This window comes from Flavobacterium sp. UBA4197, from assembly GCF_002379575.1.
GTDB lineage: Bacteria > Bacteroidota > Bacteroidia > Flavobacteriales > Flavobacteriaceae > Flavobacterium > Flavobacterium inviolabile.
This window is the reverse complement of record NZ_DFUB01000004.1, coordinates 57,672-112,581: the sequence shown is the minus strand read 5'-3', so window position 1 is coordinate 112,581 and position 54,910 is coordinate 57,672. Positions and strand designations below refer to the sequence as shown.

56 protein-coding genes (1 of these 56 running past the window's edge) are annotated in these 54,910 nt (G+C 36.7%); 16 read left to right on the top strand and 40 right to left on the bottom strand.

Features of this window, described 5'->3' with window-relative positions:
- Nucleotides 1-613: 613 nt before the first annotated feature.
- From atpG to B3394_RS01565, 14 genes are all read right to left on the bottom strand, one after another.
- Entirely contained in the window at nt 614-1,471 is an 858-nt protein-coding gene (gene atpG, locus B3394_RS01630; RefSeq protein ID WP_177730823.1) for an ATP synthase F1 subunit gamma, read from the bottom strand.
- A gap of 76 nt (nt 1,472-1,547) precedes the next feature.
- Nucleotides 1,548-3,122, bottom strand: a complete 1,575-nt coding sequence (atpA, locus tag B3394_RS01625) for a F0F1 ATP synthase subunit alpha (RefSeq protein WP_177730825.1) — start codon at nt 3,120-3,122, stop codon at nt 1,548-1,550.
- Nucleotides 3,123-3,161: 39 nt separating this feature from the next.
- Entirely contained in the window at nt 3,162-3,689 is a 528-nt protein-coding gene (atpH, locus tag B3394_RS01620; RefSeq protein WP_177730827.1) for an ATP synthase F1 subunit delta, read from the bottom strand.
- Nucleotides 3,690-3,695: 6 nt separating this feature from the next.
- Nucleotides 3,696-4,196, bottom strand: coding sequence for a F0F1 ATP synthase subunit B (locus B3394_RS01615; RefSeq protein ID WP_177730828.1), 501 nt, complete (start codon nt 4,194-4,196; stop codon nt 3,696-3,698).
- A 93-nt stretch (nt 4,197-4,289) separates the two neighbouring features.
- On the bottom strand, nt 4,290-4,484 hold the full coding sequence (atpE, locus tag B3394_RS01610; RefSeq protein ID WP_136404294.1) for an ATP synthase F0 subunit C: 195 nt from the start codon (nt 4,482-4,484) through the stop codon (nt 4,290-4,292).
- A 31-nt stretch (nt 4,485-4,515) separates the two neighbouring features.
- The gene (gene atpB / locus B3394_RS01605) at nt 4,516-5,706 is read right to left on the bottom strand and encodes a F0F1 ATP synthase subunit A (RefSeq protein WP_177730830.1); all 1,191 of its coding nucleotides are present in this window, start codon (nt 5,704-5,706) and stop codon (nt 4,516-4,518) included.
- Between the two features lie 121 nt (nt 5,707-5,827).
- Nucleotides 5,828-6,223: a hypothetical protein gene (locus B3394_RS01600; RefSeq protein WP_286912243.1), complete on the bottom strand. Its 396-nt coding sequence runs from the start codon at nt 6,221-6,223 to the stop codon at nt 5,828-5,830.
- 10 nt (nt 6,224-6,233) lie between these two features.
- Complete coding sequence (locus B3394_RS01595; protein ID WP_273246543.1) at nt 6,234-6,455, bottom strand: AtpZ/AtpI family protein; 222 nt, start codon at nt 6,453-6,455, stop codon at nt 6,234-6,236.
- Nucleotides 6,424-6,828 carry a bactofilin family protein gene (locus tag B3394_RS01590; protein ID WP_177730836.1) on the bottom strand — a complete coding sequence of 135 codons (405 nt, stop codon included), beginning with the start codon at nt 6,826-6,828 and terminating at the stop codon, nt 6,424-6,426. The genes B3394_RS01595 and B3394_RS01590 overlap by 32 nt, the downstream gene beginning before the upstream one ends.
- An 86-nt stretch (nt 6,829-6,914) precedes the next feature.
- Nucleotides 6,915-9,575, bottom strand: coding sequence for a tetratricopeptide repeat protein (locus B3394_RS01585; RefSeq protein ID WP_286912242.1), 2,661 nt, complete (start codon nt 9,573-9,575; stop codon nt 6,915-6,917).
- Nucleotides 9,576-9,725: 150 nt separating this feature from the next.
- Nucleotides 9,726-10,421 (bottom strand): ABC transporter ATP-binding protein, encoded by a 696-nt coding sequence (locus tag B3394_RS01580; protein WP_177730840.1) that lies wholly within the window; start codon nt 10,419-10,421, stop codon nt 9,726-9,728.
- A gap of 26 nt (nt 10,422-10,447) precedes the next feature.
- A complete protein-coding gene (locus B3394_RS01575) occupies nt 10,448-11,917 on the bottom strand; it encodes a DUF5687 family protein (RefSeq protein ID WP_273246545.1) in 1,470 nt (489 codons plus the stop codon).
- Between the two features lie 56 nt (nt 11,918-11,973).
- Nucleotides 11,974-12,699, bottom strand: a complete 726-nt coding sequence (locus B3394_RS01570; protein ID WP_286912240.1) for a hypothetical protein — start codon at nt 12,697-12,699, stop codon at nt 11,974-11,976.
- Between the two features lie 16 nt (nt 12,700-12,715).
- The gene (locus B3394_RS01565; RefSeq protein WP_286912236.1) at nt 12,716-13,051 is read right to left on the bottom strand and encodes a PadR family transcriptional regulator; all 336 of its coding nucleotides are present in this window, start codon (nt 13,049-13,051) and stop codon (nt 12,716-12,718) included.
- Between the two features lie 130 nt (nt 13,052-13,181).
- Between B3394_RS01565 and B3394_RS01560 the strand changes: the two genes are divergently transcribed.
- Nucleotides 13,182-14,234, top strand: a complete 1,053-nt coding sequence (locus B3394_RS01560; protein ID WP_177730848.1) for a ferredoxin--NADP reductase — start codon at nt 13,182-13,184, stop codon at nt 14,232-14,234.
- A gap of 55 nt (nt 14,235-14,289) precedes the next feature.
- On the opposite strand, the gene B3394_RS01555 is transcribed toward B3394_RS01560, so the two are convergent.
- Both B3394_RS01555 and B3394_RS01550 read right to left on the bottom strand, forming a co-directional pair.
- Complete coding sequence (locus B3394_RS01555; RefSeq protein WP_286912235.1) at nt 14,290-15,324, bottom strand: glycosyltransferase family 9 protein; 1,035 nt, start codon at nt 15,322-15,324, stop codon at nt 14,290-14,292.
- Nucleotides 15,325-15,335: 11 nt separating this feature from the next.
- Nucleotides 15,336-15,941: a DUF4254 domain-containing protein gene (locus tag B3394_RS01550; protein WP_273246550.1), complete on the bottom strand. Its 606-nt coding sequence runs from the start codon at nt 15,939-15,941 to the stop codon at nt 15,336-15,338.
- Between the two features lie 66 nt (nt 15,942-16,007).
- On the opposite strand from B3394_RS01550, the gene upp reads away from it, so the two are divergent.
- Nucleotides 16,008-16,661 (top strand): uracil phosphoribosyltransferase, encoded by a 654-nt coding sequence (gene upp / locus B3394_RS01545; RefSeq protein ID WP_177730854.1) that lies wholly within the window; start codon nt 16,008-16,010, stop codon nt 16,659-16,661.
- Here upp and B3394_RS01540 read toward each other — a convergent pair.
- Nucleotides 16,656-17,588 (bottom strand): DUF6427 family protein, encoded by a 933-nt coding sequence (locus B3394_RS01540; RefSeq protein WP_177730856.1) that lies wholly within the window; start codon nt 17,586-17,588, stop codon nt 16,656-16,658. The two genes, upp and B3394_RS01540, sit on opposite strands and share 6 nt — an antisense overlap.
- Nucleotides 17,589-17,636: 48 nt before the next feature.
- Between B3394_RS01540 and B3394_RS01535 the strand changes: the two genes are divergently transcribed.
- Nucleotides 17,637-17,867 (top strand): DUF6341 family protein, encoded by a 231-nt coding sequence (locus B3394_RS01535; RefSeq protein ID WP_177730858.1) that lies wholly within the window; start codon nt 17,637-17,639, stop codon nt 17,865-17,867.
- 1 nt (nt 17,868) lies between these two features.
- Here the strand turns inward: B3394_RS01535 and purD are convergent, their stop codons facing one another.
- Nucleotides 17,869-19,140, bottom strand: a complete 1,272-nt coding sequence (purD, locus tag B3394_RS01530; protein ID WP_286912227.1) for a phosphoribosylamine--glycine ligase — start codon at nt 19,138-19,140, stop codon at nt 17,869-17,871.
- A 133-nt stretch (nt 19,141-19,273) separates the two neighbouring features.
- Here purD and B3394_RS01525 point away from each other — a divergent pair, with 133 nt between their 5' ends.
- Entirely contained in the window at nt 19,274-20,584 is a 1,311-nt protein-coding gene (locus B3394_RS01525) for a phenylacetate--CoA ligase family protein (RefSeq protein ID WP_177730862.1), read from the top strand.
- On the opposite strand, the gene B3394_RS01520 is transcribed toward B3394_RS01525, so the two are convergent.
- From B3394_RS01520 to B3394_RS01510, 3 genes are read right to left on the bottom strand one after another with little or no spacing between them, the layout of a single operon-like run.
- Nucleotides 20,576-21,346 carry a glycosyltransferase family 2 protein gene (locus B3394_RS01520; RefSeq protein WP_177730864.1) on the bottom strand — a complete coding sequence of 257 codons (771 nt, stop codon included), beginning with the start codon at nt 21,344-21,346 and terminating at the stop codon, nt 20,576-20,578. The genes B3394_RS01525 and B3394_RS01520 overlap by 9 nt on opposite strands.
- Nucleotides 21,346-22,692 carry an exopolysaccharide biosynthesis polyprenyl glycosylphosphotransferase gene (locus B3394_RS01515; protein ID WP_286912222.1) on the bottom strand — a complete coding sequence of 449 codons (1,347 nt, stop codon included), beginning with the start codon at nt 22,690-22,692 and terminating at the stop codon, nt 21,346-21,348. The genes B3394_RS01520 and B3394_RS01515 overlap by 1 nt, the downstream gene beginning before the upstream one ends.
- A complete protein-coding gene (locus B3394_RS01510; protein ID WP_177730868.1) occupies nt 22,692-23,675 on the bottom strand; it encodes a UDP-glucuronic acid decarboxylase family protein in 984 nt (327 codons plus the stop codon). Before B3394_RS01510 ends, B3394_RS01515 begins: the two co-directional genes overlap by 1 nt.
- A gap of 433 nt (nt 23,676-24,108) precedes the next feature.
- On the opposite strand from B3394_RS01510, the gene B3394_RS01505 reads away from it, so the two are divergent.
- Nucleotides 24,109-25,338, top strand: coding sequence for a WcaI family glycosyltransferase (locus B3394_RS01505; protein WP_273246555.1), 1,230 nt, complete (start codon nt 24,109-24,111; stop codon nt 25,336-25,338).
- A 2-nt stretch (nt 25,339-25,340) separates the two neighbouring features.
- Nucleotides 25,341-26,354 carry an NAD-dependent epimerase/dehydratase family protein gene (locus B3394_RS01500; RefSeq protein ID WP_273246556.1) on the top strand — a complete coding sequence of 338 codons (1,014 nt, stop codon included), beginning with the start codon at nt 25,341-25,343 and terminating at the stop codon, nt 26,352-26,354.
- A gap of 58 nt (nt 26,355-26,412) precedes the next feature.
- On the opposite strand, the gene B3394_RS01495 is transcribed toward B3394_RS01500, so the two are convergent.
- The 5 genes from B3394_RS01495 to B3394_RS01475 form a co-directional block, all read right to left on the bottom strand.
- Nucleotides 26,413-26,949, bottom strand: a complete 537-nt coding sequence (locus tag B3394_RS01495; RefSeq protein WP_286912212.1) for a WcaF family extracellular polysaccharide biosynthesis acetyltransferase — start codon at nt 26,947-26,949, stop codon at nt 26,413-26,415.
- On the bottom strand, nt 26,937-28,022 hold the full coding sequence (locus tag B3394_RS01490; protein WP_286912210.1) for a glycosyltransferase family 4 protein: 1,086 nt from the start codon (nt 28,020-28,022) through the stop codon (nt 26,937-26,939). Before B3394_RS01490 ends, B3394_RS01495 begins: the two co-directional genes overlap by 13 nt.
- On the bottom strand, nt 28,019-28,756 hold the full coding sequence (locus tag B3394_RS01485) for an O-antigen ligase family protein (RefSeq protein ID WP_286912247.1): 738 nt from the start codon (nt 28,754-28,756) through the stop codon (nt 28,019-28,021). The genes B3394_RS01490 and B3394_RS01485 overlap by 4 nt, the downstream gene beginning before the upstream one ends.
- Nucleotides 28,757-29,208: 452 nt before the next feature.
- Nucleotides 29,209-30,306, bottom strand: coding sequence for a hypothetical protein (locus tag B3394_RS01480; protein ID WP_286912206.1), 1,098 nt, complete (start codon nt 30,304-30,306; stop codon nt 29,209-29,211).
- A gap of 225 nt (nt 30,307-30,531) precedes the next feature.
- Nucleotides 30,532-30,939 carry a hypothetical protein gene (locus B3394_RS01475; RefSeq protein ID WP_273246561.1) on the bottom strand — a complete coding sequence of 136 codons (408 nt, stop codon included), beginning with the start codon at nt 30,937-30,939 and terminating at the stop codon, nt 30,532-30,534.
- 145 nt (nt 30,940-31,084) lie between these two features.
- Between B3394_RS01475 and B3394_RS01470 the strand changes: the two genes are divergently transcribed.
- Nucleotides 31,085-31,795 (top strand): class I SAM-dependent methyltransferase, encoded by a 711-nt coding sequence (locus B3394_RS01470; RefSeq protein ID WP_273246562.1) that lies wholly within the window; start codon nt 31,085-31,087, stop codon nt 31,793-31,795.
- On the opposite strand, the gene B3394_RS01465 is transcribed toward B3394_RS01470, so the two are convergent.
- The 10 genes from B3394_RS01465 to B3394_RS01420 form a co-directional block, all read right to left on the bottom strand.
- Nucleotides 31,778-33,052 (bottom strand): oligosaccharide flippase family protein, encoded by a 1,275-nt coding sequence (locus B3394_RS01465; RefSeq protein ID WP_286912205.1) that lies wholly within the window; start codon nt 33,050-33,052, stop codon nt 31,778-31,780. The genes B3394_RS01470 and B3394_RS01465 overlap by 18 nt on opposite strands.
- Nucleotides 33,042-33,884, bottom strand: a complete 843-nt coding sequence (rfbD, locus tag B3394_RS01460; protein ID WP_286912202.1) for a dTDP-4-dehydrorhamnose reductase — start codon at nt 33,882-33,884, stop codon at nt 33,042-33,044. Before rfbD ends, B3394_RS01465 begins: the two co-directional genes overlap by 11 nt.
- A complete protein-coding gene (gene rfbC, locus B3394_RS01455) occupies nt 33,878-34,429 on the bottom strand; it encodes a dTDP-4-dehydrorhamnose 3,5-epimerase (RefSeq protein WP_286912198.1) in 552 nt (183 codons plus the stop codon). Before rfbC ends, rfbD begins: the two co-directional genes overlap by 7 nt.
- Nucleotides 34,430-34,434: 5 nt before the next feature.
- The gene (rfbA, locus tag B3394_RS01450) at nt 34,435-35,295 is read right to left on the bottom strand and encodes a glucose-1-phosphate thymidylyltransferase RfbA (RefSeq protein ID WP_273246566.1); all 861 of its coding nucleotides are present in this window, start codon (nt 35,293-35,295) and stop codon (nt 34,435-34,437) included.
- Nucleotides 35,296-35,328: 33 nt separating this feature from the next.
- On the bottom strand, nt 35,329-36,345 hold the full coding sequence (gene rfbB, locus B3394_RS01445) for a dTDP-glucose 4,6-dehydratase (RefSeq protein ID WP_286912197.1): 1,017 nt from the start codon (nt 36,343-36,345) through the stop codon (nt 35,329-35,331).
- 3 nt (nt 36,346-36,348) lie between these two features.
- The gene (locus tag B3394_RS01440; protein ID WP_273246568.1) at nt 36,349-37,332 is read right to left on the bottom strand and encodes a hypothetical protein; all 984 of its coding nucleotides are present in this window, start codon (nt 37,330-37,332) and stop codon (nt 36,349-36,351) included.
- 8 nt (nt 37,333-37,340) lie between these two features.
- Complete coding sequence (locus B3394_RS01435) at nt 37,341-39,029, bottom strand: DUF6909 family protein (protein WP_177730902.1); 1,689 nt, start codon at nt 39,027-39,029, stop codon at nt 37,341-37,343.
- Between the two features lie 135 nt (nt 39,030-39,164).
- Nucleotides 39,165-40,652 carry a GH3 auxin-responsive promoter family protein gene (locus B3394_RS01430; RefSeq protein ID WP_286912196.1) on the bottom strand — a complete coding sequence of 496 codons (1,488 nt, stop codon included), beginning with the start codon at nt 40,650-40,652 and terminating at the stop codon, nt 39,165-39,167.
- A gap of 6 nt (nt 40,653-40,658) precedes the next feature.
- Nucleotides 40,659-41,015 (bottom strand): SdpI family protein, encoded by a 357-nt coding sequence (locus B3394_RS01425; RefSeq protein WP_177730906.1) that lies wholly within the window; start codon nt 41,013-41,015, stop codon nt 40,659-40,661.
- 6 nt (nt 41,016-41,021) lie between these two features.
- A complete protein-coding gene (locus tag B3394_RS01420) occupies nt 41,022-41,888 on the bottom strand; it encodes a murein hydrolase activator EnvC family protein (protein WP_177730908.1) in 867 nt (288 codons plus the stop codon).
- 211 nt (nt 41,889-42,099) lie between these two features.
- Here B3394_RS01420 and tatA point away from each other — a divergent pair, with 211 nt between their 5' ends.
- Nucleotides 42,100-42,276, top strand: coding sequence for a twin-arginine translocase TatA/TatE family subunit (gene tatA / locus B3394_RS01415; RefSeq protein WP_177730910.1), 177 nt, complete (start codon nt 42,100-42,102; stop codon nt 42,274-42,276).
- Nucleotides 42,277-42,406: 130 nt separating this feature from the next.
- On the opposite strand, the gene B3394_RS01410 is transcribed toward tatA, so the two are convergent.
- Nucleotides 42,407-44,533 carry a Tex family protein gene (locus B3394_RS01410; RefSeq protein WP_273246571.1) on the bottom strand — a complete coding sequence of 709 codons (2,127 nt, stop codon included), beginning with the start codon at nt 44,531-44,533 and terminating at the stop codon, nt 42,407-42,409.
- Nucleotides 44,534-44,633: 100 nt separating this feature from the next.
- Here B3394_RS01410 and B3394_RS01405 point away from each other — a divergent pair, with 100 nt between their 5' ends.
- The 4 genes from B3394_RS01405 to B3394_RS01390 all read left to right on the top strand — a co-directional run bounded on the left by B3394_RS01405 (nt 44,634) and on the right by B3394_RS01390 (nt 47,884).
- Nucleotides 44,634-44,927: a DUF1294 domain-containing protein gene (locus B3394_RS01405; protein ID WP_177730914.1), complete on the top strand. Its 294-nt coding sequence runs from the start codon at nt 44,634-44,636 to the stop codon at nt 44,925-44,927.
- Between the two features lie 115 nt (nt 44,928-45,042).
- Entirely contained in the window at nt 45,043-46,185 is a 1,143-nt protein-coding gene (locus B3394_RS01400; protein ID WP_286912192.1) for a glycosyltransferase family 87 protein, read from the top strand.
- A complete protein-coding gene (locus B3394_RS01395) occupies nt 46,173-47,108 on the top strand; it encodes a glycosyltransferase family 2 protein (RefSeq protein ID WP_286912189.1) in 936 nt (311 codons plus the stop codon). Before B3394_RS01400 ends, B3394_RS01395 begins: the two co-directional genes overlap by 13 nt.
- Nucleotides 47,105-47,884, top strand: a complete 780-nt coding sequence (locus tag B3394_RS01390) for a polysaccharide deacetylase family protein (protein WP_286912183.1) — start codon at nt 47,105-47,107, stop codon at nt 47,882-47,884. Before B3394_RS01395 ends, B3394_RS01390 begins: the two co-directional genes overlap by 4 nt.
- A gap of 48 nt (nt 47,885-47,932) precedes the next feature.
- Here B3394_RS01390 and rpiB read toward each other — a convergent pair whose 3' ends face one another.
- Entirely contained in the window at nt 47,933-48,367 is a 435-nt protein-coding gene (gene rpiB / locus B3394_RS01385) for a ribose 5-phosphate isomerase B (protein WP_273246576.1), read from the bottom strand.
- Between the two features lie 48 nt (nt 48,368-48,415).
- Nucleotides 48,416-48,655 (bottom strand): DUF2007 domain-containing protein, encoded by a 240-nt coding sequence (locus B3394_RS01380; protein ID WP_177730922.1) that lies wholly within the window; start codon nt 48,653-48,655, stop codon nt 48,416-48,418.
- A 111-nt stretch (nt 48,656-48,766) separates the two neighbouring features.
- On the opposite strand from B3394_RS01380, the gene rnr reads away from it, so the two are divergent.
- Nucleotides 48,767-50,944: a ribonuclease R gene (gene rnr / locus B3394_RS01375; RefSeq protein ID WP_177730924.1), complete on the top strand. Its 2,178-nt coding sequence runs from the start codon at nt 48,767-48,769 to the stop codon at nt 50,942-50,944.
- 22 nt (nt 50,945-50,966) lie between these two features.
- On the top strand, nt 50,967-51,656 hold the full coding sequence (locus B3394_RS01370; RefSeq protein WP_273246578.1) for a head GIN domain-containing protein: 690 nt from the start codon (nt 50,967-50,969) through the stop codon (nt 51,654-51,656).
- Nucleotides 51,657-51,672: 16 nt separating this feature from the next.
- Here B3394_RS01370 and B3394_RS01365 read toward each other — a convergent pair whose 3' ends face one another.
- Entirely contained in the window at nt 51,673-53,418 is a 1,746-nt protein-coding gene (locus B3394_RS01365) for a transcriptional regulator (RefSeq protein ID WP_286912180.1), read from the bottom strand.
- Nucleotides 53,419-53,599: 181 nt separating this feature from the next.
- On the opposite strand from B3394_RS01365, the gene B3394_RS01360 reads away from it, so the two are divergent.
- Nucleotides 53,600-54,424 (top strand): T9SS type A sorting domain-containing protein, encoded by an 825-nt coding sequence (locus B3394_RS01360; RefSeq protein WP_177730928.1) that lies wholly within the window; start codon nt 53,600-53,602, stop codon nt 54,422-54,424.
- A 175-nt stretch (nt 54,425-54,599) separates the two neighbouring features.
- Nucleotides 54,600-54,910: the 5' end (the start) of a LysE family translocator gene (locus B3394_RS01355; protein ID WP_177730930.1), read on the top strand. 376 nt of this gene lie beyond the right edge of the window; only the first 311 of its 687 coding nucleotides appear in the window; its start codon is at nt 54,600-54,602; the stop codon falls past the right edge of the window.

The window sequence follows — 54,910 nt, the reverse complement described above, 5'->3', positions numbered from 1 at the left end:
CAAATTATTTTTAGGGGATTTTCTCATTTTTGCTCTCAAATACTGATTTTACTGGCTCTTCCAACTATTTCCTATTTATAAAGCGCAAAATTATTCCTGAAAAATATTGTCTTTTTTTACCAGAACCGATACCTGATCGCTATTTCGCTGCTAAAATCCGGTCTTCAATCTTTTCAAATAAGCTGTTTTTTTAAATACCAGGTTCCATTAAATATCAAAAAACTGCTTCGCTGATTTTCTTCTCCTATATATATAAGGAATAATTGGCCTGTTTCCTTTATAAAAAATATCCAAAAAATGCAATCGTTAGTTCCTTTCCCAATTTATCCGGCAAATTTCCAATCCGGAGTGAGCTAAATTCAATAGCATTTTTTGTTACCATTATAATATGGCAGGTTATTATTGCCATAAATCTGTAAAATTCCTTTTCTTGAAGTTTTTAAATGATTTTTTTTCTGCTCCTTTTTATACACAATACAAAAGGGGGCGGCACGCTTCCTTTCCCGGAATTTTATAAAAACAAAAAAGCGACAAGATTACTCTTGTCGCTTTTTTGAATTTTATTGCTGTTTAATAACCGATAAACAATTATTAAATACTTTTAAAAGTTTACTTAGCTTTTTAAAGCTTCAGCACCACCAACGATTTCAAGGATCTCGTTTGTAATGGCAGCCTGACGTGCTTTGTTATAAGTAAGTTTCAACTGGTTTCTTAATTCGGTAGCATTATCCGTTGCTTTATGCATTGCTGTCATACGAGCACCATGTTCTGCCGCGAATGAATCTCTGATCGCTTTGTATAATTGTGTTTTTAACGACTTTGGAATTAAAGTCAACACAATTTCTTCTTTAGAAGGTTCAAAGATATAATCTGATGTTGCCACCTGAGTTCCTTCGATTGAAGCTAACGGTAAAAATTGTTCGGTCATCACGATTTGCGTAGCAGCATTTTTAAACTGGTTGTATACCAATTCAATTTTGTCATACTCACCGGCAACGAATTTTTCCATTAATGTTTCTGCAATAGCAGCAACTCCTTCAAATGCCAGGTTATCATAGATAGCACTTTGGTTGTCGATAACATTATTGGTTTTTCTAAGTACGTCATTTCCTTTTTTACCAACAGTAATCACATCAATCTGTTTTCCTGCATAGGCTTCCGTAAGTGTTCTAACCTGCTTAAGAACGTTCGCATTGAAAGCTCCACAAAGTCCTCTGTTCGAAGTAATTGCAACAATCAATACTTTATTTACATCACGTTGATCCGCAAATTTTCCAGCAGCATCTCCTTCTAGTGACGCACTTAAATTTTGTATTAGCTCTGTTAATTTTTCGGCATAAGGGCGCATTGCTGTAATTGCATCTTGTGCTTTTTTCAGCTTAGCTGCAGACACCATTTTCATCGCAGATGTAATTTGCATCGTTGATGAAACAGAAGTAATCCTATTACGTATTTCCTTTAAATTTGCCATTTGTCGATTTGAAAATGAAATAATCTGAAAAATTTGAAGATGTCAGCCATCTTCAAATTTTCAAACTATCAAATTATTAATATTTTGCAGAAACTTCTTTAGCTACTTTTTCTAAAACGTCTGTAATTTCATCTGTGAATTTACCCGCTTTTAAAGCATCAAGAGTATCTTTATGTTTCGCTTTTAAGAATTCTAAATAATCTTTTTCAAATTCTTTTACTTTATTAACAGGAACGTTTCTTAATAAGTTTTTCGTTCCGGCATAGATAATTGCAACCTGATCTTCTACAGTATACGGATCGTTTACTGCTTGTTTCAAGATTTCAACGTTACGTCTACCTTTTTCAATTACGTTTAAAGTAACCGCATCCAAATCAGATCCGAATTTCGCGAAAGCTTCTAATTCACGGAATTGTGCCTGGTCTAATTTTAATGTACCCGATACTTTTTTCATTGATTTGATCTGAGCGTTACCTCCAACACGTGATACAGAGATACCAACGTTAATCGCCGGACGTACACCAGAGTTGAATAAATCAGACTCCAGGAAGATCTGACCATCTGTAATCGAAATTACGTTTGTAGGGATATACGCAGAAACGTCACCCGCTTGTGTTTCGATAATTGGTAAAGCTGTTAATGAACCACCACCTTTAACGATTGGACGTAAAGATTCCGGTAAGTCATTCATGTTTTTAGCGATGCTATCATCAGCAATAACTTTTGCAGCACGCTCTAATAATCTTGAGTGAAGGTAGAAAACGTCTCCAGGATACGCCTCACGTCCTGGTGGACGACGTAATAATAAAGACACCTCACGGTAAGCCACCGCTTGTTTAGATAAATCATCATAAACAATTAAAGCCGGACGACCTGTATCACGGAAGTACTCCCCTACTGCTGCACCTGCGAAAGGAGCATAAACCTGCATTGGAGCAGGATCGGAAGCATTAGCAGCAACAATAACCGTATAAGCCATTGCTCCTTTTTCTTCTAATGTTTTAGCGATTCCGGCAACTGTAGAAGCTTTTTGTCCTACTGCAACATATATACAGAATACAGGTTTACCTGCATCGTAAAATTCTTTTTGGTTTAAGATTGTATCGATACAAACTGTTGTTTTACCAGTTTGACGGTCACCGATTACAAGCTCACGTTGTCCACGTCCAACAGGGATCATGGCATCTACCGATTTAATACCTGTTTGTAACGGTTCTGTTACCGGTTGACGGAAGATAACTCCAGGAGCTTTTCTTTCTAATGGCATTTCGTAAAGATCTCCACCGATAGGTCCTTTTCCATCGATAGGGAAACCTAGCGTGTTAACCACACGTCCTACCATTTCTTCACCAACTTTCAATGAAGCGATACGTTGTGTTCTCTTAACTGTTGACCCTTCTCTGATTCCAGTAGACGGACCTAATAATACCACACCTACATTATCTTCTTCAAGGTTTAATACAATTGCCTCTAACCCGTTTTCAAATTGCACTAACTCACCGTATTGTGCGTTAGATAAACCATAAACACGAGCGATACCGTCACCCACTTGAAGAACTGTTCCCACTTCTTCCAAAGTAGCTCCTGATTCAAAACCAGATAATTGTTTCTTTAATATTGCTGAAATTTCAGCAGGCTTAATTTCTGCCATCTTGATTTATAATTTAAACACCTTTCAGTGTGGTAAATATTAATTACTTAATTCTCTTTTTAATTCGCGCAATCTTGTTGCTATGGAAGCATTGTATTGCTTATCTCCTATTCTTAAAACAAATCCTCCGATAATTTCCGGGTCTACAATGTTTTCAATTGTAACGGATTTGTTTGAAAATTCTTTGATCTTCGCTAAAACTTTAGCTTCTAATTCCGGGGTGATAGGAAAAGCTGTTGTAACTTTTACTTTTTCAATTCCGTTCATTTCGTCAAACAAAGCGTTGTATTGCGTTGCAATTTCTGCAAGAATTTCAAATCTTTTGTTTTCTAAAAGCAATTGGAATAACCCTTTCGTTTCTGACTGAACAGAAGCAAATATTTCAGATAGTGCTGCATTTTTTACATCACCCTTTACAACCGGGTTCCCTAAAAAATCTTCCAGCTCCTTACTTTCATTTACAGCAGTAATGATGGTTTTCATATCCTCATTTACTGTTGCGGCATGACCGTTTGCATTAGCAATATCTAAAATTGCTTTTGCATATCTAATCGCAGCTCTTGCCATAAACGATTAATTTAATTTTACGTCATCTAACATTTTCTCAACCAATTTGGTTTGAGTATCCTTGTTAGCTAGTTCTTCTTTTAATAATTTCTCAGCAATTTCCAATGAAAGTGTAGACACATGGTTTTTCAATTCAACCATCGCTGCATTTTTCTCACTGTTGATTGTCGCTTTTGCCTGCTCAATCATTTTATCACCTTGAACCTGAGCTTCTGCTTTCGCATCAGCAATCATTTTTTCTTTAATTTCACGAGCTTCTTTAATCATTGTATCTCTTTCTGCTCTTGCTTCTGCTAATAATTTTTCGTTATCAGCTTTAAGGTTTTGCATTTCTTTCTTCGCATTTTCAGCTGAAGCGATTGCATTTTTAATACCTTCCTCACGAGCCGTGATAGAATCCATAATTGGCTTCCAGGCAAATTTAACTAAAAGCAGGATTAACACTAATAAGATAAGTGCTTGCCAAAAGAATAAACCGAATGAAAAATCGTTAATTAATTTCTCCATTATAATGAATATATTATGATTTAATTTTTTTCTTACTAATAAAACAACACCTGCAACCAACCGTTACAGGTATTGTTAAACTTTTTTCCTTTATTATTTTCCTAAGATTAAAGCAGCGAATGCTAAACCTTCTAATAAAGCAGCGATAATAATCATCGCTGTTTGAATTTTTCCAGCAGCTTCTGGCTGACGAGCAATAGCGTCCATAGCAGATCCACCGATTTTACCTAAACCTAAACCTGCTCCGATTACTACTAAACCAGCTCCGATTAAATTAAGACTTCCCATAAGTATATATTAAAAAAATTAAACTTCTAAATTAAATAATTACATTTTCTTCTTCGTGTCCATGATCATCATGGTGATGATCCTGAACCGCCATACCGATAAACAATGATGATAACATTGTAAAGATAAATGCTTGTAAGAATGCTACTAAAATTTCAATAACCGAAATAAATAGTGTCAAACCTAAAGAGATTGGCATATCGGCATAGATATTCTTTCCTACGAAGATCATAGCAATCAAACTCATGATTACAACGTGACCTGCAGTAATATTTGCAAATAAACGAATTAATAATGCAAATGGTTTTGTTAATGTTCCTAAAATCTCAATTGGCATTAAGATAATTTTCATTGGAACCGGAACACCCGGCATCCAGAAAATGTGTCCCCAGTAATCTTTATTCGCACTGAATTGTGTAATAAAGTAGGTAAACAAAGCCAAACAAACAGTTACAGCAATATTTCCGGTAACGTTAATTCCAAGAGGTGTCATTCCTAAAAGGTTTAACAACCAGATAAAGAAGAATACCGTTAACAGGTAACCCATGTATTTTCTGTACTTTTTCTCTCCGATGTTAGGAATAGCAATTTCGTCTCTGATAAAAAGAATCAGCGGCTCTAAAACTCTTCCGAAACCTGTAGGGATTGGTCCTTTTTTGTATGATTTTGCCAAACCGGTGAACATCAGCAATAATAACGCCGATACTACCAACATTGACACAACATTTTTAGTGATTGAAAAATCTAACGGTTTTACGTTAGCCGGATGGTGGTGCTCATCATAAGTAATTGTACCGGCAGCATCTGTTTTATAGATTTTACCATGGTATAATTTATAATAGTTACCATCAACTTCCGCCACAGTTTCCCCGTGGTGTAATTTTGAAGAAGAGAATACCTTCAAGCCGTTATCAATTAAGATAACCGGCAAAGAGAAACCATAATGTTTACCTTCTTTTTCATCTGAAAAGAAAACAAAATCATGCGAATCCTGCAAGTGGTGTTCAATGTAAGCTGTTACTTTGTCTTTTGGATCCTGAGCTTCGTGCTCGTCTCCATGAGAAGCTTCATTGTGTGCTGCATCAGCAGTTACATGAGCCTCATGCGCCACTTCAGTTTTTACTTGAGTAGTGTCTACTACAGGGTTAGCTATAGCAACAGAAGAAAGCAGCCCTACAAAAGTTGCTAGAATAAATCTGACAGGTTTTTTTGAAATCACCATACCTTATTAAATATCTTAATTTTTACGGTCCTTAAATTTGGTGCAAAGGTACATTTTTAATTAATATTCCAAGATTATTGCCCCTCTTTTTTAGTGTATTTATGAATTTTTACTTCGTTTATTATTTCTTATTTAATAATCGTGAAGCTAAAACCACTTCTACCGCTAAAAAAGCAATAAAAATCATAAAAAAATTAATTTTCTCCATATAAGCACTCTCGGTATTGTCCTGAAGCACCGGTAACAGAAAAATATAACTTAACGCAAACTTAATACTGATTAGGACCAGAAAAACAAAACCTAACTGTTCGGGTTTTGTTTCGTTTATTTTTATTAAAATGAAAAGTAATACCAAAGAGAGGATAAAGAAGAACAGGTACACGGTATACACCGGATAATGAAATGCCTGATACGTTTGAGAAGGAATACCGAATTGAAATATCAGAATGTGTAAAAGCGCCACTGCGGGCATAATCTGAAACAAACGAAGTATTACATCATATTTTTTCCTGCTCATGAATTTTAATTTATTTATTTAATTGATTTACCTGCCTTATCACATTATAAAGCGCCACAAAAACACCTAACAACGTCAGGATTTTTACATATAAATCATTGGGATTCGGGTATTTGTCATCAAGCCAGCCGCCTAAATATGCAAACGCAAAAATTATTATCCCCATCTGGAACGGGATATTAATTAGTGCCAGCCACTTATTACGCGATTTTTTCTCCTGATCCTGATTCATCTTTAGCGATTGTTTTTACCACATTGCGCATCACACAGGACGCACTGAAATCGGCACCGGGTTCTACAGCAAGTTTCCCCACTATAGCTTCCCCTTTAATGGAGGCCTTGGATTTAATATTCAGAATATCGGTCACTTCGATTTTTCCGTTGAATTTCCCTTCAATATCGGCTGTTTTACAGGAAATATCTCCTGTAACACTACCGGCAGGGCCAATAACCAACCGACCTTTTGACGTAAAATTTCCAATCAGATGTCCGTCAAGTCTAAAATCGGCCTGAGAAATAATATCCCCTTTTATTGTAGTTCCTTCAACAATTCTATTGGTTTTCCCGAGTAAATCGGTATAGGATTTTTGTGGTTTATCAAACATGACTTATTTCTTTACAGAACAAAGTTAGGGAATAGTTTTATAATAGCCGCAATGCTCCTGCTAATGTGGGAGCATTGTGATTTTACTTATTTCAGCGTGGCCTTATAGGCTTCCAGATTTTTTTTGATCTGGATTACTTTATAATCTTCATTGGAAACAACAAATGGTGTTTCTGTTACTTTATAACCTTTAAAGTCTTTCAGCACACTTATTGTTGACTGTGCGGCTTCTTTACTGGAGAACCCGTGAACAATAACAAAGCTTTTATCGGCTGTGTACACATCGTTCGATAAGGTGATTTTATCACTGCTTCGGTCTGTGATGTATTTTTGCAGCTTGTCTGTCAGCACTTTTGTTTTGGCATCATTCGGATACGGAATTTCAAAGACCAGTTTCCAGCTCATCGGAGTTCCTTTACCCAGTTCCAGTTGTTCCAGTTTTGGGATATCGGTTTTAACCAGCACTTCCGCCTGTTTTCCTTCTTCGGCATTCGGATAGTTCAGCGCAACAAAGTTCAGGGCTTTTTTATATTCTTCCAGTCCTTTTAGTCGTCCTAACGTGTTTGCTTTTAAAAGTTCAAATTTCGGAACCATTTCGTCGCCGTTAAAGTTCTCGATAACCGGATCCAGCTGACTCAATACTTCCTGCAGCTGTCCTTTTTCATATTGTTTGAACAGGTTGTTGTACACTTCTGTCGGACTACCTGCAATAGCAGCATCAGACGCATTGTTCAATAATATCTGGGCATAACGGCTATCCGGATATTCGGCCAGGATTTGCTGTTTCATGATTTCGGCTTTTGCCGGATCGATGATCTCGTATATTTTGAACAAGTTGTATTTTGCCGGCAGGACCAAACGTTCTTCCGGTTTATTGACCAGCAGTTTCTCCAATTTGGCAGCCGCCAGTTTGTATTCTTTAAATTTCTCTTTGTAAATCGTTCCCAGCTGGAAATAGGCAAAGTTGCGTTCTTTCGCCAGGCTGTCCAGTACTTTTTGCTCTGTAGGCAATTGTTTGATATAGAAATCCGGAGTATAACGTTCATCCTCCATTTTTGTTTTCGGATTTTCATCTACAACGGCGACATCCTGATTGTCTTTATTGTCTTCTTTATCAATACTTTCCTGGGTAGACCAACGCCAGTTGTCTTTTAAAGCTCTGTTCCCCCATTTTTTCTTAAATTCACTTCTTCCGTAAGCAACGGTTGACGGGTTATAGAAATAAAAGGTATTGGTCCCCGATCCGAGATTTGCAGCACTTTTAACAATACCGTTCTTTTTTTGTGTGTCTTCATCAGATGGCGGCAGCTGTTTGGACATCATTTGCATTGCCTCACTTTTCGAGGAAACATCCGAATTAGCCATACTTGCCGACTGTCCGTCGATAGCACCGCCGTTTTCGGCAATGTTTTTTGCTTTCTCTGCTTCCAGCGCTCTTTTGGCATCTTCTATTTTCAGCTTTTCAATATAAGCCTCATAATAGTTTCGCTGGTCGTTAGCATTTAATCCGGTTACATATAAGATACTGTCATTTACCCTGGCAATTCCTTCATATTTGATAACGTCATTAAGGTTTTCTCTTTTTTTCTTAATGGCAATAAACTCTCTTGTTTTCGGGTTTAGTTTTGACATTGTACTGTCATAGTATTGTCCGGCTACAAGGTATTTTGCATCGTCAAAATAGATTTCTGCCAAATTGCGGTAATTGGAAGCGATCAGGTAGTTGTCCTGCGATATCGAACGCAGGGATTTATTGTAGAATTTTTTTGCCTGTACTTTTTTATCCTGTTTGTCATAAAACAACGCAACCTGGTGATTGATCACATCCAGATACGGCCGGTTTTCACGATCTTCTGCCAGTTTTCCAAACTTTTCAAGGAATGCCAGCGTGTCTCCGGCTTTGTAATCAAATTGCGCGGCCTGTTTGGCGTGTGCCTGAATAACATAACGGCGCGGCGATTTTCTTCGCATGTCAATAACCGACTGAAAAGAGGCAAACGCGCTGTCAGGATAATTCAAATCGCCATACAACTGTCCTAAGATAAAATGGTATCTTGCTTTTTCTTCGTTGTGTTTTGTTAAATTCCGGGCTGTTTTCAGGTTAACCACAGCACTGTCAATGGAACCCAGATTCATATATGCCTGTGCCAATATCGCATTGGCATCTGCCTGAACCTGTCCTTTCAGTTTGTTGTCTTCCAGTAGTTTTTTCAGGTTTTTGATCGCTAACGCTTCATTTTCCAGACGAATATTGGTTTTTTCTCTCCAGACTTTCGCTTCATATATTTTATCACTATTGGAATATTTATACAGGATATAGTTGAATGCTTCCAAAGCCGGAATGAACCGATTGTCATAATACCGGGCTTTTCCAAGCAGTAAGTGGGCTTCATCCATCTGAGGGTTTTTCTCGCCTCCGTCTATATACATGGAGTGTTTCTGAATGGCTTTGATAGCCTTCGTTTCTGCTCTGTCAAAATTTGCATTCTTTGCCTGTCCGGGTAATACTCCGGCTTCAATATCCTGCATACGTTCAACGGGCAGCACTTCCCAAAAATTATCTTTATAGGTTCCTTTTAATTCTTCTACTCCTTTATCGAAAGCGACCCCGCCGTTATATAAAATATTATATTCGGCAGTAACGGCATGATAATTTCTTCTTACAAGTGAGTTTTTCTTTGTGGAACAGGCCCACAGAAAAAGAAAAAGTCCAACGCCAAAAGCGTATCTGAATATCTTGGTTTTCAATATAAAAACGTTTTTAGTTCTTTAACTTCCAATTTCTTTTTTTAGTATAAAGAGAGGTAAAAATACGTTTCTTTTTGATATGTGGAAAATTTGACCTTAAAAAAGGGTTAAAAGAAAAAGAAATCCCCCGAATAACCGGGGGATAAAGTGTTATACTGCAAAGAATTCTTCAAGCTCCTGAAGGGTTTCTGCCGTGGTGTGTATGTCTTTTACCACCCTCCCTTTTTCAAGAGCAACGATACGGTCGCTCACCTCGATCGTGTGCAACAGGTCGTGGCTTGATACTAAAACCGTTACATTTGGATTAGCGGCCAGTTCCTTGATTATTTTTTTCAGACGGATCTGCGTTGTCGGATCCAGATTCGCAAACGGTTCGTCCAGAATAATAACTTCCGGGCTTCCGATTAATGTGGCAATAATACCCACTTTTTTCTGGTTTCCTTTAGACAAATCCCGCAGGTATTTTTTATTATTCAGAATTTCTCCGTTAAAGAAATCTTCGTGCTTTGCCAAAAGCGCATCCACATCGGCTTTATTTTGTCCGCGTAATTCCCCGATAAAATAGAAATATTCTTCCGGTGTTAAGTACCCGATCAGGAAGCTTTCATCGAGAAAAGCTGCCGTAAATGGTTTCCAGGCTTCACTGTTGTTCACCTGAACCGAGTTGTTTATGATGTGTCCTGTTGACGGTTGGATCAAATCCAGCAACAGGCTGAAGAATGTTGTTTTCCCGGCACCGTTATTTCCAACTAATCCAAAGCTCTCTCCTTTTTTAATTTCAAGGTTTTCAATGTTCAATACGGTAGTACCGTTATATGTTTTTGATAGATTCGTTACGTGTATCATTATCTATACTTTATTTAATTAATAGCTTAATTTTTCTGTTTGTAGGCTGCAAGGGTTTTGTACTTCTCCGTTTTATAAACGCGTTCAATAATTGCAAACACTTTGTTTCTAAAAGCAAAACCGATAACACCGGCCGAAGCAACCAGTATAAATCCAAAAGTGGATCCCAAGGTATAATGCCCGATGGCATATAACAATAACGGCAATGCAATTTTTGGCAGTGCCAGCAGTAAGCTTTTGACATTAAAAGCCTGTTTGTCGCCAAATGCGTTTTTACTTGTTGACAGGTCAATCGGTGTTTTAACATAAGCACCGGCCCAAAGTACAACATGGGCATTTACCCCTAAATTGTAGATGGCTCCCACAAGAATAGCAGCATAAACTTCCCAGCCAAAATACAGGTAGAAAGAAGCCAGTACTGTTGAAATTACCGTGGCAATCACCATTAGCCACCACTTCGAATTCAGATAATCCCTGTATTTGATATTCTGGCTCATCATTAAAGGATAATAAGCACTGTCCCAGCTTGGCACAAACTGTCCGAAGTTTAGCAAGAAACCACCGGTAACAAAAATTCCCGCGAAAATTTTCCAGTGTGGTGCACTATAGCTTTCAATCCCATTTGAGAAAAACAGCAGCCCGTAAAACAGGAATACCACACTCATGATGATGGTCATTTTGGAACGCTTGTTTCTTTTCAGAAGTTTGATATCGTTTTTAAGAAAGGTTCCCAAAGTTCCGAATTGGTTTAACCAGGTCAGGTTTTCTGTTCTGGCAATTTCGTGTTTCAGCTCTAATCCGGCATCTAAATACAGATTCTTTTTAAAATATCTAAACGTAATTTCATACAAAATACCACAAAGGATTACCGGAACGATTACCAGCCATTTCATCTCGTACAATCCCATAAAAAAGCTTCGGGTATACTGAGTGATATCAAACAGGTTATAATATTGTGATCCTGCAATTACAACGATAAGGCCAATTATGATATAAAGCAGCAGGTCCTTTTTATTAATGAGTATGTTTAAGTAGTTGTTTGCCAGGATCAACAGGATCATTCCCAAAAACCAGCAGCTAACTCCCAAAGGATCAAAACCTTCGATAAACAATACTACCGAAAAAGGAACCAGAAAGAACAGGTGCAATACATTAAAAAATGAAATCGCTGTTTTTCCTAACGTATAATTGACAATGCTGTTTTTCCTGATATTGATAAAAAGCAATGGTTTAATATTCATTACCGGCGTTTTTTGCAGGAAAAACCGCATTATTAAATCTCCAAACAAATAGTAAATAATAAAGGTATTGACTACCGGAAACGGTTTCATCTGGCTTTCCTCAAGGATATAATACAGGGCAGCCCCTAATATTAAAAACAATGCGATAAAATATAACCCTGCTAAAATCATGAAAATCTTGAGCACCAGATTCGATGTGAATGAGGCGGATCGCAGGAATGATTTCCACTCTAAAGTGATAAAATGTTTTAACATGAAATTTATACTGTTTTATTTAAGGTTAGATGCGGCTTTATATCTTTTGTTACATATTATTTTATAATCTGATGCTTTTTAACAATTTCATTCATTTCTTCCTGAAATATTTTAGGCAGTATTTTCATACGAATATATAGGAAAAGGTATAGCAATACCAGCAGTATCGAGAATAGTAAAATGGTCCGGAATCCCATTTCGATCTTATTCATTATCTGGTATATAATATTAAAACCATTGCTCAGAAAGAGCAGCGGAAATGAGAAATAAATATTCTTCATGATACTTTCCAGCAGCCATTTTTTACCGGTTATTTTCTGCTGTTTTTTATTTTTCTTCAGCCATAAAAACGCGGCTATTCCTTCTATAAAAAAGGTTATGACAAACAGTCCCAAAATACTGTAATCAGGATAATGGCTGCGGTTCAGTAACTGGAATACCACATAAACGGTTGCTATGACGAGGATAATTTTGGGCAATCTGAAAAAGCGTCTGAATTCTGCTAAAATCCTGCGGTTGTACTTTCCGGTTAATGCTGCCTGTCTTTCCTCCAGAATTGTTGTAAAGCCGAAAACCCCAAATTTCCGGAATTCGATTTTTAAGGCTTCATCAAAAGAGATTTCCGGATCAATAGCCCACTGTGCTTCAATTGCATTTGCCAAATGGTCTACCAGCTCCGTTTGTACGTCATAATATGCCACATAATGCTGACCGGTAAAAGCATATAGTTTTTCTATTTCTGTTTCATCTACCCTTCGGTCTGCCGTTTTGCCTGTATTCATCTTTTATACTATTCGATTATATTTGAAAATTGGGCTTTACCAGCACCTGCATGTTCTTAATAAATGTTTCCAATTCTGCCAGGCGGTTAATGGTTTCCTGTTCTCCGCTTGCTGTCAGCCTATAATATTTCCGGAGCCTGTTGTCTACTTTTTCCATTTCCACATCCAGAAAACCTTCTGCTTCCAGTTTGTGCAGCGCCGGATACAGCGCTCCTTCGGTAACATTCAGGTCGCCTTTGGTGATTTCCTTTACTTTTTGCGTAATTTCATAACCATACATCCTGCCGTTTTCTTCCAGCAACCGCATGATAATTGTATTCAGGCTGCCTTTATATAATTGTGAATTCTTCATTTCCTGATTTTTTCCGATTCGAATATACATAATTTTCTTATGCATAAGAGTCCTGAGTATTATTTTTTTGCAAAAGGGATTTATCAAAGGCTATAGGTTTAGTACATTTGCAGCATAAACAATTGTAAACATGTCAACATTTCATTCTTTATTAATAAAAGAAGTCAGAAGAGAAACCGCACAGGCTGTTTCTGTTTCTTTTGATGTTCCGGAAAATTTAAAATCTGAATACCAATTTATCGCCGGTCAATACATTAATATAAAATATTCCCAGGACGGAAAAGAGATCCGCAGAGCCTATTCCATCTGTTCCTCTCCCACCAGCGGTGAATTGCGTGTAGCGATTAAAGCGGTTTCGGACGGTTACTTTTCGAGAATAGCAAATGAAAAATTAAAAGAAGGTGATCGTATTGAAGTTGGCGTTCCGGAAGGAAAATTTACTTTTGAACCCAAACCGGACAATCAGCGCAATTATGCTGCATTTGCTGCCGGAAGCGGTATCACACCGGTTATGTCTATCATACAGGCTGTTTTAGAAGGAGAACCAAACAGTACTTTTGTTCTGGTTTACGGAAACAAATCGCCAGAGGATACTATTTTTTATAAAAAACTGCATGATTTACAACTGCAATACGTAGGTCGTTTCTTTGTACACTATGTATTCAGCCAGGCTAAAGCCGAAGATTCCATTTTTGGAAGAATTGAGCGTTCTACCGTTAATTTTGTAATCAAGAACAAACATGCTTCGCTAACATTCGCTAAATATTATTTGTGTGGTCCGGAAGAAATGATTGCGACCGTAAGCGGTGTTTTAAAAGAGCAGAATGTTCCTGAAAAAGATATTAAGTTTGAGCTTTTCACAACATCCTCTACAGAAACTAAAATTGAAAATACTTTAGGCGGGCATACTAAAATCACGGTTTTGGTTGACGATGAAGAGGTTACTTTCGAAATGGCTCAAAAGCAAACCATTCTTGAAGCAGCTTTAAAACAAGGTGTTGATGCCCCATATTCCTGTCAGGGCGGTATTTGCAGCAGCTGTCTGGCAAAAATAACAAGTGGCAGCGCCGAAATGCGAAAAAATTCCATCTTAACCGACAAAGAAATTGCCTCAGGATTAATTTTAACCTGTCAGGCACATCCAACATCCAGTGAAATCTATATCGATTACGACGATGTATAATATAAAGCATAAAAAAACGCCCTTAGAACTAAGGGCGTTTTTTTATGCTTATTCGTTATAATACCGATTCAATTTTAGCGATCACGCTTTCCGGCGAAATGGTGTGCATCACGTCTTCATATCCTTCTACCGTTTTATTTCCGTAAACAGACGTTGGCAGCAACGGATAACGGGTTCTGTCCGGAATCAGTGAGTTTTCCATCGGCTGGTTAAACGGCTGGAATCCGGCATAAGGATGGGTTGCTCCCCAAAGGGTGATCACCTTTATTCCTAACATTGCAGCAATATGACCGTTTCCGGAATCCATACTGACCATAACATCGAGATTACTGATTACTTCCATTTCCTGTGGTAATTTCAGTTTTCCGGCAACCACGATTATATTTTCCTGTCCTTTGCTTAATTTGTTCAGGCTATCCACTTCATCCTGTCCGCCGCCAAAAAGAAAGATCGTATAGTCTTTGTTTTGCGCCAGTTTATCAATTACCTGCTGTATTAAATCCAGCGGGTACATTTTTGTTTCATATTGTGCAAAAGGGGCAATTCCAATCCATTTCCCGTTTTTTGTTCCCGCAACCTCAAGGCTCATGGCGCTGAGTTCTTTTTTTGCCGGAAAAACAGGGTGTTGCAGATCAATCGGGAAACCGAGTTTTTTAAACGCCAAAGCATGTCGTTCGAAAGTAGACAGCAGGGGTTTGAAAATTTTGTTTTCGGCTCTTGTCAGTTCCTCTTTCTCTTTTCTTCCCTTGTCCATAAACGTTACTCTTTTTCCGGTTAAGGCAAATAACTTACGGATAACTTTCGAGCGGATTGCATTGTGCAGATCGGCTACAGCATCGGCTTTTAGTTTTGTCAGGTCATAGAACAACCGCAACAGACCGGTAGGTCCTTCGTGTCTTCCCTGCAGATCAACATTAAAAAACGCAACGCCGGGAATATCTTCAAAAAAGGGCTTGAAAAACGGCCTCGATACCACCGTGACTTTCACATCGGGATATTGGGAAACAAAAGCCCGCAGCACCGGTGCGATCATGGCAACATCGCCCATTGCTGAAAGTCTTATTACTAAAATGTGTTTAATTTTAGACATGTGCCTTAAGGCTACTTTTTATTCTGGTACAAAACCGGGTTCAACTCATCGTCATTGTACATCTTCATTTGTTTGTACACCTTCATGTACTTATCACCGTTTTCAATGTCGGTTAACAAATCATCAATAGCAGTGGTCAGATCTTTTTTCTGTTCCAATAAAACGTTTAGTTTTTCCTGGCATTTTGCTCTATGTTCTTCGCTGGCTTCTTTACGATTTGCTTCTTCATTCATGTGGTAAATTTTCAATGCCAGTATCGACAAACGATCCAGTGCCCAAGCCGGACTTTCGGAGTTGATTTTTGCCGTTGGTTTTACATTTACTGTTGCAAACTTCTGAAGAAAATAACTGTCGATATATTCTACCATATCCGTTCTTTCCTGGTTGGATGCATCGATTCTTCTTTTTAAAATCAAGGCTGCTTCCGGATTAATCTTCGGGTCACGGATAATGTCTTCAAAATGCCATTGAACCGTATCAATCCAGTTTTTCAGATATAATAAATGTTCAATTTTATCTTTTGGATAAGGGTTATTTATGGGTTGATCGACATTATCAAACTTATGATAATCGGTGATACTTTCCTCAAAAATAGAAAAGGCAAATTGTGAAAACATAGTTTAAATTTTATTTACAAATATAGTTTTTATACTTTTATCCTACTAATACAAATTTTACACTAAATGCGCATTCATTATATTTCCGAAAACAACAGTATTCTCAATCATTTTTTATCTCAAATCCGCGATGTAAATGTCCAGAAAGACAGCATGCGTTTTCGTAAAAATATAGAACGTATTGGTGAAGTCATGGCCTATGAGCTAAGCAAGATCCTAACTTATAAAGAGGTTAATATCCAAACGCCGCTGGGCATCAAAAAAACGACCGCTTTAGAAGACAATGTTGTTTTGTGTTCCATTCTGAGAGCCGGTCTGGCATTGCATACCGGGTTTATGAATTTCTTTGATGATGCCGAAAACGGCTTTGTGTCGGCAATGCGCCATCACCCGAATAACGACGATTATTTTGATATTTTAGTAGAGTATCAGGCCGCTCCTTCTTTTGAAAATAAAAACCTGATTCTGATTGATCCGATGTTAGCCACCGGACAGTCGCTGGTTGCTGTTTTCAATAAATTAATGACTGCCGAAACGCCTAAAGAAATTCACATTGCCGTAGTTATTGCTACTCCGGAAGGAATTGCCTATCTGGAAAATAACCTGCCGGATAACTGCCACCTTTGGGTAGCGGCTCTGGACGAAGGCCTGAACGAAAAAAATTATATTGTTCCGGGATTAGGTGACGCCGGTGACCTGGCTTACGGCAGCAAATTATAATACCTGGGCAAAAAAGATAAAGAAACTAATGGCTACAAGGGAATACAATACGCCTTCTCTTGTCCATTTGTTATCGATATTTTCTATAAAATTAGTTCCCATAACCGCTAACGGGAAAAAGGTAAAAGCCAGAAAACTGTTGTTTTTACTTGACGACAATACATAAATCCCGACTCCTAATAAAAAGGAAAAAAGAATTTTCTTGTATGACGACTGCATATTCAGCGGACGGTTGGAAAGTGCCAGCAACTGCGTGGCAAAAAACAGTACCGCTATCGATGAAAAAAGTGCCAGGGCAATGTTCTGGTATACGTTTTCAAAATAGGTAAAATCAAAACTGATATAGGCTTTCTCCATTACTAAAAGCAACAGGTTCTTGTCCCATACTATTACCGCAAAAACAAAAATTATCAGCACTGTAAACAGGGCAATAAACGGAATGATCCAGTTGCGATAATCTCTCGAAACGTGGAAAATAATGGACACAAATACTAAAATCAAAAAAAGGATACTCCAGAAATGAAATAGTGTCGCCACAAATATCCATAACGACGCATCAAAGATTTTTTCTTTCGGGGTTATTAACGACTGCAACGAAATTAAGCGTCGAAGCGACAACAGTATAAAAAAGTTCGCAATTATGATATTGGTGTTTATTAAAACCGACGGAAACAGGATCAGAAAAAGCAGAAACAGAAAGGGTGTATAACTGTTATCTTTTGTCAATCCGTTTCTTTTACTGATGAATCTTACTAAAAATAACGACCCTAATAGCAATAAGAATGAACCTACTTTTTGAACCACTGTTGTATAGTGTTCCATCCAGCTCAGGTCCTTAGTTTGGTATAAAAAGTAAAATAAAACTAGCAATAAACTAATTAAAGCATAATTTAACGGTCTAGATTTATTAAAAAGACTTGCTATCATGTAGATATTTTATATTTTTGTGACTGTAAATATAATACTTAAACAAAAATGAAAGCATTTTTTGAAGGAATACAGTACTTATTCGTAGACATATTATTCGCTCCGATGGATTGGATGAGACAATTGGAATTAACAAACTGGTGGGCTGCAAATCTTTTAAACTGGATTTTCATCATCATCTGTTGTGGTGCTACTTATTACTGGGTTAAAGAATTAAAAAGTCACAAAGATAAGGGTGAGGATGCTCAGGATACTACAGCCCATTCGTTCTTGAAATAATTTACAGGTCGAAACCGATATCTTTTCTAAAATACATCTTATCAAAATTTAGTTTTGCTATATTTTGGTAAGATTTTTTTATGGCTTCCTGGAAGCTGTCTCCATAGGATGTTACGGCAATTACTCTTCCCCCGTTCGTGACAACCTGGTTATCTTTTAAAGCTGTTCCTGCATGGAAAACGATAGAACCTTCCACATTTTCCAAACCGGAAATTACTTTTCCTTTTTCATAGTCTTCCGGATAGCCGCCTGAAACGACCATGATGGTTGTAGCACTTCGCGGATCTATTTCCAAATCCACCTGATCCAGTGTTTGTGTCGCTACCGCTTTGAATAGCTGTACCAGATCCGATTGCAGTCTTGGCATAACCACTTCTGTTTCCGGATCACCCATACGCACGTTATATTCAATTACATACGGTTCGTTTGCTACATTGATCAGACCGATGAAAACAAATCCTTTATACGGAATACCGTCTTTCTGCAATCCGTCAATCGTTGGTTTTACAATCCGGCTTTCAATTTTTTCCATTAAAACAGCGTCTGCAAAAGGTACTGGCGAAACCGCTCCCATTCCTCCGGTATTCAATCCGGTATCGCCTTCTCCGATTCGTTTGTAGTCCTTTGCTGTTGGCAGTACTTTATAGTTTTTACCGTCTGTTAAAACAAAACAGCTCAGTTCGATACCGTCCAGAAATTCTTCGATAACAACTTTTGCACTGGCACTTCCAAATTTTTCATTAACCAGCATGTTGCGCAGTTCTTCCTGAGCTTCTGCCAGATCCTGAATAATCAGAACTCCTTTTCCGGCTGCCAAACCATCTGCTTTTAAAACATACGGCGGTTTTAATGTTGTTAAAAAGACACAGCCCTGTTCTACGGTTTCTTTTGTAAAACTGTCGTATGCCGCTGTCGGGATATTGTGTTTTACCAAAAATTCTTTGGCAAATTCTTTACTTCCTTCCAGCTGTGCCCCGATTTTTGACGGTCCGATTACCGGAATGCTCTGTAAAGCTTCATCATTCTGGAAATAATCGTAAATCCCTTTTACCAACGGATCTTCCGGACCTACCACTACCATTTCGATGTTTTCCGCTAAAACAAGTTGCTTAACCGCTTCAAAATCGTTCGGATTGATGTTTACATTGACCGCTATTGATGCTGTTCCGGCATTTCCGGGTGCAACAAATAGTTTGGAACAGTCTTTACTTTGCAGCATTTTCCAGGCTAAAGCATGTTCTCTTCCTCCTGAACCTAATAATAAAATTGTCATTTTGTTGTGTTGTTATTTGAAAGGTCAAAAATACTCCGTTTTGAATGGAAAATATAATTTTCGCTGTAAAAAGTTTCTTTCCCTTTAAGTAGCGTTGTTTGTTTTTTTAACTTTGGTAAAATTATTGGTCATTGTGCTTAAACTATTCGATTTATCTTTGAAATTCAGCGGCTTCCCTATGAAAGAAGCCAATTTGGAATTTGACAGGACGCTTGCCGTTCCGGAACACGAGTATGCCGGTTTCATTTTTTCGAAACAGAAGGAAATTGTTGATTTTCACCTTAAGCACAATCCATTTTACCAACAGCTTTACGGGAAAAAGGTGTTTGAAAACTGGGAAGATTTGCCGGTACTGACAAAAAAAGAGTTACAGCAACCTTTGCAGCAGCGCCTTGCGGAAGGATATACCTTAAAAAACACGTTTGTGAACAAAACTTCCGGTTCCAGCGGTGATCCGTTTATTTTTGCCAAGGATAAATTTTCGCACGCCATTACCTGGTCTTCCTATTTTTACCGGTTTGGCTGGTTTGGCATTGATTTTAATCATTCCTACCAGGCCCGTTTTTACGGGATTCCATTGGATCCCATCGGTTACCGGAAAGAGCGGATCAAAGATTACCTGAGCTGTCGTTTCCGCTTTCCGATATTTGATTTATCGGATGCTTTTCTCAAAAAAATACTGTTTCACTTCAAGACTAAAAAATTCGATTATATCGACGGTTATACCAGTTCGATCGTATTGTTTGCCAAATTCTTAAAGTCAAAGAATATCATTCTAAAAACTATCTGCCCTACTTTAAAAGTCTGTATGGTTACTTCGGAGATGCTTTTTGAAGAGGATAAGGTTTTACTGGAAAAACAATTCGGCATTCCCATTGTAAATGAATACGGCGCTTCGGAGCTGGATTTAATTGCTTTTCAGAATCCGGAAGGAGAATGGCAGGTTAATACAGAAACTTTATATGTTGAAATACTGGACGCTGATAACCGCCCGGTTCCTAACGGACAGGAAGGCCGCATTGTGATTACTTCTCTTTACAATAAAGCGCACCCCTTTATCCGTTATGATATTGGCGACATTGGCATACTGGATGAAAAGAGTACTCCTAAAAAAACGCTTTTAAAAACACTGGTTGGCAGAACCAACGATATTGCGGTTTTACCCAGTGGTAAAAAGTCGCCGGGACTTACCTTTTATTATGTTACCAAAAGCGTTATTGAAGATGACGGAAATGTAAAAGAGTTTATTATCCGGCAGCTCAAAACGGATACCTTTGAAATTGACTATGTGAGCGATCATGTATTAACCGCTTCACAAATTCAAAAAATTGAACAGGCAATCGCGCTTTATTTAGAACCCGGTCTGTTGTTTATTTTTAATCAAAAGGCTTCATTAGAGAGAACCAGCAGAGGAAAACTAAAGCAGTTCCAGTCGTTACTGTAGCTTTTCGGTATATCGCGGTTTGATCAGCAGCTGTACAAACAGGAATCCTGCCATACATGCCAGCGCTTTGATTGCATTTAGTTTATGAAAATCGCGATATACATAGAAATTATGTTTGAGCAGTTTCCATTTTGAAGCAGAGATAGAATCTTTCCGGATCCTGTAGCAGGCAAGACTTTCCGGAACCGGATAAGCTGTTTTTATTTTTGCTAAAACCGTTAGCCATAACATCCAGTCCTGTCGTTTCCGAAAGGATGGGATCGGAATTTTTCCGAAATAGTCTGTGTCGTAAATTCCGGTAAGGTTCCCGATAAAGTTGCAGAAGAACAGTTGCCGGTAAGACAGTTTTACCGGAGCTTTGATTCTCCTGTTTAAAGAGGCACCATGCTCATCAATGCAATCGTAAAAAGAAAAGGTAAACGGCAGTTTGTTACTTTCCATGAAGGCGAGCTGCTTTTCCAGTTTTTCGGGTTTCCATACATCGTCGGCATCCAGAAAAGCAATATATTTTCCGGTTGCTTTTTCCACCGCATGGTTTCTGGCTTTCCCGGCACCTGAATTTTCCGTAAGGGAGCATAATTTAATACGGTTGTCCTGTGCTGCAAAGGATGTGACAATCCGGGTTGTTTCATCCGAAGAATGGTCATCAACAATAATCATTTCCCAATTTTCACAGGTCTGATTCTGAACCGAAAGTATGGTTTCGCTAATGTAGCGTGCGGAATTAAATGCAGGGGTTATTATGGAGACCAAAGCCGGCATTAATAGGCTTTTTCGTCGCCTTTAACAGCGTTGTAAACGGTAAGGAATATGATTTTAAGATCCAGCAGCAACGACCAGTTTTCAAGGTAAAAGATATCGTATTTTACCCTGTTGATGATGTCGTAGTTGTTTTCTACTTCACCCCGGTACCCGTTCGTTTGTGCTAATCCGGTAATTCCCGGCTTGATAAAGTGTCTTACCATAAATTTGTCAACACTTCTGGCATACATTTCGGTATGGCTCACCATGTGTGGTCTTGGTCCCACCACCGACATATCACCCAGCAATACATTGAAGAATTGCGGTAATTCGTCAATACTTGTTTTACGGATAAACCGTCCTATACGGGTGATCCGCGGATCGTTTTTGGATACCTGTTCCAGATCGGCTATTTCATTAGGACGCATCGAACGGAATTTATAGCAGTTGAATTCCTTGTAATTCAATCCGTTCCTTTTTTGTTTAAAAAAGATCGGTCCCTTGGATTCCATTTTAATAAAAATTGCCAGTAATGGCGTGAGCCATGATAACAATCCTAAGATGATGAATGACGCAAAGAAAATATCAAATATTCTTTTTATAATTTTATTAAGAGATTTATCTAAGGGAATATTACGCATGGAAATAATTGGAATATAGCCGTAATAATCAAAAACTAAATTTCTGGATAGAATTTCTTTACTATCAGGCAAAAATTTCAAAATCTTAAGATTATTGTCGGTGAAATCAACGAATTGATTAACTTCTTTATTTGTTAAATCGGACAAGGAGCAATAAATCTCATCTACATTTTTATCCAATACAAATTGAAGACACGCTTCAATGTTTTCTTCCTTGTTGCTTACATTGAACACCTTTTCCAGTTTATAGCCGTAGTCGGGATTGTCGTTAAAAAAGTCTTTTAACTGGACTACATTTTTACTATGGCCGACAATAACAACTCTTCTGAAGTTTCCTCCGAAAACAACCCGGAATCGTTTCAGGAAGTAAAAAACGGCCAGCTTGAACAAGGCTATTAATGCGATGGAAATAGTGGTGTATTTAATGGTCGCCGATGGTTCCGTATATTTTGAAAAATATCCGATATAGGCAAAACTAAGCACCAAAAACAACAGGTATTGTTTTAAAATTTTTCCTAAAATCTCTATTGCTTTGGTGTAGCGGTAAACTTCATAAAAACCAATATTAAAAGAGACGATGATCCAGGCGATACTGATAAAGATATTATAAAAACATCCTATTGTTTGCGGCAACAGGAATACCGTTAATACATTGATAATAATCAAGTCTAACAAATAGGAAAACGGTCTAATATATCCGGAATATCGGCCTGTATTTCTACGCACTAAAATATATATTTTGAGAAATCTTTATGCTCTTCTTTTAATAACTCTTCTGTTGATAAAGACCTGAAATAATCATAGGTTATCTTCATTCCTTCTTCTCTGGAAACTTTTGGCTCCCAGCCCAATATTTCTCTTGCCTTTGTAATGTCCGGCTGACGCTGTAAAGGGTCATTTACAGGTAGCGGATGGTAAACCACCTTTTGTTCGGTACCGGTTAGTTTGATAATTTCTTCGGCAAAGTCTTTGATCGTGATCTCATCCGGGTTTCCGATATTAACCGGTAAAGCATAATCCGAATGCAATAGTCTGAAAATCCCTTCTACCTGATCGTCTACATAACAGAAAGAACGGGTTTGCGAACCATCGCCGAAAATAGTAAGATCTTCACCTCGCAATGCCTGTCCGATAAAAGCCGGGATTACACGTCCGTCGTTTAATCGCATTCTCGGTCCGTAGGTATTAAAGATTCGTACGATTCTGGTTTCTACACCGTGAAAAGTGTGGTAAGCCATCGTTATGGATTCCTGGAAACGTTTTGCTTCATCATAAACGCCTCGCGGACCAATGGTATTTACATTTCCATAGTATTCTTCCGTTTGCGGGTGCACCAAAGGATCTCCATATACTTCTGAGGTGGATGCAATTAAAATCCTGGCTTTCTTAACACGGGCCAATCCTAAAAGATTGTGGGTTCCCAAAGAACCTACTTTAAGGGTTTGAATCGGAATTTTTAAATAGTCAATAGGACTTGCCGGTGAAGCAAAATGAAGTATATAATCCAGCTGACCCGGAACATGCACAAACTTTGTGATATCGTGATGATAAAACTCAAAGTTCTGGTCTTTAAATAAATGTTCTATATTTTTTAAGTCTCCGGTAATTAAATTATCCATTCCGATAACATAATATCCTTCTTTTATAAATCTATCACACAAATGAGACCCTAAAAATCCTGCAGCCCCTGTAATTAAAATTCTTTTCATTGTTGCCTTTTTACGGTTGCAAGATATAAAAATCCCGTGTTTTGATTCCATTAAAAATTAACAAACTTTAAGAATTAACACTAATTGCCTGCTCAATTTTTATTTCTTATCAAGAAAACCCTGTTTGTTTCGTTCTAAAATTTATATTTGCAGTACTTAATACTGTAGAATGATTCTATTTTATTAATATTACGGACACACAAAACAGTTAATCATATTGATTTTTCAATCAGTTTTACAACCTGATGTTGTTCGGTATTTCAAATATTCTTTGCTTTTGAACAAAGGAAGACTATTTTAGCGATTTGTTAATCTTCAGCATAGTGACGATTCTTAAATATTAAATAAAGGAATCACAATGACATTATTATGCTGACGATTTGGATTATCCCGTTAATTGAAAAAATTAACCGGACGGAAATTATCAAAATTTATGATTAAAGACATTACCTTTATTACCGTAAACTATGCCCCTGAAGATACAGCAATAGGTTTATATACATCCCAATTAGCGGAATTTTTAGTTACTAAAGGTTATAATGTATCTGTAATTACAGGATTCCCTTATTATCCCATGTGGAAAATTCCTGAGAACTACCAGGACAAACCCCGGTATTATACCGAGGTTATTAATGGGGTTACCATTTACCGATACAAATTTTTTGTTCCGGAGAACAGAAACTTTTTTTATCGTACCTTACACATATTATCTTTTAATTTCGGAAATTTATTTAACCTGAAAAAGGTGCGAAAAGCCGATTTGGTTTTTTGTAATATTCCTTTTACAACCAATGTTGTACTGGGATTGTTTTTAAAATGGCGATTAAAAGCAAAATTGTGGACCTCCATTAAAGATTTTGAATTTGATGCGGCCTATGAGTCCGGATTACTAAAACAGAATGTGGTAACCAGGGTATTCAAAACAATTTTATACAAAATTGAAGCTTACCTGTTTACAAAGTCTGATATTATCAGTTCGATCAGTTTTAAAATGGTAGACCGGATTAAACAGAAAGCACCCAGAACAAATCCTGTTTTTTTCCCGGATTGGGTGGATGTTGATTTTATCAATCCGGAGAATTATAACCATCACAGCTATATTTCTAAAGATAAGTTCACGATTTTATATTCCGGAAATATCGGTCAGAAACAAAACTGGGAAGTTTATATTACTTTAGCGAAAAAGTTAATTGCACATCCGGATATTGAATTCATCCTAGTGGGTGAAGGGGCTTATAAAACAGAATTGTTAGCCCGCCTGGAACAGGAAGGGCTTCTTGGTTTTATTAAATATTATGAGCCGATTCCTTATGAGGATTTATCCGACTTGTTGTGCAGTGCCGATTTACACGTACTGTTTCAAAAATCGGATGTTATCGATTCGGTGATGCCGTCTAAAATACTGGGAATGATGAGCAGCGCACGTCCTTCGGTTATTACCGGAGATCTGAGCTCGGAAGTTGCCCGACATATTAATTCATCGCAGGGCTGGGGGTATTATACCAATGAGGATCCAGAATTAATACTGAATGCTATTCTGACCTTAAAAGAAGATAAAAATTTACAAACGGAAATAGGTAAAAAAGCACGAACTTACATGATAGAAAATTTTTCAAAAAATATGATTTTGAATTCTTTCATTGAAAAAATTGATACTTTATAATTATGAAAAAAATAATAGTTTTAGGTGGTGGTGGTTTCATCGGTGGTCATTTAGCCAAAAGATTAAAAAATGAGGGTAATTTTGTTCGTATCTGTGACATCAAAAACCACGAATACTTTTCACATGAAGAGATTTGTAACGAATTTATAAAAGGAGATTTAACCGATCCTGTTCTGGTAGCACAGGTAATTGACGAAGGTGTTGATGAAGTATACCAGCTAGCTGCCGATATGGGTGGTGCCGGTTATATTTTTACCGGAGAAAATGATGCCAATGTGATGCACAATTCTGCCATGATTAATTTAAATGTGGCAAAAGAGTCTGTCGTAAAAAAAGTGAAAAAGGTTTTCTATTCTTCTTCTGCCTGTATGTATCCGGAATACAACCAGCTGGATCCTTCCAATCCAAACTGTGAAGAATCTTCGGCTTATCCGGCCAATCCGGATTCGGAATACGGTTGGGAAAAACTATTCTCCGAAAGATTATTTTTAGCATTCAACAGAAATTACAAACTGGATGTGCGTGTTGCACGTTTTCACAATATATTCGGTCCTCAGGGAACCTGGAAAGACGGTAAAGAAAAAGCACCAGCTGCCATGTGCAGAAAAGTTGCCGAATCGGAAGCCGGATCTCAGATTGAAGTTTGGGGTGATGGTCAGCAAACAAGATCTTTCTTATATGTTGACGAATGTGTGGAAGCCGTTTTAAGATTGATGGAATCCGACTTTTTAGGACCTGTAAATATCGGTTCGGAAGAGATGGTTACGATTAATCAGCTGGCACAAATGGCAATTGACATTTCCGGAAAAGATATTACAATCAAAAATATTGACGGACAGGAATTTATTGATAAATACGGTTTCAAATGCCCTACCGGTGTTCGTGGCCGAAATTCCGACAACCGATTGTATAAAGAAAAAATCGGCTGGGAAGTTTCAGAACCATTACGTGATGGTATGGTCAAAACGTTTACCTGGATCAATCAGATGGTTCTGGAAAATAGTCCGAAAATCTAACAAAATAAAAAGCGCCATTTAAAAATGGCGCTTTTTATTTTATAGGTAATCCATTAATTTAAACTGCTTTATGCTTTACAGCCGGATTTCCTTTATATATTCCTTTCTCTGAAATACTTTTATATACTGATGATCTTGCTCCTACAATAACTTCATCTACAATTTCTACCCCAGGAGCCACAAATACATCTGTAGCCAACCAACATGAATCATTAATTATAATGGTTTTAGCATATATTGGAAAATCAATTTTGTCATAATCATGGGATCCCGTACAGATATAGCATTTTTGAGAAATTATAGTATTTGTACCTATAAATATCTCTCCTAAGCTGTATAAAACAACGTCATCCCCAATCCAGGAATAATCCCCTATTGTTACCTTCCAAGGGTACGTTACTTGTACCGAAGGACGAATAATTACCTTTTTCCCAATTTTAGCTCCAAACATTCTTAATAAAAAACGTCTCCAGCCATACATAAATTGAGGAGAGGGGCGAAACAAAAAGAAATGAATAAGCCACCATAGCTGAACAACTATCGCGTTACGCCCTCTAAAACCTTTTGGTAAATAAAATTCTTTTAATATATACATTTTTCCAACAATGTATTTGCGTTAATTATAAACTGCTCTTCAGTAAAATGCTTTTTTGAATATTCAATATTATAGATTCCTTTTTTCGCTATGATATTTGGATTAAAATACAACTCTTCTAATTTATTTGCTAAATCCAAAGCGTCATTTTTTTTACAAAAAACAGCATTTTCACTTTTACAAATATCAGCAATTCCTGCGTGATTAGTTGTTAAAATTAGATTTCCTAATGCCATTGCCTCTAAAATACTGATTGGCTGTCCTTCCATTTTATAGAACGTTGGCAAACAGAAAACGTTACTATCCCTTAAAAAATTCTTCTTTTCTTCACCATAAAGGACTCCTTTATAATCAATCTCGTTTTTTATAAATAACTCCGAAAGATCATTTTCGGTCACTAAATTTCCGGCAACTTTTAGATCTATATTTATTCCTTTCTTTTTATTTATCTCAATAGCTTCGATTAAGATATTTATCCCTTTTTCTTCAATCAAGTTACTCAAAAAAACCACCTTCAATGTTGAGTAGTCTTTTTTGTTTATTAATTCTTTTTCAGGTATCACTAAGGAATTTTCGAAAAAATTATTCAATTCAAAAATATTCTCTGTTTTAAGGAATGGTTCAAAGTTTTTACGCAGCGATTCCGATAAAACGATTCCATAATCAAACCATGAAATTACCTTATGGAAAAGACTTTTTTTAATTCCTTTCAGCCTATTATACTCGTCTAATAAATAGTTTCCATGCAAATGGACAACAAGCTTCTTATTGAGTATCTTAGAAACAATAATAAACGGAAGGTATTTCATAACGCCAAAAAAAGACTGTCCTATAGTGATATAAACAATCTTTGTAAGCAGTATTTTATAAATACTCAGATAGCTTTTCAAAAATTTAATTTTTCCTAAACTAATACTTCCATGACTGTTAGAGATATTAGCGGCAAATTCGGTATTGATTTTCATCACTTCCCAATCTTTCTCACGTAATCCTTTTGCAATTACTTCATTTGCTAAACTTACACCAGAAACAGGAAAAGGGAAAGGCCCTATTATTAATATCTTTTTTTTCATTTCTCATCCTCTTTAAAGATATACATACTCATTATAAAGGAATACATAATAATCCCATTTTGACGTTCCAAATAACTCTCAGTCAAGAATACCATCAAAAAAAATGTCAATACCAATAATCCTTGACTGTTTTTTGATTTAATAAATTGACGGTATAAAATTATGTTTGATGCTAAAAAGATTAACAATCCTGTTAATCCTGCTGTCAATGCAATCTGTATATATTGATTATGGGCATTATATGTATCAACAGCTAATTTCTTATAGCCTTGAGCGATATAGCTTTCATTTAGTACATCCTGGACATCGCCTATTCCATATCCAAAAAAAGCAGCATTTTCAACCAACTGTATACTGGACTTCCATATAATATACCTTATCCCTGTTGATGTTTCCGTATTTTCAACAATTCTGTCAACAGATAATAATTCAAAAAATCGATTTTTAATTTCCGGAATAAATATCATTCCTATGAAAACAAACATAATTATGAGTATCCCTTTCAGCCAGTATCCTTTCATTTTTTGAGAAAGGAAGAAAATAGTTGTACAGACTAAGAACGCTATGATTGATCCTTTTCTCGATAAGATTAATAACCCAGCAAATATTACCAAAAATAATATGTACGATATTGTTTTGGAGGTGACATTCGAATAGAGTAAAAAGAATAATGCAATTGCAAAGTATGAAGATATATATATCGGATGATCGTTAATTCCCCAAAACTCATACATTATATAGGAGTATGCATAGTTTAAGGAACTATCCCCGGAGAAACACCCTAACTGATTCAAATAGATAAAGATTAAAACAGTATATATGGAGCATGCTACCACAAATGACTTCTTAAAAAAATTAAAAAATCTTTCCCTGTCATAGTCCGTTAATAAACAAACCGCCATTGGAAGGAGTAAAGGAATCATTCTCCCAATAATTTTCCATCCTTCGTTTAAATTGTTCGTATATAATAATGAAAGAAACGCTATTACGAAAAGTATCGAAATAAGTAATCCTCTTTTGAAATGGAACTTATTATTATTATTATAAAAAAAGGATAATCCTGAAAGTATAAAAACAAGAACTGCTAAATACGGTTTGAATTTGAATGGTATTAAAACAAAAAGGCCAAACAAAATTGCTGAACCACTTATAAAATAATTCCAATTTTTATTAATAAAGGTTTTTATCATTCTTTGATTTCTTTAAAAACGAATTTTATTTTTTTTAACTTGTAAAGATATCTTGAAAGTATCAAAATAAAAATTGAATACCATATAAATCTATGTGTTGATCTTAAATTATACTCATAACTGAACATAATAAACAAAAGCAACATTAAAACTTGTAATATTGAAAAAATGTACCTTTTGTTCATAATCTCTTTTTTTATGAACCGGTCTACTAAAGAAAAATAAAATCCTAAGAAAATGTAATAAAAAAAGCTGAAAACCGGGAATTTTGAAAGTTCTCCAATTGCCGAAAACGGTGCGTAAATATTGATTCTTAAATGTTTAGAAATCTGGTACCAGTTTACCATTCTGCCGGGTAATGGACTCATGCAGGTCATCAGATTCTCTAAAGAGGCATCTTTATACAATTTGATTGTTTCTGATGTTACATAAAATCCGAAGATAAATGTGTAATAAACATTTCGGACAGTGTATTCAAAAATCACATGTGGTTTGCTTATTGTCATATTCATATAAGGAATCAAACCATGTCCGAAAGATTGCGAACGCAGAGAAATATTATATCCGAAAAATAAAGTAATAAAAGGGATAAATAAGGAGTAAAATAAAATCCTTTCGCTTCTTTTCGATAAAAATAATGAATAGGTAATCCCAAAGATGATTAAACAAATAGAGGCAATCCTACTTCCTAAACATATTCCTATAAAAATTACTGTAAGTATGGATATCCAAGATATGATCTTTACCTTTTTCATTAAAGCTCCCGACAGAACAGAGATAAAGATTAACAGATTTGAATAAATCATCTTAAGAACGGAACTATCCTTTGGAATATATTTTTTCCGAACAAACAACTCATTACCATAATCCAGATAAACCAGAATTACACACACTATTAATAGGCTAATAGTGATATTTGAAATGAGTTTATAATTGATTTTTCTATCTTTTATATTGACTATCTCTATTCTTATTTTATTAATGGCATTATACCCTGGGTTTGCTATTTTATAAATAAAAACACCTGCTAGGAATAACGAAATAACTCTTAAAAAGACTATGAGCTGGTCGACAAAGTTTTTATGATTTTTCATATCCAGATTGAAAAAATTTATTTTTTCAGATCTCGGATAATAAAAGTGGTAAATTGTAGTGAAGAAAATTACCGCTAAATAGTATAATACAAATATATCAACAGGTGATAAAACAAAAAACTTGCGTTTATTGTATATTAAAGTGAGTAATACTATTATTAAAGAAAGATATAAAATCATTATTTAAAAAAATCCTGTGAGGAAAATTCCCCACAGGAAAATTAATTATTCTTCTAAAGCTCTTATTCCAGAAGCTTCATACCAAGCACTAGAATATGATCTAACGTATACATTTCCGTTTTTAGAATTCAAGAGAACAATTTGAAATTTAGCATCAGCTCCTTTTATTATTTCAAATGAATAAACCGGATATTTATACTCTTTAAGTCCCTGAGTAGCATCTTGTGCATTGTACCATGACCCATTATTATTTCTAACGAAAACATCACCTGTAAATTTGTTTAAACAGATAATATTAAATTCATCATTTGAAATTTGAAAAACTTTCATCTGATATTTTTCTGACATTTCTGCTTGTTTAGAAATGTCTTGGTTTACTTCTTGTTTTTTGTCACTACTTTGACATGAAAACAAAAAAATACAACACAACATACTAAAAAATACTGTTCTCATTTTTGTTTTTTTTACAAATATAGAATCATTATACAACTAATTGGTATTTTATAAGAAAATCTATTAACAATAGTTGTTATGAAAGAAACAATAAGCTCATTAAAAAAATAATTGTAGTTTTACGCTAAACAATAATACCGCTATAATGGAAGTCAATCATCTTGAAAAAATATATAATCAACAACAATCCGAATATTTAAACAATAACCCTACCTGGCATGAAGAAGATTCTCCATGGAAAGCAAAGCAAATTGAGAAGCTATTATCACGAAATGAATTGGATTTATCAACTGTTGTTGAAGTAGGTTGTGGTGCCGGTGAAATTCTTAATCAGTTGCACTCAAAACTGAATAAGGAAATAAATTTTTACGGATATGATATTTCTCCAGATGCTCATCAGCTTTCGAAGACAAAAACAAAAGAACGTTTACAGTTTTTTCAAGAAAATTTCTTAGAAAAAGATGTTTCTTTTGATTTATTATTAATGATGGATGTTTTTGAACATGTTGAAGATTATTTCGGTTTCATAAAAAATTGTTCTAAAAAAGCCACCTATAAAATATTCCACATCCCTTTAGACATCTCAGTCTCATCTGTATTGAGAAATGAAATAATTAATGGACGAAAAAGTGTAGGGCATATTCATTACTTTATGAAAGACACTGCTATTTCTACATTGAAAGATTGTAACCTTGAAATTATTGACTACATATATACCGCAGGAGCAGTAGAACTCAGCAATAGAAAATTTAAAACCCGTTTATTAAATATCCCTAGAAGGATTTTTTTTAAGATTTGTCCCGATTTGTGTGTCAGAGTATTTGGCGGTTACTCCATATTAGTTTTGACCCGGTAATTTATGCGAGAAAAGGATTTTATTCTTAATTGAAAAGAATAAAATCAAACACGCCATAAGGATATCCACACCAATTCTCAAAAAAATTAAATTTTCAAAATACATTTGATCAAACAGGTATAAGAACAGAACAATACTCATATACGCCAAGCATGAGATTATTAATGAAAAATTGTATTGCTTAAGCGATCCAAATGCTACTAAAGCGCAGCTTCCTACGATATTTGAAATTCCAATGGCTGGTATTAATATTACCATTTGTTTTAAAAGGTAAGAATATTTTGTCATTTCATTACCTCCCAGAACCCCCATTATTTTTTCGGAAAAACAATAGGTTATCAAGGCAAAGATAATACCCATCATAAACGTTAGTAATACTAATTTCCGCATAAACGTTATACGTTTATTTCTAACAATGGAAGGAAAAACAGCTTGCTGAATAACCTCATAAACAAAAACAAAAGCAAATACTATTTTAGACGCAAGGTCAAAACCAGAAACCAAACTTTTCGAACAGAAATAACCGATTAAAAAAATTGTCCCGAAATTCAAAAAAAGTGTTGAGAATTTTCCTAAAAAAAACAGGTAGCCTTCCTTTAAATAAAACAACAATGTTTTTAATGGTATTTTAAGAAATTTAAAGTTCGATTCTTTCTTTAAAAAATAAAAGCCCATTCCGCCCCAAATCAGGTTTGAAATTACTAACAGAACTACATATCGAAATCCATGATCATTGTTTACAACTAAAACAAAAGTTCCGATAACTAAAAATACTCTGGCGATAACCGTAACGATTGTTATTGGTTTCATTTTTTCTATCCCTTGAAAATACCAAATCGGAAAAAGGACTTCACCACCTCCCATCAGCATCATTACGATAAAAAGAAAGAAATATGCTTGGGTACCCGAAATAAAAATAAAGGGCACTAATAAAATAAAACTAAGTAAAAACAATAGGGCTTTAATGGTATAAATTGACGAAATAATTTCATCTATTTTAGCCTTATCATCTTTATTCTCAACTATATTTTTAGAAATATATAAATCGAATCCGAAGTTTATCAGAATTAAAAAATACTGGATAAAAGAGTCAACCCATGTTATGGTACCATAGTTTTCTTCCCCTAATACTCTTATAAGATATCCTATCAATAAGTATTTTGATAGAATGTTGACAAACTTTATTATCCCTATATGAAAGAAGTTTCTAACTATACTTTTATTATTATTCTTTATAATTTGAAGTTTAGCAAACATTTTCTCCTAATTTTTCATCCCACTTACTTATAGAAACCCCAAAAATACTTTTTATTTTACTTTTATCCAGAACACTATACTTCGGTCTTTTTGCCGGTGTTGGATAAGCCGATGTCGGGATCGGATTTAGTTCAATCGTGACACCATTAACCTCAAATATTTTTTTGGCAAAATCAAACCAGCTGCAAACCCCTTCATTGCTAAAATTATAAATCCCGTAATTTTCTTTAGCACTTGTGATGATTTGTAATAACGCTTTTGCCAGATCCACCGCATACGTTGGTGTACCAATCTGGTCGTTTACTACATTCAGCGTATCTCTTTCTGCAGCCAAACGCAACATGGTTTTCATAAAGTTATTCCCAAATTCCGAATATACCCATGAGGTTCTGATAATATAATATTTTTCTGCGATTTGTTGTATTACCTGCTCACCTTCTAATTTCGTTTGTCCATAAACGCCTGTAGGATTGGGCTGGTCTTCTTCTGTATAAGGAATACTTTTATTTCCGTCAAAGACAAAATCGGTTGAAATATGCAGTAAAACCGTATCAAAATCTTTACACACTTCCGCCAGATACTGTGCGCCGGTAACATTTATGGAATAGGCTTTTTCCGGTTCGCTTTCTGCCTTATCCACAGCAGTATATGCTGCAGCATTAATGCAATAATCCGGTTTTACTTTTAAAAAAAAGTCGGTAATATTTTCTTTATTCGTAATATCGATCTCAGCCGATGTTGCAAAGAAAAATGTTATTTCGGGGTAGTTCTTCGCAATAGCCTGGATGGACTGACCCAGCTGCCCTGCTGCTCCGGTAACTAAAACTACCATACTTTCTTAGCATTATTGAGTTCCGGCAACTGTGTGTCTTTCTCGGAGATCAGCAACTCTTCCTGTTTTAATTGCCAATTGATATTCAGTTGGGCATCATTGTAGATTATACCGCCTTCTGATTCTTTATTGTAAAAATTATCACATTTATAGAAAAAGGTCGCTGTTTCACTCAACACCAAAAATCCGTGAGCAAAACCGCGCGGAATAAACAACTGTCGCTGATTTTCGGCAGACAGTACTTCGGCTACATACTGTCCGTATGTTTCCGACTCCGGACGAATATCGACCGCTACATCCAGTACTTCACCCTGCAACACGCGGACCAGTTTCGCCTGAGCATGTTCGCCCGATTGATAATGCAATCCCCGCAGTACTCCTTTAGAGGAAAAAGACTGATTGTCCTGAACAAATTTTACGGATTGTCCAACACCGTCCTGAAATGTTTTTTCGTTAAAACTCTCCATGAAATAGCCTCTTGAGTCATGAATAACTTTAGGCTCAAGAATAAAACATCCTGATAGTTTTGTAGGAATAAAATTCATGCTGTTTATTGTAATAATCCTAATAAGTGTGTTCCGTATCCGCTTTTTAATAACGGTTGTGCCAGTTCGTTTAATTGTTCGGCATTGATGAATCCCATTTTATAGGCCGCTTCTTCAATTGCCCCTATTTTCAGTCCCTGACGTTCTTCAATAACCTGGACAAACTGCCCGGCCTGCATTAACGATTGGAACGTACCGGTATCCAGCCAGGCGGTACCTCTGTCCAAAATACTTACCTGCAGTTTTCCCTGTTCCAGATATGCTTTATTGACATCCGTAATTTCAAGTTCTCCTCTATGGCTTGGTTTGATGCGCTGTGCAATAGAAACAACATTGTTATCATAGAAGTAAATCCCCGGAACCGCATAATTCGATTTCGGATAGATCGGTTTTTCTTCAATGGAAAGTACCCTTCCGTCTTTGTCAAAATCCACAACGCCATAACGTTCCGGATCATGCACATGATAGGCATAAATAATTCCGCCGTCCGGGTTGTTATTCGCCTGCAGTAATTCGGCCAATCCGGTACCATAGAAAATATTATCGCCCAGGATTAACGCTACTTTATCCTCTTTAATAAAATCTTTTCCAATAATAAATGCTTCGGCCAATCCGTTCGGATGTTCCTGTTCAGCATATTCAAAACGGCAGCCCAAACGGCTTCCGTCTCCCAGCAATTGTCGGAATAAAGGTAAATCATGCGGCGTTGAAATAATTAATATTTCACGAATTCCTGCCCACATTAATGTCGATAACGGATAATAAATCATCGGTTTATCATAAATAGGCATCAGCTGTTTGCTAACGGCTAATGTCAGTGGGTGCAATCGGGTTCCGGAACCTCCGGCTAAAATTATTCCTTTCATGTATAATTGCTGTAATTCGAAAATGAATCTTTATTATTGCTTCTTCATTTTATCCAGATACCACGAAATCGTTTTACGGATTCCGGTTTCAAAATTTTCATCTGCTTTCCATCCCAATCCGGTTTCAATTTTACCGGCATCAATAGCATATCGCAAATCGTGTCCCGGTCTGTCCTTAACAAAAACAATCTGGTCCTGGTAATTGCCTTCCGTTTTTGGAGATACTTCGTTTAAAATATCACAAATCGTATGGGCAATATATAAATTGTCCCGTTCATTTCTTCCGCCTATATTATAGGTCTCTCCTGCTTTCCCGTTTTTAAAAACAAGCGCAATCCCTTTGCAATGATCGGTTACATATAACCAGTCTCTAACGTTTTTACCATCTCCGTAAATAGGAATGTTTTCCCCGGAAATAGCTTTGCGTATAATTGTTGGTATTAATTTTTCATTATGCTGTTTCGGACCGTAATTGTTCGAACAGTTTGTGGTTACCACATTCATACCATACGTATGGAAATAACTTCTTACAATCATGTCGGAAGAAGCTTTAGATGCAGAATAGGGGCTATTTGGTGCATAAGGCGTTTGTTCTGTAAACAGGCCTGTAGCTCCTAAAGTACCATATACCTCATCTGTTGAAATATGGTGAAATCGTGCCGATTCATAACCTTCTTTATACTGGCCAGGTCCAACCATCCAATGCTTCCGGGCACTGTCCAAAAGATGGAATGTCCCCAACACATTGGTCTTGATAAATGCTTCCGGACCGGAAATGGAATTGTCCACATGCGATTCGGCTGCAAAATGGATTACTCCGGAAAAATTATATTTTTCAAAAAGCTGCTCAATCAATTCTTTATCACAAATATCCCCTTTAACAAAGGTGTACTGTTTGTGATTTTCAACCTCTTTAAGATTGGATAGATCTCCGGCATAGGTAAGCAAATCCAGGTTAACTACATGGATATCCGGATTATTTCCAATAAAATAGGTAACGAAGTTAGCACCAATAAATCCTGCACCACCTGTAATTAAAATATGCTTCATTATTTATGCTAAATTTCTTTTAGTCATTTGTTTTTTATAGAATGACATGAATATGTTAATTGCAATGAAAATTCCTATAAAAAGAATTGGTAAAACCAATTTAAATTTACCGTTAAGAGACTTAACATTTTTTATATTTAAGATGGTACTGTTATCTTTTATTATTTTATCGCTATTTTGAAATTCTTCTTTAAGACCTCCTAATTCTTGAGTCAATTGATCTTTCGTCTTAATGATATCATTTAACTGCATGTTTTCGTTATAATAAATCAGCTTATCACTTTTTTGATTTGCTCCTATAAATCCGGAAAATTGATTTAAAATACTGTTAATCTGACCTATTGTTTCTTCATTCGTCTTAACTTTTAGAGCTATACCGCCTAATCGCTCTTTCTGAATTTTTTTATAATAATCATTCTTGTTCAGATAATCTAATATAGGCTGAACCGTTTTATTCACGTCAGTTGCTTCAACGGTACTGAATGTTATTAAATGATATTTATAATTTTTACTGGTTATATTATCTTCTAATATTTTTGCCGTACTACCATCTTCAGATAACAATTTAATCATTTCTAAATTTTCTTCATTCTTGTTGATAAGCTTATATACATCAATAATAGGCTCAACATCAATTTTAATCATTTTATCAGAATCTTTCAATCCTATTTTATCTAAAAACGATTGATCTTGTTCTCTTATCTTAGAATCTATAAGTTTAACTTTTGAATATAAATAATCAACACTATTGAAATTAGGGATAACGATGATTTCATGATTATAAACTTTTGTCGTTTTATCTTTATAAAAACCTAATCCAACTCCTAATATGAATAAAATCACTATTATTATTATATTTCTTTTAAAAAATAAAATAGCATCAAAAATTTTATCAAAAAATAATTGAACCATTTCTCCTATTTTTTTAGAGACTTGTGTCAAATTTACCTCTTGATTATCAGAATTAATTTGTTGATTATTACTCATGTAAATGGTTATTTGATATTGAAAATTTGTTCTAAAATCTTAATTGTAATTAAATAGGTTGGTTTCACTCCTGTTGTTCCCAATCCTCCGGAAGCCAATGTGCTTCCTGTTTCTAACGGGTTATCCGATGCATAATAAGCATAACGGACTTTTACGTTAGACGGAATGCTCTTTCTGATTTTGGAAGCCGACTGAATTGCTTTTTGATAATAAGCCCCTTCCATTTCCAGTCCGATTACTCCCCAGGTGGATTCATGGAAAAATTTCAGTAAATCCTTATTCTGTAAAGACGTTCCTAAAACCGTTATCATTGGTCCTGCAAAAACAGGTATATCATTGCCTACAAACATTTCGGCAGACAGTTCATTATCGAATGGATAATTATCTCCTGTTCCCTCATTGATGTGTGCCGAAGGAATCATAATGTCTCCTTTTCCGCCTTCTAAAATTCCGGCTTTACCCATAATCGAAACCGATGCAACATTCAGGAATAATTTTCCTTCATCGTTTTTATACGGTTTTAAAAGCTCATCAATAGTCTCATAAGCCTGCTCACCGAAAGCATAATCCATTACAATGATAACCGGATGCTCTCCTTCTACCGTTGCTTTTGGAAATGCCGATTTATTCCAGTCAATTTTTGCCGTATCAAAAATCTGAACGTCAATATTGGTTCCGGATGTGTCCGGTAATGAAATCATTCCGTGTTTTGTAGCAAATTCTTCTACTTTCGAGCGAACATCGCTATTTCCGGATTTACTCAGCTCTTCATAAATAACAAAGTCCGATTGGTCTTTGAATTTTGCTTTTAATACATGAGTTGCAAAAAGGGAATTCATCACACTGTGCATATTCGCACTGATAACGTGAATAGGTCTGTCAATCAATTTGTTCTTTTGCAGAACTTTCTTGATGTTGTTTGCCCAGATCTCACCGTGTATATGATGTCCTAAACGCTCTCTTAAAATCGGGCTGAACGTAATTGTTCTTTTGTTATTGTCAACCACTTCTTCTATGGCCAGTTTTCCTAACCAGTAAATAATGTGCAGGAAACGTTCCGGTGCCTGTTGTGTGGCAAAATCATCATAGATATCCAGAACCTCAGCAAATGTTCTTCCCAAAATATTGGACACGTGGGAAATTGCTTTTTCTCTTTCCACCAATGTCAGTTTTTTGTTCTGCAGGATCACCTGTTCCAGCTTTTCCCAGTCACGGGTCAATCTTCCGTCCTCATCAATCAAAACCCTGTCCTTGATTTTATGCGACTCGATAAAGATAAAGGTAAGATGCGTTAAAATATCATAGATATCCGAACGTCCTCTCGTGATTTCGATATTCATCTGCTCATCGTCAATACGGTAACAGTTTCTCTTTCTTTTCGGAGGAACTATTGCCTGGAAATGCGATTTGGAATATCCTTCATCTGAGGTCAGATTGATATAACGGCATTCTTCTATTCCTATCGGTAAACGTTCAATTACATACAATAATCCGTTTAACTCTACTTTTTCTTCTGCTATGGAACCATATATTTCAGGACGCAAAGACAATAATGCTTCCCGTAATGTTTCTCCTGAAACCCCCATTGGTTTATAGAATCCTCTATTGAACAAATGACGCATGGTAATATACAAACGTTCAATTGCTGCCGATGATTCCTGTGCGCGTGAACGCGAAATGTTTTTAATCTCTTTCATATTTCTTTCTATTTACTAACCTACAAATGTAGGATTTTTATTTTTTAGTTTGTCAACGTTTCCTTTAAAGCAAATTCCCGGAAAACGATACGGTTTGCCGCAATTAAAAATAGCACTTAAACAAATCGATTTATATTATTTTTTCGTTAGCTTATCGGCAATCTTCCGGTCATTCGACAATCTCGGCAATTTATTCTGTCCGCCCAATTTTCCTTCCGATTTCATATAATCGTGAAACGCGTTTTTAACAACCGGTGTTACCACCACTGTCCGCAATACATTACCGGAAATTAAATCGTCATAATACACATTCTGCTTTCGCATCGCCTGATCGATCTTTAATTCAAATTCCGACAGTTTTTCCGGTTCCTGTTCAAATTCAATAAACCATTCATGATACGGTAATCCTTCTTTTGGCGTGATTTGCGGCGCAACCGTAAACTCATTTATACGAATAGCGGTAGCTGCCATTGCCTCCTGTAAAGCCGCTTCCACTTCTTTTCCGATAACATGTTCTCCAAAAGCCGAAATATAATGTTTAATTCTTCCGGAAACAATAACACGGTAGGGCGCTAAACTGGTAAACTGAACCGTATCGCCGATATTATAAGACCAAAGTCCGGCATTGGTAGAAATAATCAGGACATAATTCACGCCCAATTCCACTTCTCCAATCGTATATCTTTTAGGACTGTCCTTGAAAAAATCTTCACTTTTAATGAACTCATAGAAAATTCCGGAGTTAAGCAGCAGCAGCATTCCTTTCTCTTTTTGCGTATCCTGGTATGCAAAAAAACCTTCCGAAGCCGGAAACAGTTCAATACTGTCCACCCTTCTCCCGATCAGGTCTTCAAACTTGGCACGATAGGGTTCGTAGTTCACACCACCGTAAATAAACAAATTAAAATTCTTGAAAATTTCACCAACCGGTTGCTGTCCTTTCTCTTTCAGCTTTTCAAAATACATTTGAACCCAGGAAGGAATCCCGGAAATAACCATCATGTTTTCGTCATAAGTTTCTTCCACTATGGCATTCACTTTGGTTTCCCAGTCTTCAATACAATTGGTTTCCCAGCTCGGCATTCTGTTTCGTTGCAGGTATTTCGGCACATAATGCGCCACAATTCCGGAAAGGCGTCCCAGTTTTATGCCGTTTTTTTCTTCCAGTATCGGACTTCCCTGTAAAAAAATCATCTTGCCATCCACAAATTTGGCATTCCCGGTTTCATGAATATAATGCAAGATCGCATTCCGGGCAGCTTCTATGTGAAAAGGCATGGATTCTTTCGTAAGCGGAATGTATTTGGCACCGGAAGTGGTTCCGGAAGTTTTGGCGAGATAAATCGGTTTCCCTTTCCACAAAACATCTTCTTCCCCTTTTACCATACGGTCAACATACGGTTTTAACTCCTCATAATCCCGTACAGGAACCTGTTTCTGGAAATCTGCAATAGTGGTAATCGCCGAAAAATTATGGTCTTTGCCAAAATGGGTCTGTCTGGCATTTTGAATTAACTCAGAAAAAACTTTTTCCTGCGTGGCAACAGGGTTTTTCGCCCACTGCTGTGTTTTATTGTATATGTTTTTCGCTAATATTTTAGCAACAATCGATTTTATCGACATTGGATCTTAATTATAATTAGTCGCAAACTTTTTACGTATTGCTTTTTCGGTTCTGTAAATGGGTATAAAAACAAAGACCAGTACGATGGCAATACTGACTACAAATTCTATTTCACTTTTTACGTTGATTACCAGGTTAATCATCGAAATCAACACTAAAAAGAAACCGCTTTTAATGATTTCTTTAGCCGAATATTTCTGGGCAAAATTCCAGCGCTCTGTCGACTGCATGGAAGCAGCAGTCCGGTAACCGTATAAACCGTTAATCTTCCCGGGCGGAAACAAATACAAAACCATACCGGTTATAATAAATATCCCTCCGGCCAGTAACGGCAACTGTAATAACGCACGAATCCACTCCATAATATACTATTCAAAATCAATAAACTGCGTCGGGTCAATCGGGTAGCCATCCTTCCAGAGCTCAAAATAAAGCTGCACATCCGGATGAATTCCGGTCATTCCGGCCAGCGCAACCACTTCGCCCGATTTTACAACATCTCCTTCCGACTTTGTCAAAGATGCCGCTCGTTTGTAAACGGAAATAATCCCGTCATTATGACGGATAATAATTACCTGCCCGTTTGTAGGTGTCCAGTCGGCAAAAACAACGGTTCCGTTGGCAATCGACTTTATCGGTGTATTCTTAGTTAACGCAATACTCACAAAAAAGTGTTTGTTCTTTGCATTATATTTTTCGGCAATATGTCCTTTTACCGGCGGTAGTAATACCAGGTTCACTCTTGGTTTTGCCTTTTCAAAAACATTGTATTTGTCTTCCAAAGCCACCTGTTCCCGTAGTTTTAAATCGGTTTTAGACGGATTTAAAGCGACCGTTTCCACTTTATCTTTCTGTTCTACCTTAATGGAATCCTTATTTAGTTTTGCATATTCCAGATCACCGGTGAGCACTTTCTTGATCGATTCTACATACAGGTTGTTTTGCCTGATGGCTCTTTCCAGCGAATCCGATTTCATTGCCAGCTGCGTTGCTTCCCTTTTCAGTTTGGTTGAAGAGTATCCCGGAATGTATTCCCGAAGCGGTGTAAAAGCAATAATAAAGGTGGTTCCGGTAATTAAAAAAATAGTCGAAATGGTCAGGCTGACGAAAACATTCATCAGGTTTAATTTCAGTGAAAAAATCTCTTCAAATGTATCTTCGTTCAATATAACCAACCGGTTTTTATTGAATAACTTCTTTTTTAAAAGCTGTCTCTTTAGTCTCTTTGCAGACATTTTATTGGTTTAATTCACAAATATAATAATTTAATATTCGCTTTCTTAATCCTTAATGTATATTGGTTTTTAGCAATTAGGTTAAAGAAATCCTAAATTTTAGCCGTCAATACTAAAAAGCTCTAAATATTTATTCGTCAAATCGTATTTATACCTAACTTTGTTCTCTCTTTGATGAAATAAACTTTTTGAAATAATAAACACATTAACAATGGGAAAGCTTGGTGCAACAGAAATAATATTAATCGTAGTAGTAATTGTTCTTCTATTCGGTGGTAAAAAAATTCCTGAATTGATGAAAGGTTTAGGTTCCGGTATTAAGGAATTTAAAAATGCTGCTAAAGACGATCAACCTTCCAATACTAAGAAAGAAGAAACTAAAGAGTAATTTTTTGTAATACTTTTTTTTAGAGGCTGTAAAAGTAAACGACTTTTTAAACTTGGATTTCTATATTTTTATTCCTTAGAAATCCTGAAATATAAAAAGAGGCTGTTTGTTTTTTACAGCCTCTTTTTGTTTATAGTATCATACTCAATTGTATTCTTTTACGGTCTTCATCCACTTCGGTCACTTTTACCTGTACATGCTGGTGCAGCTTGACCACTTCATTCACATCGCTCACAAAACCTTCTTTGAGCTGCGAAATATGAACCAGTCCGCTTTCTTTAATTCCGATGTCTACAAAACAGCCAAAATTGGTAATGTTATTCACAATTCCCGGCAATACCATTCCGGTTCTTAGATCTTTAATTGATTTTACATTCGCATCAAATTCGAAAACTTTAGCCGATTTTCGCGGATCCAGTCCCGGTTTTTCCAATTCTTTTACGATATCTTTCAAACTCAGCAAACCAATCTCCTCTGTAATATAATTTTCCAGCTGGATCTGCCCGATCTTCTCCTTGTTTGCAATCAGTTCGTTAACCGATATTTTAAGATCCTTCGCCATTTTTTCCACGATCTTATAGGCTTCCGGATGCACGGCCGAATTGTCCAGCGGATTTTTAGCATTGCTGATGCGGATAAAAGCCGCCGCCTGCTGAAAGGCTTTTTCGCCCAGTCGCGGTACTTTCTTTAACTGGCTTCTGCTTTCAAAAGCTCCGTTTTCGGAACGATAGGCAACAATATTCTCCGCCATCTTCTCCCCGATTCCCGACACATAGCTCAATAACGATTTACTCGCCGTGTTGATATTGATTCCCACAGAGTTTACACAACGGGTAACCACCGTGTCCAGTTCATTTTTCAGTAACGACTGGTCTACATCATGCTGGTATTGCCCCACTCCGATTGATTTCGGGTCGATCTTAACCAGTTCCGCTAACGGATCCGACAAACGACGACCAATAGAAACGGCACCTCTAACGGTAATATCGTAATTCGGGAATTCATCACGGGCAATTTTAGATGCCGAATAAATCGAGGCTCCGGCTTCGCTCACCACAAATACCTGCAGCGGTTTATCAAACGCTATTTTTTTAATAAAAAACTCGGTTTCTCTCGAAGCCGTTCCGTTTCCAATGGAAATCGCATCAATTTTATAAGAGTTCACCATCGAACGGATCTTTTTCATCGCCATAGCCGATTCGTTCTGCGGCGCATGCGGGAAAATCGTTTCGTTGTACAGCAAATCGCCCTTTTCATCCAGGCAAACCACTTTACAGCCGGTTCTAAATCCCGGATCTATCGCCAGAATTCGTTTTTCTCCTAAAGGCGGTGCCAATAAAAGTTGCCCTAAGTTTCCGGCAAAAACCTGGATGGAACTCGCATCTGCTTTCGCTTTTGCTTCCTGTAAGGTTTCATTCGAAATGGCCGGTTCTAACAGTCTTTTATAACTATCCGAAATCGCTTTTTTAAGATGTCCCGCTGTTTCTTTTTTAGGATTCTTAATGACATTTTCTTCAATAAAATCTAAAGCTTCCTCCGGCTCTACAGCCACCTTCATTTTTACATAGCCTTCATTTTCTGCCCGAAGCATGGCTAATAAACGGTGTGATGGTGCTTTGGTAATGGATTCCGACCACTCAAAATACTGCTCAAATTTCTTAGCCCCTTCTTCTTCCCGCTTGGCTTTTACCACTTTGGTTTCCACAACCGCTTTGCGCTGAAACAATCGTCTCAGGTTTTTCCGGATGTAGATATTTTCATTAATCCATTCTGCCACGATATCTCTGGCACCCTGCAAAGCTTCCTCTTCGCTGGCAACATTGCCATTCAGGTATTTTGAGGCGATAAAATCCAGATCGTCGGCATTTTGTGCCATTATAATTTTTGCCAAAGGCTCCAATCCGTTTTCACGGGCAACATCGGCCTTTGTCTTTCTTTTCTTTTTATACGGCAGGTATAAATCTTCCAGGTCGTTCAGATCGAAACTGCTGTTGATCTTCTGTTCCAGTTCCGGCGTTAAGGCATTTTGTTCCTGAATTGCCTTGATGATCGCTTCTTTTCGTTTGCTGATGGCTTCAAAAGCCAGATTCAGTTTGGCAATCTGTTCAATGACTACCTCATCCAGATTCCCGGTACGGTCTTTCCGGTAACGGGCAATAAAAGGAATCGTACAATCTTCCGATAGAAGCTGCAGCGTATTTTCTATATTTTTTGGAGCGGTCTGAACGTGCTTCAGAATGTATTCAATCGTGTTCATCCTTAAAATAAAAATGGGTGTTTAAAATTTTATTAACCTTAGCGCGAAAAGCTAATATATAGTAGGCTAAAATACTATCTTTGGCAGAAATTTTATAACAATGTCCCCATTATTATGTTTTCTTCTGGTAATTAACGGTATAACGTTATTTACTTTCGGATTAGACAAATGGCTGGCTGTTAATCGCAAAAGCAGAATTGCTGAAAGAACGCTTTTACTACTCGCCTTTTTTGGCGGTACGATGGGTGCCTTATCCGGAATACTGCTGTTTCGTCACAAAATTGCAAAAGGTTCCTTTTTATGGAAATTTGCAGTGGTATTTGCTATCCAGGTCATCATTTTATACCTGCTGCTACCATATTTTTCCAGTCCGGATCAGGTTTCTGACCGGTAGAAAAGTGTCGACAGAATTCGTTCAAAATCAATATATTTGTCAAACATCTTACTAAATTCAAACTATTTTGACTCAGAATCCTACAAAATTTAATTTTTCAAAGTTTTCATTTCTTTTGAATCCAAAATATATTTTTGGAATCCTTGTCATTTTAGCCGGATTAATTGCGGTAAAACAATTTACAAACGGTAGTTACAACAACTATTCGATTTTCAAATACACGTTCTGGCACCTCATCGAATCCAAATCACTTTACGACCACTATCCTGCCGAATATTGGGATCGCAATCACTACGGTCCTGTATTTGCCATTTTTATTGCCCCTTTTGCTCTTTTACCGGACTATCTGGGAATGTTTTTCTGGAATGTATGCAGTGTACTGGTTTTTGCATTCGGTATTTACAGCCTGCCGCTTTCCAATAAAATCAAGGCAATAATTACGCTTATCTGCGCGAATGAGCTGATCACCGCTTTGCTTAGCTTTCAGTTTAATATTTTCCTTACAGGAGCCATCTTAATTGCTTTTTCCTTTACGTTAAAAAATAAAAACCTGATTGCGACTTTCCCGATAATCAGTTGTGCGTTTATAAAACTTTACGGCGTTGTGGGACTGGCATTTTTCTTCTTTACCAAGAAAAAGATCTCGTTTATCCTGGGGCTGGTTTTCTGGACGGTATTGCTTTTTGTACTGCCCATGGTATTGTCTTCCCCTAAGTTCATAATCGATACCTATGTAGAATGGTTCAACACTTTGGTTTATAAAAATTCTTCCAATATTTCACTGGATTCGTATCAGGATATTTCAATCATGGGTCTGGTACGCAGAACGTTAGGTGATCCTACAATCCCGAATTCCCCGTTTTTACTGGGCGGTGTTTTGTTATTCGGGTCTACTTACCTTCGCATCAGTCAATACCGCTTTCTGGAATACCGTTTATTGCTTTTGGCATCCACGTTAATTTTTACGGTGATCTTTAGCAGCGGATCCGAATCGCCAACGTATATTATTGCTTTTACAGGTGTTGCCATCTGGTTTATGAGCAAGTCAAAACATAGCAAATGGGATATTGTATTACTGGTTTTTGCAATCCTGCTGACTTCATTTTCACCAACCGATTTATTCCCGAAAGTGGCCCGTGTTTTCATCAGAAATCATGCCTTGAAAGCACTTCCCTGTGTAATAATCTGGTTTACTATTATTTATGAAATGCTAACGAAAGATTTCAAACCTAAATCCGTTACCGTATGCGAAAATTAGTTTCCATAATCATCCCGGCTTATAATGAAGCCGAAAATGTCCGGCACATCTTTGATAAAATCAAGGTTGTTTTTGATACGTTACCCTATAACTGGGAGGTTATTTTTATTGATGACGGGAGTAAAGACGAAACGATAAATACGGTTATGGCTTTGTCTAAAGAAAACAATAATGTTTATTTTTTAGAGTTTTCAAAAAATTTCGGGCATCAGTTAGCAGTTAAAGCCGGTTTGGACAATGCCTATGGGGACTGTGTGGTTTCTCTGGACTGCGATGCACAGCATCCGCCGGAAATCATTCCGGATATGCTGGTAAAATGGGAGGAAGGCTATGATATTGTTTATACCATCCGGGAAGAAGACAAACGCCTTTCGAAAGCCAAGCGCAGTACTTCCAATCTTTTTTACAAGCTGGTTAATTCCCTATCGGATATTGAACTGGAAGCCGGTACGGCCGATTTCCGTTTGCTGGACCGTAAAGTGGTCAATGTATTCCGCAATTTTCACGAAACAGAACCTTTTTTAAGAGGGCTGATCAAATGGCTGGGCTTTAAGCAGCACGGTATTCACTATTCGCCGGCCGAACGTTTTGCCGGAAGCAGTAAATATTCCGTAAAAAAAATGATTCATCTGGCGTTACACGGCGTAACGTCTTTTAGTATAAAACCGCTGTATACCGCTGTTTATTTAGGACTGAGCATGTCCCTGCTGTCCCTGTTATACATTCCTTACGTGATTTATGCTTTTTACAGCCATATTGAAGTATCCGGATGGGCTTCCACCATTATGACCATCGTTTTCTTTGGCGGTTTACAGCTCATCATGCTGGGAATTATCGGGATTTATGTGGGCAAAATGTTTATGCAGACTAAGAACCGGCCGAATTATATTATCCGTTCTACCAATTTAAAAGACCAGTCATGATTTTATTAAGTTTTGATATTGAAGAGTTCGATATGCCTTTTGAGTATTCAAAGGACATTTCTTTTGAAGATCAAATGCAAATATCAATAGAAGGCTCTCATAAAATCCTGAATTTACTGGAGAAACATGAGGTCAGAGCAACTTTTTTCAGTACGGCAACTTTTGCCATTCACGCGCCGGAAATTATCGAAAGAATCAAAAGAGCAGGGCATGAGCTGGCTTCCCATACTTATTATCATTCCGATTTTAAAGTGCCGCATTTACGGGAATCCCGGGAAAAACTGGAAGCCTTATCCGGTATGAAAGTAACCGGTTTCAGAATGCCCAGAATGATGCCCGTTGATGAAAAAGAAGTGGCAAAAGCCGGATATACTTACAACAGTTCCATCAATCCGACCTTTTTACCGGGAAGGTATAACAACCTGCATATTTCCAGAACCTATTATATGCAGGACAATGTTTTACAAATACCGGCTTCTGTTAGTCCGCTGGTACGTTTTCCGCTGTTTTGGCTGTCATTTCATAACCTGCCCTTGAATTTGTACAGCTGGATGGCAAAGAAAACCTATCAGAAAGACCAATACCTCAACATTTATTTCCATCCCTGGGAGTTTACCGACCTGGATGATTTTGAGCGTTTTGGTTTTCCGGGTTATGTGCGCAAAAATACCGGTGCCAAAATGGAGGAGAGGCTGGATCGCTTTATTGCAAAAATGAAAAAAAACCAGTTGCCGTTCGGCACTTTTCAGGAGTTTATCCGTACGATTCAAAAATAAAAAAGCATCCCAAAAGGATGCTTTTTCTATAATTTTTAATCTTGTTTATTATTGACAAAACGGGATTTTATTCACCCGGTTGGCATGTCTGCCGCCTTCAAAATCCGTCGTTAAAAACGCTTCCACCATTTCTACGGCCTGTGGTATCGACGTAAAACGCGCCGGAATGCTGATAATGTTTGCATCATTGTGCTGACGTGCCAAAACCGCAATTTCCTTAGTCCAACACAACGCGGCTCTGATACCCTGGTGTTTGTTTGCTGTAATGGCAATTCCGTTTCCGCTGCCGCAGATTACAATACCAAAAGCAGCTTTTCCTGCTGTAACATCCGTTGCTACCGCATGTCCGAAATCGGGATAATCAACACTGTCAAAAGTATCTGTACCGTGGTTGGTAACGATGTGTCCTTTTGCTTCTAAGTGTTTTACAATAGCTTGTTTATAATCCGGACCGGCATGGTCATTTCCAATTGAAATATTCATTGTGTTGTTGTTTGTTGTTATGCCCTGCAAAGTTAGAAAAGAATCCTGTTAAACAATTTTTAAATTTGTATCATCATTTAATTTTTTCAGGATTTCCCGAACAGTTTCCAGATCATTCGGATGTACCTTCAGTTTGATTCCTCCCAAAGCCTGCGAATACATCGGTACGATATTCATCATTGTCTCATTTTCAAAAAAGTACTGGATCCGGCTTTGGTCCAATAAGTGTTTCAGCACGGTAATCTCGTGCGGATAATCAAAAACGGCAATCGTTATAAATTCGTTCATTTCTCAGACTTTTTATAAAGATACAAAAGTTATTATTTCTATAAATCTTAATTCATTGTACATAATTGTTAATACTTATTTGTAATTTTAGCAGTATATTAGAAATGAAACATGAGTAAGAAACACAAAAAGTTAGGAAAGACAGGGAAAGATTTTTCTGGTAAAATTTTTAAAATCCTGTCCAAAGATCCTAATAAAACATTCAACTATAAACAAATAGCTTCTGTTTTAGAATTGAATGACACCCAAAGTCGCAACGAAATCATCAAAGAATTAAAATACCTGGCCTCCAAAGAAAAGATTGAAGAAATAGATCGCGGGAAATACCGCGTGATCTCCAAAGCCGATTATTTCGAAGGAATCATTGATATGACCAGTCGTAAAACAGCCTATTTTGTGGCTGCCGAATTAGAAGATGATGTTTTTATCCCGACCAACAATTTAAACCATGCGCTTGACGGCGACAAGGTAAAAGTATATATCTACAACAGAAGAAAGGGCAGAAGACCGGAAGGAGAAGTTGTTGAAATTGTAGAAAGAAAGAAAACGGATTTTGTGGGTGTTATTGACATCCAGAAAAACTTTGCATTTGTAGCTACCGCCAATCCGAAAATGTACACGGATATTTTTATCCCGAAAGACAAAATAGGAGAGGCACAGGATGGCGATGTGGTATTGGTGCACATTGAAGACTGGCCGGCAAAAGCCGATAGTCCTTTTGGAACGGTTACCAAAGTTTTAGGAAAACCGGGTGAGCACAATACTGAAATTCACGCTATTCTGGCCGAATACGGCCTGCCGTATGATTTCCCGGTAGAAGTGGAAGTCTATGCACAAAAACTGGATACTTCCATTCAGGAAAGTGAAATCCTGAAACGCCGTGACATGCGCGATACGCTTACGTTCACGATTGACCCGAAAGATGCGAAAGATTTTGACGATGCCTTATCGTTTAAAAAACTTCCGAACGGCAATTACGAAATCGGAATCCACATAGCCGACGTTTCCCATTATGTACAGGAAGGAACAATCCTGGACGAAGAGGCCTATAAAAGAGCCACATCGGTTTATTTAGTGGACAGGGTAGTGCCAATGCTTCCGGAAGTACTGTCTAATTTTGCCTGTTCTTTGCGTCCGCATGAAGAAAAGTACACTTTTTCGGCCGTTTTTGAACTGAATGAAAAAGCAGAATTAGTAAACCAGTGGTTCGGAAGAACGGTAACCTATTCCGATCAGCGATTTGCCTATGAAGAGGCACAACAGATCATTGAAACAAAAGGAAATGTTATTCCTGCCGAAATTTCCTTAACCGGAAATGAATATATAGTAGATAGCCCTATAGTAGAAGCTACGTTAAAACTGGATGAACTGGCAAAAATTCTAAGACGCAAAAGACTGAATAACGGTGCGATTTCATTTGATAAAGTGGAAGTGAAATTCCATTTAAATGAAAATGCAGAGCCAACAGGCGTTTATTTTAAGGTCGCTAAAGACGCCAATCACCTGATTGAGGAGTTCATGTTGCTTGCCAACAGAAAAGTGGCGGAATTCATCGGAAAACAAAAGAAAACATTTGTGTACCGTATCCACGATGAACCGGATGAAGATAAATTAATCAACCTGCAAACGGTGATTTCAAAATTCGGTTATTCCATCAATTTTAAATCCAAAGACAGTATTTCAAAATCACTGAATACTTTACTGGAGGATGTTCAGGGTAAAAAAGAACAAAACCTGGTCGATACACTTGCTATCCGCAGTATGAGTAAAGCGGTTTATTCTACTGAAAACATAGGCCATTACGGTTTGGCATTCGATTATTATTCCCATTTTACCTCACCAATTCGTCGTTATCCCGATGTTATGGCACATCGTTTGCTACAGCATTATCTCGATGGCGGAGCTTCGGCAGATGCAGAAGTGTATGAAGAAAAGTGTGTTCATTCTTCATCCATGGAAGGCCTTGCGGCAAACGCAGAGCGTGACAGCATCAAATACATGCAGGTAAAATACATGCAGGATCACAAAGACGAAGAGTTTTTGGGTGTTATTTCCGGTGTGACAGAATGGGGAATTTATGTAGAAATCATTGAGAATAAATGCGAAGGAATGGTTCGCATCAGAGAAATTCGGGATGATTATTACACTTTCGATGAGAAGCAATATGCTTTAGTTGGAGAAATTTCTCATAATATTTTACAATTAGGAGACGAAGTTATCGTTAAAGTGAAAAATGCCGATCTGGTTAAAAAACAATTGGATTTTCATTTTATTAAAAAGAGAGAGTAGTCTAATTTAAAATGTAATTCTTATGATAAAAACAAATCTGAAAAACAATTTCATGCTGGTAGCATTGCTTATTGTCGCGCAATTGGGTTTTGCCCAGGTAAATAAAAATGTTGGTGATTTTACAACCGTAAAAGTATTCGATAAAATTTCAGCGCAATTGGTTCCTTCATCAGAAAGCAAAATTGAGATTAAGGGAGAAGGCGCCGAAAAAGTGGAAGTGGTGAACAAAAACGGGGATTTGAAAATCCGTATGCCACTGGATAAATTCCTGAAAGGTGAAGATATAACCGTTATTATACATTTCAAAAATATTGAAAGTATTGAAGCCAGTGAAGGTGCTTATGTTTCCAGTGAAGCAACCCTGAAAGGTGTTGACTTTACCGTAAATGCCAACAAAGGCGGACAGATAAAGGTGATCCTTGATGTTAAAAAAGCCGGTGTCCGTGCTACAACAGGTGGTGTTGTAAAATTGAGCGGTAAGGCACAAAATCAGGATATCGTGATTAATTCCGGAGGTATTGTAAATGCTAAAACTTTTGAAACATCTCAAACTACTGTTGCGGTAAACGCCGGTGGTGAAGCAGATGTTTTTGCAACGGATCTGGTAGATGCCAAAACCAGAGCAGGCGGGGATATCACCGTTTACGGAAATCCTAAAAAAGTAAATCAAAAAACTTTTGCCGGAGGAAACATTGATATCATCAAAAAATAATAAACCGCGTTACCGCTTAAAAAGTCAGGCTCTGTATATGAGCGTTTAGATCTTCATCAATGAGTTCTAATTTCTTTTTTAAGCGGTAACGTCCTTTTTTAACGCTCTCTGCCGATATACCAAGAATGGACGCTACTTCAAAAGAATCTAAATTCAGTTTGATCAGCAATAGCATCCGCAATTCACCAGGAGTTAAGTTATTGTGCTTTTTTCGGATATGCGGTATAAATCCCGGGTAAACCTTGTCAAAGTATTCCTTGAACAAAAACCAGTCTTCCTCTGTTAAGATTTTCATTTTGCTTAATTCTCCGATATTTCTGGAATGGATTGCATCGTCGTGATCTACATTAAAACTATTCAGTTTCTGTTCCAATTCATTAATAATTTCCGATTTTGTAAGCAGTTTATCTGTGAAATTATCCAGCGCTTTTCTTTTTAGTTCCATTTCTATTTTAAGCCGTTCGATTTCCGATTCGTGAAGCTTCTTATCCACAAGGAACAGTTCTTGATTCTTACGGCTTCTAAAAACGAAATAAGCAACAGCAATCGATCCCGTTATAATTAAAAATAAAATCGTAACCACATACATCCAGCGTTGGTTTTGGGCAAGCTGCTTGTCTTTTTGAAGCAGTTTTATCTTTTCTTCTTTTTGTTTGGTTTCATATTTGGTTGAAACATCCTGAATTGCTTTTTCTTTTTGAATATTAAACAGCGTATCCTTTGTTTTGCTATACTTCATATAGTACACCAAAGCTTCTTTATAATTCCCTTTAATTCTTTCTAGTTTGGACAACTGTTGCAATGAGATTCTGGATTCATTCTGCATTTTTTTAGATTGTGCAATTTTATAAGCCAACTCATATTTTGCTATGGCGCCATCAATATTATTCTTTTCCTTTAAACAATGTGCGATATTATGCATTATCGTAATAGGTACTTCCTTGTTATTGCCTCCCGAAAGAAAGAGTTTTTCTGAAGTATAGAGATATTCCAAAGCCAGATCCCAATTTTTCAGACCCATATAGGCAATTGCGATATTATTGTTGGATTCAGCCTGTCCGGATATGTCCTTTATTTTTTTCCTTAATTCCAGCGAATGTTTTGCCAGTTCGACAGATGCTTCAAATTTATCATCCTGAAATAACATTACCGCTTTCGCAGATTCAAAATAAGCAAGATTCAAACTGTCTTTTACCTTTGCAAAATAAGCAAGAGCCTTGTCGCCATATAATTCCGATTTATTATAATCCTGATTTAGAAAAAAATTGATTCCCAAATTACCAATAGTACTGTAATACAGTCTGTTTTTATCGGTTAAATCGCTTTTTTCTAAAAAATCAAGCGCTTTATACTGAAGGTTTATGGCAGCATCAAATTTTCCCATTTTTGAAACGGATTCCGCGGCGCCCTTTAGTCCATAATACATTTCCCTTTGTAATGGCTTTGTATTTAAACCCTGTAACGCTTTATTGAAAAACACTTGTGCCGAGTCAAATCTGGATTGATGCAGGTAAACATATCCTTTGTATAAATTAAGAACAGCTGTTTTTTCTTTAGACTCCTCAGCGGGTTCTTTTATTTCTTTTCCAAGCCGGGCATAATCCTTTTTTTTATACCATGAAAACAAAGAATCATAATACCGGTTTTCATCCGTACCGGTCGTTCTTTTATTTATTTCCAATTGTGTGGTGCTATTATTTTTCTTTTCACAAGAAATGAATACTACCATAAGAAGTAGCCCCATGGCTTTTAAATGTTTCACGTATAATGTTTTGTTTTTAAAAAGTATTCCTGTTTTTGAATTAAATCAAAATGCGAAATAAATCTTTTTATAATTATCCCAGGCCCCTAAAAATGGGATGTCCTCTTTTTTGTCCACCGCAAATATGGTGATTATAATCTTTTCAAAAATAGATTTGTAAAAAACTAAAAACCTATATTGAATGAAGAAAATTACTTTATTATTACTGTTAACTTCCTTTACTTTTTCTTTTGCGCAAACAGCAAGTCCAAGTCCTTATTGTGCTTCTAATTATTCCAATGAGCCTTTTGCTTTACCCGATTATTTTATAACATCAGTTGTTTTGAAAAACGCAACATTAATTACTAAAAATGTCCAAAGTGCAGCTCCAAACTATCAATTTTACAATACTGTTGCCGCACAGGATCTGCCTAAAAATTCCCAGGCAAACATTACTATCAACTTTAACGGATCAACTATGCATTATATTGATGCCTGGATTGATTACAACAAAAACAATGCATTTGATACAGGAGAAAGTATTGGTTATTATGACCGGATAAACGATCCTAATATGAACATGAATGTGACCAGTAAAACATTTTCTTTTACAGTACCGGCAAGTGCACAAAACGGTACAACAAGATTGAGAGTAAGAGTAGTGGAAGATGACGATGTGTTTTTTTCAAATCCTGCATTGCCGGTAACTATTTGCCAGCAATATGCCAATGGGGAAACATTAGATTTTAATGTAACAATATCCAATGCTTTGAGTACTGAATCTTTTGATAAAAATACTCTTTCCGTTTTTCCGAATCCGGTTTCCGACTTGTTAACAATCACTAATGATAACGCTGCTATTGACATGGTTTCAATTTCAAACGCATTAGGGCAAACGAAAACGGTTAAAACTGCCATTACAGATAAATCCGTTATCGTAGATTGCTCGAATCTTTCTTCTGGAATATATTTTTTAAGCGTTCAATCCGAAGGGAAAGTATTCACTCAAAAAGTGGTTAAGAACTAGATTTATTACTTGTTGACTCTTTTTAACCCACAAATCCTACAGGATTGTGGGTTTTTTGGCGTTAAATAACATCAAAATAGCATAACTAAAGAGAAAAATCATTTTTTCATCTATCTTTGTAAGATACCTATTTCTTAATAGGTTTTTTTTTATAATTCACCTTAAAACCCTTTCAATGATTGATGATATTCTTACCGGTATTCCGTTAGGATTCTTTTTAAGTTTCATGATTGGACCCGTATTCTTTGTTCTTCTGGAAACCAGTATCACTAAAGGGTTTCGTGCCGCTATGTCTTTTGATGTGGGGGTAATTCTGGGAGACATTGTTTTTATTGCTATTGCATATTTTAGTAGTGTCCGCTTAATCCAGAGTATCAAAGATGATCCGGCATTATTTCTTTTCGGGGGCATCCTGATGTTTACTTATGGTATGATTACTTTCTTTAAACTGCGAAGAAAAAGTAAAACCATAGATGAAGATGAGGA

What these genes read in the sequence shown, in the direction of transcription:
- atpG (WP_177730823.1), bottom strand. Translation starts at nt 1,471, where the DNA reads ATGGCAAATTTAAAGGAAATACGTAATAGGATTACTTCTGTTTCATCA.
- atpA (WP_177730825.1), bottom strand. Translation starts at nt 3,122, where the DNA reads ATGGCAGAAATTAAGCCTGCTGAAATTTCAGCAATATTAAAGAAACAA.
- atpH (WP_177730827.1), bottom strand. Translation starts at nt 3,689, where the DNA reads ATGGCAAGAGCTGCGATTAGATATGCAAAAGCAATTTTAGATATTGCT.
- B3394_RS01615 (WP_177730828.1), bottom strand. Translation starts at nt 4,196, where the DNA reads ATGGAGAAATTAATTAACGATTTTTCATTCGGTTTATTCTTTTGGCAA.
- atpE (WP_136404294.1), bottom strand. Translation starts at nt 4,484, where the DNA reads ATGGGAAGTCTTAATTTAATCGGAGCTGGTTTAGTAGTAATCGGAGCA.
- atpB (WP_177730830.1), bottom strand. Translation starts at nt 5,706, where the DNA reads ATGGTGATTTCAAAAAAACCTGTCAGATTTATTCTAGCAACTTTTGTA.
- B3394_RS01600 (WP_286912243.1), bottom strand. Translation starts at nt 6,223, where the DNA reads ATGAGCAGGAAAAAATATGATGTAATACTTCGTTTGTTTCAGATTATG.
- B3394_RS01595 (WP_273246543.1), bottom strand. Translation starts at nt 6,455, where the DNA reads ATGAATCAGGATCAGGAGAAAAAATCGCGTAATAAGTGGCTGGCACTA.
- B3394_RS01590 (WP_177730836.1), bottom strand. Translation starts at nt 6,828, where the DNA reads ATGTTTGATAAACCACAAAAATCCTATACCGATTTACTCGGGAAAACC.
- B3394_RS01580 (WP_177730840.1), bottom strand. Translation starts at nt 10,421, where the DNA reads ATGATACACGTAACGAATCTATCAAAAACATATAACGGTACTACCGTA.
- B3394_RS01575 (WP_273246545.1), bottom strand. Translation starts at nt 11,917, where the DNA reads ATGTTAAAACATTTTATCACTTTAGAGTGGAAATCATTCCTGCGATCC.
- B3394_RS01570 (WP_286912240.1), bottom strand. Translation starts at nt 12,699, where the DNA reads ATGAATACAGGCAAAACGGCAGACCGAAGGGTAGATGAAACAGAAATA.
- B3394_RS01565 (WP_286912236.1), bottom strand. Translation starts at nt 13,051, where the DNA reads ATGAAGAATTCACAATTATATAAAGGCAGCCTGAATACAATTATCATG.
- B3394_RS01560 (WP_177730848.1), top strand. Translation starts at nt 13,182, where the DNA reads ATGTCAACATTTCATTCTTTATTAATAAAAGAAGTCAGAAGAGAAACC.
- B3394_RS01555 (WP_286912235.1), bottom strand. Translation starts at nt 15,324, where the DNA reads ATGTCTAAAATTAAACACATTTTAGTAATAAGACTTTCAGCAATGGGC.
- B3394_RS01550 (WP_273246550.1), bottom strand. Translation starts at nt 15,941, where the DNA reads ATGTTTTCACAATTTGCCTTTTCTATTTTTGAGGAAAGTATCACCGAT.
- upp (WP_177730854.1), top strand. Translation starts at nt 16,008, where the DNA reads ATGCGCATTCATTATATTTCCGAAAACAACAGTATTCTCAATCATTTT.
- B3394_RS01540 (WP_177730856.1), bottom strand. Translation starts at nt 17,588, where the DNA reads ATGATAGCAAGTCTTTTTAATAAATCTAGACCGTTAAATTATGCTTTA.
- B3394_RS01535 (WP_177730858.1), top strand. Translation starts at nt 17,637, where the DNA reads ATGAAAGCATTTTTTGAAGGAATACAGTACTTATTCGTAGACATATTA.
- purD (WP_286912227.1), bottom strand. Translation starts at nt 19,140, where the DNA reads ATGACAATTTTATTATTAGGTTCAGGAGGAAGAGAACATGCTTTAGCC.
- B3394_RS01520 (WP_177730864.1), bottom strand. Translation starts at nt 21,346, where the DNA reads ATGCCGGCTTTGGTCTCCATAATAACCCCTGCATTTAATTCCGCACGC.
- B3394_RS01510 (WP_177730868.1), bottom strand. Translation starts at nt 23,675, where the DNA reads ATGAAAAGAATTTTAATTACAGGGGCTGCAGGATTTTTAGGGTCTCAT.
- B3394_RS01505 (WP_273246555.1), top strand. Translation starts at nt 24,109, where the DNA reads ATGATTAAAGACATTACCTTTATTACCGTAAACTATGCCCCTGAAGAT.
- B3394_RS01500 (WP_273246556.1), top strand. Translation starts at nt 25,341, where the DNA reads ATGAAAAAAATAATAGTTTTAGGTGGTGGTGGTTTCATCGGTGGTCAT.
- B3394_RS01495 (WP_286912212.1), bottom strand. Translation starts at nt 26,949, where the DNA reads ATGTATATATTAAAAGAATTTTATTTACCAAAAGGTTTTAGAGGGCGT.
- B3394_RS01490 (WP_286912210.1), bottom strand. Translation starts at nt 28,022, where the DNA reads ATGAAAAAAAAGATATTAATAATAGGGCCTTTCCCTTTTCCTGTTTCT.
- B3394_RS01485 (WP_286912247.1), bottom strand. Translation starts at nt 28,756, where the DNA reads ATGTATGAGTTTTGGGGAATTAACGATCATCCGATATATATATCTTCA.
- B3394_RS01480 (WP_286912206.1), bottom strand. Translation starts at nt 30,306, where the DNA reads ATGAAAAATCATAAAAACTTTGTCGACCAGCTCATAGTCTTTTTAAGA.
- B3394_RS01475 (WP_273246561.1), bottom strand. Translation starts at nt 30,939, where the DNA reads ATGAGAACAGTATTTTTTAGTATGTTGTGTTGTATTTTTTTGTTTTCA.
- B3394_RS01470 (WP_273246562.1), top strand. Translation starts at nt 31,085, where the DNA reads ATGGAAGTCAATCATCTTGAAAAAATATATAATCAACAACAATCCGAA.
- B3394_RS01465 (WP_286912205.1), bottom strand. Translation starts at nt 33,052, where the DNA reads ATGTTTGCTAAACTTCAAATTATAAAGAATAATAATAAAAGTATAGTT.
- rfbD (WP_286912202.1), bottom strand. Translation starts at nt 33,884, where the DNA reads ATGGTAGTTTTAGTTACCGGAGCAGCAGGGCAGCTGGGTCAGTCCATC.
- rfbC (WP_286912198.1), bottom strand. Translation starts at nt 34,429, where the DNA reads ATGAATTTTATTCCTACAAAACTATCAGGATGTTTTATTCTTGAGCCT.
- rfbA (WP_273246566.1), bottom strand. Translation starts at nt 35,295, where the DNA reads ATGAAAGGAATAATTTTAGCCGGAGGTTCCGGAACCCGATTGCACCCA.
- rfbB (WP_286912197.1), bottom strand. Translation starts at nt 36,345, where the DNA reads ATGAAGCATATTTTAATTACAGGTGGTGCAGGATTTATTGGTGCTAAC.
- B3394_RS01440 (WP_273246568.1), bottom strand. Translation starts at nt 37,332, where the DNA reads ATGAGTAATAATCAACAAATTAATTCTGATAATCAAGAGGTAAATTTG.
- B3394_RS01435 (WP_177730902.1), bottom strand. Translation starts at nt 39,029, where the DNA reads ATGAAAGAGATTAAAAACATTTCGCGTTCACGCGCACAGGAATCATCG.
- B3394_RS01430 (WP_286912196.1), bottom strand. Translation starts at nt 40,652, where the DNA reads ATGTCGATAAAATCGATTGTTGCTAAAATATTAGCGAAAAACATATAC.
- B3394_RS01425 (WP_177730906.1), bottom strand. Translation starts at nt 41,015, where the DNA reads ATGGAGTGGATTCGTGCGTTATTACAGTTGCCGTTACTGGCCGGAGGG.
- B3394_RS01420 (WP_177730908.1), bottom strand. Translation starts at nt 41,888, where the DNA reads ATGTCTGCAAAGAGACTAAAGAGACAGCTTTTAAAAAAGAAGTTATTC.
- tatA (WP_177730910.1), top strand. Translation starts at nt 42,100, where the DNA reads ATGGGAAAGCTTGGTGCAACAGAAATAATATTAATCGTAGTAGTAATT.
- B3394_RS01410 (WP_273246571.1), bottom strand. Translation starts at nt 44,533, where the DNA reads ATGAACACGATTGAATACATTCTGAAGCACGTTCAGACCGCTCCAAAA.
- B3394_RS01405 (WP_177730914.1), top strand. Translation starts at nt 44,634, where the DNA reads ATGTCCCCATTATTATGTTTTCTTCTGGTAATTAACGGTATAACGTTA.
- B3394_RS01395 (WP_286912189.1), top strand. Translation starts at nt 46,173, where the DNA reads ATGCGAAAATTAGTTTCCATAATCATCCCGGCTTATAATGAAGCCGAA.
- B3394_RS01390 (WP_286912183.1), top strand. Translation starts at nt 47,105, where the DNA reads ATGATTTTATTAAGTTTTGATATTGAAGAGTTCGATATGCCTTTTGAG.
- rpiB (WP_273246576.1), bottom strand. Translation starts at nt 48,367, where the DNA reads ATGAATATTTCAATTGGAAATGACCATGCCGGTCCGGATTATAAACAA.
- B3394_RS01380 (WP_177730922.1), bottom strand. Translation starts at nt 48,655, where the DNA reads ATGAACGAATTTATAACGATTGCCGTTTTTGATTATCCGCACGAGATT.
- rnr (WP_177730924.1), top strand. Translation starts at nt 48,767, where the DNA reads ATGAGTAAGAAACACAAAAAGTTAGGAAAGACAGGGAAAGATTTTTCT.
- B3394_RS01370 (WP_273246578.1), top strand. Translation starts at nt 50,967, where the DNA reads ATGATAAAAACAAATCTGAAAAACAATTTCATGCTGGTAGCATTGCTT.
- B3394_RS01360 (WP_177730928.1), top strand. Translation starts at nt 53,600, where the DNA reads ATGAAGAAAATTACTTTATTATTACTGTTAACTTCCTTTACTTTTTCT.